Origin of the sequence: Paraburkholderia xenovorans, from assembly GCF_046030735.1 — a bacterium.
Taxonomy (GTDB): Bacteria; Pseudomonadota; Gammaproteobacteria; order Burkholderiales; family Burkholderiaceae; genus Paraburkholderia; species Paraburkholderia xenovorans_A.
This window is the reverse complement of sequence record NZ_JAQQBV010000049.1, coordinates 1-40,424: the sequence shown is the minus strand read 5'-3', so window position 1 is coordinate 40,424 and position 40,424 is coordinate 1. Positions and strand designations below refer to the sequence as shown.

Here is a 40,424-nt window from a genome sequence, read left to right as displayed (position 1 = left end):
CACAGGACTGGAACAAGCGAAGATTTTCGGGCTTGAAGAGTTCGGCATTAATGTCTTCAGGTGAGATATTCTGGAGCGCACGCTTCGCTAAGCGGTTGGCCAGTGCATGGGGCAGGATTGCTCGCCAATTGCCACGTTGCTGCGCCAGTTGGCGTCGGATTAGCTCTGCCTGGTCACGATGTAGCGTTTGCCGGGGCAGGCCGGAGATGGACTCCAAGACGCCTAGCTCATCATTGAATTCTGAGCGGGACACGTTGAAGGAATATACGAGGGATAATGTCTCTGCGCTCTGCAACAAGTCTGACGAATCTCCCTTTCGTTGGGAGAACAACCTTCGGAAGAGGTCCTCGTCTGAGAAGTTGGATAACGTCTCGTCTGCATTCACCCGACTAGCCAGTGCGAGCGCGACACGTGCGTTCCCACCAGCGAACTCAGAGATTCGATCTGCGTTGATACGGTCAAGATCTGGGATTCGCTTTAGAAGCAGCTTGGAAACTGTATCTTCGCTAGTTGGTTCAAGGTGGATAACTTCAGTTTCTTCGGGTTTGTCTTCGGATATATCGTATTCAATGGTGAGTAGGTGCAAATTCGCGTTGCTCCCTGCTACCTGTTTTTGCAGACTTCGATGTACGTCCGGTGGGCAGTTGTCCAATACCAAATAGCTAGCGAAATCGTTGGCTATTAAATACGTGACCAGTTCCGAGGCGGTTGGGGTGAGTTCGTTACCAAGGTCCGCGTAGATCACGTCGCTCGCAGGTAGCGCGCCGAACCCGACCTTGGCCTCGAACAGCGCCTGCGCAAATCGGGTCTTGCCGACTCCCGAGAGTCCCGTGATACGTACAGTGCTTCCGGATTTTCGCAGCCGGTCCCGAGTCAGTTGGATCCCCTCCGAGACAGGTTTGGGCTCCTTCGAGTTCGAATTCGCATCAACGACACAAGGATGATCATCTGCGAGGAAATCGTCATCTTGGTCGGGAGGTGTTGCTGCCCAACGTCCATAGGGTTTCCAGCCAGCGAGAGGCTTTCCAAGGCGCGAGCGAACCCATAATGCGACACTGGGGTGTCGTCTCAACCAAGCCGATAGACGGTCTCGGCCGTAAAAGTCTAGGTACAGATCATCCTTGCCGTGCATTCGGGTAACAGCGTCCTTCATGCCGTCCACGCGCTCAGATAGCATCTTGGCGGAACAATCGTCTCTGCCGCTTACGATGATGTAACCGCCTTTCCGTGCTGCTAGGTCTGCGATGATGGATTTGGGCTTACTATTCTCTACCATCTCTTTCTTGCACGCTGACTTGCTCATCGAGTATTTCTTTACTTGAAACCCGGTGTTCTCCCGAGGCACAAAGTTCGGATCGGAAATTCCGTCGGCGCTCTTTACACTTACGTCCAGACCGCCGTCTGGAGCTTCTTGGGCGCCACCCCACGTAACACATGAGGGCGGAATGCCTTGCTGAATTAGTTCCGCTTCGCAGAGGCGTGCGACAAGCTCACGCAAATCACCGTCATTGAGATCAGATATCTCGGCGGCTTCGAGTTCAAAAAAGATCATATTGAGCTAAAGCTGTAGCTGGCGTGTTTTGCATCAAAGTAAGGGCAGATCTAAAAATATCCGCTTTGCTGAAGAGGGCCATGCTGGGTGGCGCATTGGCGCTCATCTTTTAATGATTTTCGCATCCAATGCGGGTTTGGCCGGATGTAGACAACAAAAAATAAATTGTGACATTGGCTCCTTTTGTTCGCTCCTAAGATATGGCACGATCATCGTATTCATTCACTTTGACGTCACTCTCTAAGCATGCTAGCGCGACGACGTGTATGAAGGCGTGTTGAGAGGCGGTACGCGCTGAACTCAAGCTACCGCCCTCAAGTCGAAGCCCCCAAAAGAACACTGCAGGGCTCCGCACCGACAGCCCCACTTCATTTATTAACCATCCGAGCGGGCACACTAATCGCAAGCAGTCCCCCCAGCATCATAAAAGCAGCCAGCATATACATCCCCGAATCGTTCGCGGCGGTCGCCTGTTTGAGCCAGCCGACCGCATAAGGGCTCAGAAACCCGGCCAGATTTCCGATCGAATTAATCATCGCAATCCCGGCGGCCGCGCCTGTGCCTGCAAGAATCGCGGTAGGCAGACTCCAGAACAGCGGCAGGGTTGTGAGAATGCCCATCGTCGCAAGCGTGAGCGAGGCCATCGCGAGCACGGTGTTATGCGTCCACACGACAGAGAGCACGAGACCGATCGCCCCTGCAAACGCCGGCAACGCAATATGCCACCGCCGCTCGCGTTTGCGGTCCGCGCTACGCGACACAAACACCATCGCCACCACAGCGCCCGCAAAAGGAATCGCGGACAGCAAACCGATCATGAACGCATCCGTCACGCCAGTCGCCTTGATGATGGTCGGCAACCAGAAGCTCACGCCGTACAGACCCATCACGAAAGAGAAGTACGTGAGGCTAAGCATTAAAACCCGACCGCTAGTCAACACCTGCCGAATCGGCATGTCGTGCTTGGTAGCCTCCTCCGCCGACACCTGACTTTCCAGCAACTGCTGCTCTTCCCGAGTAAGCCACTTCGCCTTCGAAATCCGATCATCGAGCATCACAAAAACCATGATCCCAACGATCACCGAAGGAATCCCCTCCAGCAAAAACAGCCACTGCCACCCATGCCACCCGTTCACGCCATTAAAGCTCTTGAGGATATAACCCGAGATCGGCCCACCGATCACACCGGACAACGCGATCGCAGTCATGAACCACGTAGTCATGCGACCACGCCGATGCGACGGATACCAGTAAGTGAGATACAGAATGATGCCGGGGAAGAACCCCGCTTCGGCGAGACCGAGCAGGAAGCGCATCACGTAGAACATCGTGGGCGTGGTGACGAACATGGTAGCCATCGAGATGATGCCCCACGACACCATGATCCGCGCGATCCACACGCGGGCGCCAACCCTATGCAAGATCACATTGCTCGGAATTTCGAAGATGAAATACCCGATAAAGAAAATCCCCGCGCCGAAGCCATACACCGCATCGCTCAGACCCAGATCGGAAGTCATTTGCAGCTTCGCGAAACCGACGTTCACGCGATCCAGATAGGCGACCACGTAGCAGAGCATCAGCAGCGGCGCGAGCCGCCAGGTGACCTTGCGATAGGTCGCTTCTTCGAAGGTGGAGGTTGGCGCTCCCGTGCCGGGAGTGTGGAGCGGATTTACGGGACTAGCCATGGTGTCTCCTCTGCCCGACCAGAGTTCGCACTTGGCGCTTACCCCGATCTCAAGCAAGATGGTTGCTTTCTTGTGGAAATGAACTACCGCCGTCGATCGATTCTAGCTGCGCAGAGTAGTTTGCAGGACGAATCGATACTGGGGGAAAACACTGAGTCCGCGACGGGCCGCCTGAAAGCGGCCCGTACGCGTGGCGTAACAGCGCCGTCTACACGCAGCGCCCCCCATCCACTTCGAGGCACACACCGGTAATGAACTCCGCGTCATCCGAAGCGAGGTAAAGCGCGGCATTGGCGATATCCTGCGGCGTCGAGAAGCGTCCGAGCGGAATACCGGCCAGAAAGCGTTTGCGGTTCTCAGGCGTGTCTTCAACGCCCATAAACTCGGACAGCAGCGCCGTCTCGCCGATCACCGGATTCACGCAGTTCACGCGAATCCGGTCCGGGCCGAGTTCAACCGCAAGCGACTTGCTCGCGATAATCACCGCACCCTTGCTGCCGTTGTACCAGACGAGCCCGGGCCTCGGCCGTACCCCGGCCGTCGACGCGATATTGATAAAGCTGCCGCCGCCCTGCTCACGAAAATACGGCACAAACTCCTGCACGCTCCAATAGATGCTTTTGACATTCACCGCATACACGCGGTCGAACTCGGCCTCAGTCACTTCCATCACAGGCTTGTTGCGATGCGTGGTACCCGCATTGTTGACGACGATCTGCACGCTGCCGAAGTCCTCCAGCGCCGCTTCGCGCAGCTTCTGCCAGTCTTCCCGCTGGGCGACGTTGCCTGCTACCGCGATTGCCTTGCCGCCAGCGAGCGCGATTTCGCTCGCCACGCGTTCGGCCGCCGCGCCGTTGAGATCGTTGACCACCACGTTCGCGCCTTCGCGCGCGTAGGTCTTCGCGATGCCTTCGCCGAAACCCGAGCCGCCACCCGTGACGATGGCTGTTTTACCTGTCAACCGCATGATGTCTCCGTTGCTTTGTTGTAGAGGGTGTCGCGTGATGCCCGATCCGCCGCCTAGCCATGCCGGATCGCAATAGTCTTCAGCACCGTAAAGCCATACAGCGCTTCAAAACCCTTTTCTCGGCCGTGCCCGGAATGCTTGACGCCGCCAAACGGCAACTCGACTCCGCCGCCCGCGCCGTAGTTATTGATGAACACCTGACCCGACCGTAGACGCCGCGCGAGCCGCATCTGGCGAGCGCCTTCGCGCGTCCAGATACCGGCGACGAGGCCATACAACGTGCCGTTGGCGAGCGCGAGCGCTTCGTCTTCATCGCGAAACGGCATCGCCGCGAGCACCGGACCAAACACTTCATCGCGCGCAAGACGATGACTCGCCGGCACATCACGCAGCAGCGTAGGCGCCTGATAAAAACCGCTTTCCGGCGCTTCCGGAATCACCTCGCCATGCGCCGCCATCGCGATCCCGTCGTGCTGCGCGTCGGACAGAAAATCCCACACACGCCGTTGCTGTTTCGCATTGATCAGCGGACCGCAATCGAGATCGGCGTGCGACGGCCCGACCCGCAGCGCCTGAAACGCATTGCTCAGCCGGTCGAGCAACGGTTCATAAATCGCACGATCAATCAGCACGCGGCTACCGGCCGAACAGGTCTGCCCGGCGTTCTGCACGATCGCCGACACCAGCACGGGCAGCGCGGCGTCGAGATCGGCGTCGGCGAAGACGATTTGCGGCGATTTGCCGCCCAGTTCGAGCGTGACCGGCACGTGATTCTCGGCGGCCATCTGCGCGACGAGCTTGCCGGTATCGGGTGAGCCGGTGAACGAAATATGATCGATGCCCGGATGACGCGCGAGCGCCGCGCCCGCCTCATGACCAAAGCCCGTGACAATGTTCAAGGCGCCAGCCGGCAGCCCCGCCTCGGCCGCCAGCTCCGCAACCCGCAGCACCGACAGACACGCATCCTCCGCCGGCTTGACGACGCACGCATTGCCGGTGGCGAGCGCCGCACCGACGCTGCGGCCAAAGATCTGCATCGGGTAATTCCACGGCACGATGTGCCCGGTCACGCCATGCGGCTCGCGAATCGTCAGCACCGTATAGCCTGCCTGATAAGGCAACGTTTCGCCGTGCAGTTTGTCCGCGGCGCCCGCGTAGAACTCGAAGTACCGCACGAGCGCGGCCGAATCCGCACGCGCCTGCTTGAGCGGCTTGCCGGTATCGCGGGCTTCGAGCTGCGCGAGTTCTTCCTGATGCGCGGCGACCAGCATGGATAGCCGGTACAGCACGCGGCCGCGCTCGGCGGCGCTGGCCGCGCCCCACGCGCCTTCGAACGCGCGCCTCGCGGCATGCACGGCAGTATCGATATCCGCGGCGGTGCCGCGCGCGAGGAGGGTGAACGGCTGGCCGTCGGAGGGATCGAGCACGGCGATCGTCTCGCCGCCTGAGGCATCGGCCCATTCGCCGCCGATGAAGTGTCGGGCTTCCTGCATGCAGACTCCTTGAGGTGTCGCGCGGCAACACCGCCGCCGCGCGAGGTTCACAAACGAGAGGCACAATCGAGAGACGCCGGACGATTATCGCGCCGTTCCCGCCCCGGGCGCCATCGGCCGATTGGCTATAATGGCGCATTCCGCACTGTCCGGCCGCGGCGTGCCGTTCGGCAGCTTTGAAGTGAGTCGAATGCATGCGCCGCAAGCCGTGTTCCGAATTCCATCCTGATCAGAGAGCGCTCATGAGCTTCAATCACGTCCCCGCAGGCAAAGACCTTCCGCAAGATTTCAACGTCATCATCGAAATCCCGGCGCAAAGCGATCCGGTGAAGTACGAAGCCGACAAGGAAACGGGCCTGCTCCACGTCGACCGTTTCATCGGCACGGGCATGCGCTATCCGGCGAATTACGGCTACATTCCGCAAACGCTGTCGGGCGACGGCGACCCGGTCGACGTGCTGGTGATCACGCCGTTCCCGCTGCTGGCCGGTTCCGTGGTTCGCGCGCGCGCGCTCGGCATGCTGCAAATGACCGATGAATCGGGCGTCGACGCAAAGCTCGTCGCGGTCGCGCACGACAAGGTCTGCCCGATGACGGCAGACCTCAAGTCGATCGACGACGTCCCGGCGTACCTGAAAGACCAGATCAAGCACTTCTTCGAGCAATACAAGGCGCTGGAGAAGGGCAAGTGGGTGAAGGTCGACGGCTGGGCGGGCATTGAAGCCGCACACAAGGAAATTACCGAAGGCGTGGCGAACTACAAGAAGTAAGCTGACTTCCTGTTTCACCCAGCCCGGTAAAAATACCGCGCGAGCCTGAGGGCCGCGCGGTTTTTTTTTATTCCATCTGTTCATGTTGTACCCGAGGTCGCATAGACACACTGCATGGATCGGATGAACCGAAGCCATTTTTATATCTTGGTGTAAACCCTTATGATGAGTCGCTTGCCGCACCTGAGCGGCGGCTAAGCTTCATTTACCCCTACCTACGCGCGTTTTTTGGAGCCCACCATCCGGATGCTGAATCGCAAGACCCGTCCATCGGCGCAACGCTGGTCGAACTGGCTCCGCGCGCTCGCCACGGCGATCTATCGCAAGCGGCCGGTCTGGATGGTGTCGTTCTCCACAAGCGAAGCGAGCCTGTCCGAAGGTCTGCGGGCGGCGTGCGCGTCGACGGCCATGCTGGTGCTGGGCAACCTGCTGCACGATCCGACTTTTGCGTGGGCCGCGATCGGCGCGTTCTGGACCTGTCTTGCCGATGCCGCCGGTTCCAACCGCGCGCGTTTCGCGTCGATGATGGGTTTCGCCGTGCTGTCGACACTGTGCGGCGGCCTCACGTCGTTCGCGGCCGGTGTGGGGGCCGGGTTCGCGGTACTCGCTTTTACGACGCTTGGCGGATTCGGTCGCATCTGGGGCGCGGCCACCAACCAGGTGACGATTCTCGCGGCGACCGCCTGCGTGGTCATGGTCGACCGGCCGATGCACGACGCGCGCTCCGGTTTCGCGTTTCTCGGCGTGTATCTGTTCGGTTGCCTGTTCGCCGTCGTGCTGAGCCTGAGCGTGTGGCGCATTCATCCGTTCGGCACAAGCCGCTCGACGCTGCGCACCGTGTATCTGCGGCTCGCGGATATCGCACTGGACAGCGCGCGTTTGCTGGAGCACCGTGCCCCGTCGCGCGAGTGGGCCACGCATGCGGTGAAATTTCGCGCCGATGCGCGCGCCGCGCTGGAGCGCTCGCGCGAGGCGCTGGCGAAGGTGCCCGCGTCGCGCACCAACGGTCGCGAGGCGTACGACACGCTGCTCGGCCTGCTGACCGACGGCGAAGCGCTGTTCGCGTATCTGATCGCGGTGTCCGGCGCGAGCGAAAAAGTCCCTGCCGACGCGTGGCGCGCGAAGCGTGCGGCCCGCTTGCTGAACGCGCTCGGCGAGGTGCTGCGCGACATCGGCGCGGCGGCCAACGACGTGCGCTGGGAGCGTCTCGCGAATTTGCAGGCGCGCTTGCGCCGTCTCGCGACGCGGCTCGAAAGCGCGTTGATGGAGCCGGTGAAACTGCAATCCGCGTTCGAACTGGTCGATTTCGCGCCGCGCTACGCGCAGGCCGAACGATGGAGCGACAGCGCGGTTCATTTCGCGGCGCGCACGTGGGCGACGCTCAAGGCCAATCTGTCGACCCAGTCAGTCGGATTGCGGCACGCGGCGCGCGTCGGCGTGACGACCACGACGGGCTTCCTCGTGATTCGCGCGCTCGGGCTGCCGTTCGGCTACTGGGCCACGATGGCGACGCTGCTGATCCTGCAACCGTCGATCGCGGCGACCTGGCCGCGCAGCATCGAGCGCGCGGCGGGCAGCATCGTCGGCGGGGTGTTGGCGGCGGCGATCGGCTACGCGATTCATTCGCCGCTCGGCATTTCGCTCGCGGTGTTTCCGCTCGTGATGGCGACAATGGCGCTGCGGCCCGTCAGCTATAGCCTGTTCGTGCTGTTCCTCACGCCCACCTTCGTGCTCGTCGCCGACTTCGCGACGCCGGGCGCCAACGAATTCGCGTTCGCGCTCACGCGGCTCGGCAACAACGTGCTCGGCTGCGTGCTTGCGTTGTTGGCGACGTTTTATCTCTGGCCGACGCGCGAGAAAGCCGACTACCGCGCTTATCTGGGCAACGCGGTGCGCGCGAACGTCGCGTATCTGCGCGCGGCGCTCGAGTCGCCGCGTCGCAGCGTGAAGGACATGGAGCGTTTGCGCCGCGCGGCGGGTCTCGGCAGCAATAACGCCGAAGAAGCGATCGCGCGGATTCGCCTCGAAAAGCTCGAAGACACGATGGTCGATACCGTGACGCTGACGGTCCTCAGCCTGTTGCGCAGGATGGCCGGCACCGCGACGCAGTTGCGTCTGAGTACGAACCGGCGCGACATGCACGACGAACTCGGCGCATGGGTCGCGCAGATCAGCGACGATATCGACGCGGCGTTGAGCCGGTCGTTGCGGCAGGTTCGTCATGAGCTGCCCGCGCGCGAGACGCTGACGTCGCTGGAGGCCGATGCGGTGGGCGAGCTTGCGCGGATGCAGCGCCTGTTGAGCGAGCGGATGCGGGAGGCGAGAGGGTAGCGCGTGAGCGGGTGAGCCATGCACGAATGCATCGCCTGTACCGCCCGTACCGCCTGTACAGAAGAAAAAGCAGCCCGCTGGGACCGGATCACGATCCCAACAGGCTCGCCTTTACTTCACAAACTTCCCGCGATGCGCGGCATCAAGCGACCGTGATCGTCGGATCCCACCAGAAGTAGCCGTACAGGTCTTGTCGCTGGCCGTTGTCGGCGAGCGTGTACAGCGCGAAGCAGACACCGAAGCCTTCGGTGCCGCTTTGCCGGACGGTCGCTTCGAACGTCGCGAAGTTCACCGGCACGTGCAGTGCGGGCAAACCGTCGCGGCTCTGCGAGTTCGGGTCGGGCTGGACGGCTTCCTTCTTCACGTAGACGTTCGCGTTGAACTGGTTGAACACGTCGGTGCCGGAGAACTTCCTGATGTTGTAGATGATGACCGCGTCGTTGGCATTGTTGTAGGCCGACGTGCCGACGAAACGCACCGAGTCCTCGACGTTTGCCCGGAAGCTCAGATCGCCGCTGCCCTGGCCGCCGATGATGCCGCGCGAGCCCGTGCAGATCATGTATTTGTTGCTGTGGTCGAGTCCGGTCGGGTTGTTTTTATCCTGACTCGGCGTGCGGCTGGGATTGCTCTTGTTCCAGTAATCCTTAATCGTTTCCGTATCGATAACCGTAAGGATGTCAATTTTCTGTGCAGCCGACCGAAGAATGATGTTGCTCATTTCAAAATCTCCTTGCGTCTGGTTCTATTGGAACTTCGAGGGGGTGACGCGCTTTTTTACGCGTCATGGGCAATTTCCTCCAAATTCACCATTAGCGAACCTCACGAAGTTAACAGGTTGACGGAATAACCTGTTTTGCGAATTTTTTTCAAAAACAGGTTAATTGGATTTCAAGTGGAAACGACATAAATTTTTAATATTTGTTTTGCATTGACGGAGCTATATGGGGCGGACTTTTTGTTGAATCATGTTTTATAAGTCGTAAAGCGCTTAAATGTTTATCGCACTCGATTGCTGTCATTTTTTGCCTGATTAATAAAAATAGAATGCGTGTGCAATTATCCAATCCGATTAAATTCGATCGATGGAATGGGTGACTGCATGGCGAAGCGCTCCCCGGCCCTCGCGGGCCGGGGAGGCGGTCAACGGATAGCGCTAGTGGGCTTAGGGCCGAGCCCGCTCGACAGTGGCGTTGAGCTCGCACCGGTAATAGCCGAATAGCTCCTGACGCTGGCCGCTTTCCGATGGGACATAAAGCGCGAAGTCGATATGAATCAGCTCGGCACCGTGCGCCCGGACTCGGGATTCGAAGTCAGAAAAACGGGCGATTGTTTCAAGTGCGGGTAAACCATCGCGGCTTGCCGAATCCGGGTCCGGCTGCACCGCGTGTTGTCGTGTCATAAACCGCTGTTTAAAAGAGGCGAATACGCGCTTCGGGCCACGAGGATGCACGTTGTAAATAAGCGCGGCATCGGTTGAATTGTGATCGGCCGATGTGCCTGTGAGATAAATAATATCGCCTATCCGGGCTCTAATATTCAATTCGCCGGCTTCAAAATCCGGGTTTACGCCGATTAAGAAAATATTTTCTGATTCAACGGGGGTGGGGGATAAAGGATTGTCGCCGGACGAATAATTATGCTTGATGTATTCCGTATCGATCACCGCCAGCACGTTAATCTTGTGTGAAAGCGGCAGAACTGCAGCATCGGTTTCCATGGGGGACCTTTTCCGGTTGTGTCGCAGTGAGGGGGGCAAAAGATACGGGAATGGTTGTGTGGGGCGCTGAATGGATTCTAGTGCGATTTGCGGACCACCACACCTGTCAAACAGCGTCGTCCTCATTCTTTTCCACCATCGGCATCACCGATTCGATCGTTCGCAACCCCGCAGCAAGCGCGCGCTTATCCCCAGGCGGCAAGCGCTTGACCCAATACTCGGCCTTCGAAGCGCTCGAACGATCCGCCAGTTCGAACGACGCAAGCACCTGCACCGGTTTGCGCGAGCGGGTATAGCGAGCGCCTTCGCCGCTCAGATGTTTTTCGAAGCGCGCCTGCACGTCGGTGGCGATGCCGGTATAGACGCTGCCGTCCGAGCATTCGAGCAGATACAGAAACCACGCCATAAGTGCGCTTTCAGCCTTTGAACGGATTGTGTTCGCGCAGCTCGTCCACGTAAGCGTGGATGCTGTTCTTTTCGTTGTCGAGGAAATGGCCGACCGCGTCCGCGAAGGCCGGGTGCGCGAGCCAGTGCGCCGACCGTGTGACGGTGGGTAGAAAGCCGCGCGCCATCTTGTGTTCGCCTTGCGCGCCGCCCTCGAACACGCCGAGCTTTTCTTCGATGCAAAATTCCAGCGGCTGATAGTACGCGGTTTCGAAGTGCAGGCAAGGCACGTGTTCTAACGCGCCCCAGTAACGCCCATAGAGCGTGCCGCCGGTTTTGTCGTCGCGCTGATAGACCACGAGCGAACTCGCGATCGGCTTGCCTTCGTATTCGGCGATCACCAGCAGCAGGTTCTCCGGCATCGACGCGCCGATCATCCGGAAAAAATCGAGGTTCAGATACGGACTCGAAAAATGCTCGCGGTAAGTCTGCCGATAACATTTGCTGAAGAACCGCCAGTCGGCGTCCTGGATGTCTTCGCCGCGAATCCGGCGCATCGTCACGCCGGCGTCCTGCACCTTGCGACGCTCGGCGCGAATGTTCTTGCGCTTCTTCTGTTCGAGCGTGGAGAGGAAATCGTCGAAGTCGCGGTAGCCGTCGTTCAGCCAATGGAACTGCACGCCTTCGCGCTGCATCATGCCCATGCCGGTCAGCGCGTTCGCTTCGGTCTCGGTCGGAAACAGCACATGCAGCGACGACACGTCCGCCTGTTCGGCGAACGCCATCAGCGTCGCGGCCAGATGCCGGAGCGCCTGCGGATCCGCCGACAACAACCGGTTGCCCTGCACCGGCGTGAACGGCACCGCGCACAGCAGCTTCGGGTAATAAGCGAGACCGTTGCGCTTGTACGCATCGGCCCATGCCCAGTCGAACACATATGTCGTATCCCGATTTGTAGGCGTTTGTGTCCAGGTAGGGTTTACGTCCATTCCGTATTTCAAAAAGCTGTTCGAGGCGACCCGCAGGGAGCCGAGGTGGGCTGCAGGGCCAGCAGGCCCGAAGCCGGGAGGGGGGCCGGGGGAGGGGCGCGAAAAATATATCAGCAAATCATTGAAATGGTTATTGTTTTTTCGATTGTTCGGTATAAATTTACTGGGACGAATGGATGATGTGATGGAGGTTAATCATGCAATCCTCAAAGGTCGAAGTAATACTTTCAACGGACCGCGACCGACGCACATATGATTATCTCGTCAGTGTGTGCGGCTCGGCGCGTGTGAGTAAAGCTATTGAACAGCTCCCAGGGCGCACCCGTCCATATGTTTCGAATATCGCGAAAATACTCGGGGTTACCATTCCGGAAAATGTCGTAATTACGCCTAGGGAAGTAGGAAGAGAACATCTGGCGCGACTGAAGTCGCTACTGTCTGTCCCGAACGGCCGCGACAGGTAGCGGCATGCCCCCCCACCGGGCTGTACCGCTCAGTGGAGCCGGTGTTTGCCCCTATTTCTTCGCCGAGAGGTATCATCCGTGCATGGCTAGGCGGGCGTTCGACGACAGGACGCGCTCCTGCCACATTCCGGGGGTCGCACAACTGGTCAATGCAGAGCGCATCATGTCCAGAGCGGGCGACATTGCAAGGCCTTAAAAATGGGCACGGCAAGTGGCTACAGAGAAAAGCTTCAGCGACAAAACGAGTGCGGACGATAAAAGCATTGGTTTCGAGTATCAGTTTTACTACTTTCTCGACAGGCTGCTTAATCTAAAGAGCGGTCAGTCAGTTGGGTTGGAGGTAAAAGATGACGTGCATACCGACCTCGACGCCGACTGCCAACTCCTTTTTCAGCTAAAACATACTGTCAAGAAAGCTGCCGGTGGCGCGCCCATCGCTTTGCCGGAGTTGGACGTTGACCTGTGGAAGACTCTCTATAACTGGTCTCAAATTATCGTCGACGAAGCCGATGGTCGCTCGACCATCGGGAGTCAACTCGCGTTTGTACGGAAGACCGAATTTCACCTGGTGACCAACAAGTCAGAAAGCAAGACAAACGATTTCTTGGCCTTGCATGAGAAATTTAAGGCAGGTGAGGCCGATTTTTCTCAAATTAAGGCGGCGCTAATTGCTCTGCAAAATAAGACGGCTGATTCAACGATTAAAGGCTATATCGCAGCGGTGGTCTCGCTTAACGACGAGATTTCCGAACAGTTTTTTCGGCGCGTGTTTGTCGAGTTATCTCTCGATGACATCATTGGCAGAGTCAAGCTATCGATTCGGGATAAGTTCATAGATTCGAGCCGCATCGACGAAGTTTTTGCTCGTCTCGATTCCCGTATCCGAGAAGACAACTTTTATACCGTCAAGGCTGGCGAGCCGATACTTGTCGCTTGGGACCACTTTATGGAGAAGTACAAGAATATTTTTGTTGACGGACGTAGCAAAAGCCTTCGGGAGCCCAGTTTTAATCCAGTTTTACCAGACAAGATATTCGCACAGATTTTCATCAGGCGCCTGATAGAGATTGAAGCAATCGGACCTGATGATACAGAAACAGCGCTTGAATATACGATGCACAGGCTTCGTATTGCGCGTTATCTTGAGGCATGGTTGCAGAGTGGGGACCTGCTTTCCGATGAGGTGAACGCACTTCACAGAGAGGTCTTCACCAGATGGAAAAACAAGTTTCAGTTCGCCTTCAAGAAATGCGCGACTCTGTCTGACGTTCTCGATAAAGCGCTTGAACTTTTCGTGGAGTTGCGGGAGGAACGCTTCAAGGTCGGTCCTTCCGAGCTCAATACGGAGTTAAGCAATGGGGAACTCTATTACCTTTCAGATGACGGAAAGATTGGCTGGCATCGGGATTGGGAGTCGCTATGAATGAAAGCTGGAGCGGATACAACAACATTGGCATTTGTGCGACTGCGCTGATGAGTGTTATCGAACGTACGGGGGAGCTCCCACTTGCAAAGGCGCTGCTGGTGATGCCGTTAGTAATGCATGACGCCACGTTGGCATTTTTGAGCAATGCGAACGTCCGGAAGCGTGAAGCTGCTGCTCTCACATCGGTGAGACCTGAGCTGTTTGCTAACTTCAATAATCGATTTGAAGACAGCCTCGTGCTGTCACTAAATGCGGTTCAACTATTAATTCATCTCGGCCATGTGAAGTTACGAGCAAATCTTGTGCCGGATATCCCGATGGACATTTCGCCTGACTTCGGAGCGAGAGCGCAGCGCATCGTTAAGGCAGCACCTAGTGTTGCCGCGCTTCTGGCCAGTCCCATCGAGGAACTTTACTTAAATTTCAGGGTGCACCTTTGAACTTCGGTATAGACGTCATCAGCCTTTGGTCCCATGCGGGGGACCGGCGGGATATCAAATTTGCGCGAAATTGCGTCAATGTCATCACGGGTGATAGCCAGACGGGGAAAACAGCGCTCCTTGGAATCATCGACTATTGCTTCCTTGCCGGTGACCATAACCTTCCGCATAGCGTCATTAATGAGAACACTGCTTGGTATGGGTTGAAGCTCTATGTGAATGATAAAGAGATGGTGATAGCGCGTCGCAGCCCGCATGAGAGCCGGGTGTCGAGCGACTACTACTTCTCAAGCGTTGGAACGCTGCCGGATGCGCCTGAGCCGAACGCCGCTGAGGACGACATTCGCAACATTCTCGAGGCCGAATTCGGTATCGACGAACGCACCGTCGTTCAATACGGCGGTCGCGCCCTTCGCATGGGTTCGAAAGTGTCGTTTCGGTTCCTTTTTCTCTTCAACACAATATCTGACGAAATCATCCTCAGCACCAAGACGTTTTTTGACAAACAGGCGGATGAGCGGTACCGCGAAGCGTTACCGCGCATCTTTGACCTGGCGCTGGGGATTGACGACGTGGAAAACATAGCAGCGCGCGAGAAGAAAGAGCAGCTTCGCAAGGAACTGGCTCGCGAAGAGCGAAAAGCGGAGACGATGACGGCGCGGCGGGGAACGTTCGACCGAGAGGCGAGGGCTATCGCCGCGAAGGCCGCCGAATTTGGCCTCATAGATGAGGAGATTAAGGACATCACGCCAGAACACCTCCGAGATGTCATCCGTGAAGCGTCCTCTCCTGCTATACCAAAAGGTTTCGACAAGTATTCCGACCTTAATGCGCAAGTGTATGCGGTCGACCGACGGCTGCGGAGGTTGCAGCAGTTCACAAAAGAGTACAAAGCATATAAAGATACGCTGGGAAAGACGGATGATAGTTTGCGTCCGCTCGCAGTTATCCTTGCCCGCTCGCCTGAACTTGTAAAGTCCGAGGTATTCGATGAACTCATCAGCGGGCTAAAAGTAGACCTTGAGCGCGTGAAGGATGCGATTGCTCCACGCCGGCCCGTTGACGGGGAGATAACGTCGATGGTTAAGCGACTTGAGAATGAAAAGGCCGAGCTGAAAAAACAACTGGAGGCACTGCCTCAGAAGCCTCAATCGTTCGAATCAGTGCGCGATTTGTATCTATTTCTTGGCGAAGCGCGGGGAAAGCTGACCACCTATATTGAGGCGGAGCCGACGGAAATCGCGAATGTAGCATCGAGTGAATCAGACCTACAATCGCAGTTTGACGCAATACAAGTGCGCGATGTGGAGGAAGCAAGAGATGCCGTCATTGACCTCATTGAGGAAGTGGCTGTCGAACTAATTGGAGAAGTGAGTGCTTCTCTGGAGAACTACGCAAATTGGCAGGCAGTCTTCAACTACCGCGAGAAGCGCTTGCAGCTCCGTAAGCCAAAGTCAACGCTAATCGAGAATGTCGGCAGTAGTTCGAACCACATGTTTCTGCACCTCATCCAGTTCCTGGCGCTCCATGAGGTGGCAATCAACAAGAAGTCTAAGCTTGTTCCAAGCTTTCTGGTTCTGGACCAACCAAGTCGGCCGTACTACGGGGAAAAGGACAAGGGTGAGGCGAGGGACAAACATGGCGACGACGCGAAGATTTCGGCTGCATTCGGTCTGCTGGACAGCTTCATCGAGCGCATGAACTCGGATTACCAAAGCCAATTTCAGATGATAGTTTTCGAGCACGTGCCCACGTCCCTATTGGAAGGCATGCCGCGTGTCCACCTCGTTGAAGAGTTTCGCAACGGTAATGCTTTGATTCCACATCGGTGGATTTCGTAGCGGCTGCCACCAGCGGACGGGTTGTCGGGGTTAGTTTCCTCACCCCGATTTGGTGCGATGCCAGAGAAAATATTGTGCGACGCTCGCAATGCGCATTCGCCTCCGTCAGTTGCGACAACAATGAGGCGTCGTGAAAGCACCGGCGGCTGCGCGTGTTGAATGCAACTCGGCGCGCTCAACGTCAAGCGCCGCCACGCCTTTCAGAAGTTTGACGATGGGTCCATTATTTGCCGGTCAGCGAGTATCAATTGACGCGTCAGACGAGGCTGATTCGCTGGTGCGTCCCGACCTTACCCGGTCGCTGCGTTTGTATCATGGAATTAGTCGGACGCGGCGGCTTCGGCGTCGCTTAGCAATTTCGACGCGGGGATGTTGAGGGCATCAGCGATAGCGAACAACGAATCGAGCGCAATTCTGCTCTCCCCTCTCTCGACCAGCGATATGAAGTTCCGATGAAGGTTAGCCTTCTCGGCTAGTCCTTCTTGTGAAAGGCCCTCCGCGAGTCTCGCCTCCCGGACGGCTTGCCCAAAGGCGGCGATACGGTCCATCTGTCCCCCAACGCTTAGCAATGGGGGAAGTGTCCGGGCAGCAGGCTCAACAATCTACACAATATATTGTGCAATCGAGCTGGGTGCTTTACAATTCACAATATATTGTGCAATCGATGCTGCCTGTCACTCAGGCGAGCGGGTGCGGACAGCCAGCCCGCGAACAGTCATGCTCACCTAGTTGTCAAATGGACAAGGACGTGCTGTCCGTGTTTGTCGCGTACCGGTTGGCAGGAGGTATTAACAAATGGAAGTAGCTGAACCGGCTTGCGGAGGTACTGCGACGAAGCCAAAGCAAACGTCAACGGGGAATAATAATCGCGGCACACTGGCCCAACTCGAGTGTAGGACCGTCTTTGTGGTCGACCTCGAGTTCGTTGAGCCGGACAACGACCTTCCATCGTGGCGCCGCGTGGCTACTCATTCAGTACTCAACGTCGCTCGCCTAATCAATCAGCCCGACGTCATCAGCAGCTTCGTAAACATGCTGCCATTCCGTGCTCACCTCTCCGAGCCCCAGACATGCGTTCGAATCACTGAACTGCACACCACCGAGGATGGCATATGGCACCTCCGAACAAAAGACGGCGAGCAGTTTCTCATATTCGGGTACCTAGAACCGCTTCCTCTCCATCGGGTCGACAGACAAAATCAGGGCTCTAAACTTGACAACAAAACTCCTGGTACCGGTGCGCTCGCGAAACACATGCAACCCAGCACGTCAAATGGAGACAAATAATGTCGCTTTACCTACACCAGTCTCCCAGCGAAGGTGACGAAACCGTGCGCCTCGAATCCTGGTCAATCCGTCAGTTTGAGGGTGGTGCCAGGCATTTCGTCGGGTTCTCACTCGAAACGCACGATGGACGAGTGAGCACCGCAATCACAGAGATGAACATCGAAGCAAGGACCGCTCGGACTGCCAGCGGGCGCACGTATCAGTTGGTCGGCGCGAGTGGGTACAACAGCGACGCTGAATACGTGTTTAACAGAGTCCGGGAAATCATCGGGCAGGGTCAACCGTGGACGGACGTCACGGAGGACCTTTTTCCAGGTAGCCGTCGACCGAGGCAACGCATCGAGTGGCCCGAGGACGAAGAGTAAATCCGACCACTAAACTTAATAGACCGTCAGAGGGCCTACCATGTGAGGAGCCCTTGAATGAGCCAGGCCGAGGAAAGCCCTGTTTTATGGACTGCTCGCGTGCACGCTGGTGAGTACCGTGGAGTATGCGACGCGCTCCCGTTATTGAGTACGACAGGCGGTGAAGCGGAGCTACGTAATGCTCGAGATTTGCTGTCGTCGAGAGCGGCGTGCCACCTGGCTGCAATGCTCGTCAACCTGAGCGAAGCGTCCCGCTCCTACTACCCGCTTGAGCCCCTAGCAACACCCTGCCCGTTGATGACCGTATTCGTCGAGAGCATTGTCAACCGCTGGACGAACGACAGAGTACTGGTCGCGCGTGTCGATATTGTTCTGGACGGTTCTTCCGCATTCGCAAGCATTACGGCACAAAGCGAGCCTCGCACAGACGTTCCCCCCACACAGTACGACTGCAGGGATGGTGTCTGGGACATCGTACTTAAAGTCCTGAGGACGATTTTTCCGAAGCACCGTGGTCCCTGAGAGAGAGCATGACTATCGAGATGAGACGCGGAGGACGGAGGGGTCAATGAGAGTTCGCGAACTCATCGCCGCGCTGGCCGACGCTGACCCGGACAGCGTAGTCGTATTCCTTGACTCGTATGCCGATAGTGACGAGTCGGATGAAATCCGCGAGGTACTCGTTCCTTCCAAGCCGTGGACGCCGAGAAGGGTTATGACCTTGGTATCCAGTATGAAGTCCGATGCCCAGGCCAGCCCCGGACCGATGACGACGGATTCCATGTGGGCCTAATCCAGACACAGGAGCGTGTGGTCATCGTTTCGAACGGTCCAACAAATCTCAAATATGACGGTGTCGTATAAACCGAACAGGCGGGAAGCGGTCGCACTCGTCGAGCGTGTACACGAAACGCAGGAGAAAGACGCATGCTAAAAGTGACTGTTGAGCTGTGGCCGGGTGGCCGCGAGTCCGGACGGCGCGTACTTGCGACCGCAGACATCGTGCGCGTTAAAAACGGCGCGCACGCTGACTACGAAGTCCGACTGCACGACGACGTTCTCGGCGACATTGGCACTGCAACTCTGACCGGGTATCCCCGCTGTGCTGGCAGTGTGCTGGACCTTGCCGCGCGTGCCATTGCTACTGCGCTTGCAGGTTGCGAAGCATTGCCGGCAAGGCCGGTGTTGCCGCAAGTTACTGTGCACAAAAGCGTTACGACACCGTAGGTGCGCATCCGCGAAATCCCGGAGCCTGCGCGGACGTTGTTCGCCAGAAACATGGTTTCTTCGACATGCCCGGTTATCGCAGACGACCCACAGCCGACAGACTGCATGTACGCGTGGGATTGGGAAGCCTTTTTGCACGGGGCAAGATAGTGCCGAAAATAACCGTCGAGCTGTGTCCGCCGCACGGTCATACCAGCATACTCGGATAGTCGCCTTCAATCGCCGGTTGGTCGAATCAGGGAGCTGAATCGAAATGACATTGTGGGATGAAATTGGGCAACAGGCACTCGCCGCACGGCGCCAGATGGTGCGCTCCGGCGAACTGCTGAGTAAGGACGAATTCCGCGAGCAACTCCACGTTAGCGCGAGTCAAATTGCGCACATGGTTGCGAAGGGAGATATATTCACCATCGAAGTTGACGGCCTCGAGTACTTCCCGTCGCTCCTGGTGGCCCCCGGCCTTGACCTCAAACGATTGCATTCAGTCTGCCGCATTCTTGTTCCCGCGCCACCATCTTGCCGCCTTGGGTACCTGTCGTCCCAGCGCGCTAACCTCGGCGGCATTTCGCCCATCGTCGCGCTGCAGGACGATGAAAGCTACCGCCTGCTTCGCCGGATGGCGCGTGCTTATGCGGCAGGGTGGTGGCGCACCTCTGTCACGATTTACGCAGGTTGCCACTGTGAAGAGCCAGCCGATATTGAACCTGTCGTCACGGCAGTGGATGAGGTAGACCCGCGAGTAGGGGTGTGGAGGCGTGCAGCGGGAGCTATCCGGTCAGGTGGCTACATTTATCCGAGCGGACCTTATGCCAATGCGAATTTGGCCTCCGTGTTCATCGCTCTGCATCCTGCTGGGCAGGCGACGGCCACCTTGGAAGCACGTGTCGACGTGAACGTCGATGATGGCATTGCACATGCCCACGTTGTTCGCCGCGAGAGGCCGGCCTACACGCTACGTGCAATCTCGGTCAGGGACACTGAGAGCATCGTTGACGTTGTACTTCAGGTTGTTTTGGCGGCTGGGAAAAGGGAGTCAACCCGCCGTAGTGAAAAAGCGAATAGCTAGTCATCAGAGGCTGGCTCGGCTGGCCGCGAACCTTGGCGCTTGACTTGTTTGGTACCAGGTATCGGATGGAAGCGTACTAGTAAGGGCGAAGTCAACGTCTTGGCTCGCGGTGACTTCGTCAATCTACGGGCGGACGACCAACGTTAGAAAGCGACCAAAAGGGACACAAAATGACTATGCCAGATGAAAGGACGCTTGCGCTAATCCGCGCACGCGAACTGCTTATGGAACTTTCTCTGCACTCCGAGACTTTCGACGAGCAGGCACTGGCAGAACGGGCCAATCACGTTTTACGTCACTACCCAGATGAAGGCATGATTGCGCTCATCGCCGGGGAGACGTCGTGGCTGGACTGCCCAAGACGGGTATAGAGACGAGGCCAGCACTATGTTGCAGAGAACGATGTCTCCATGTCAGATACAGGCAAAGACGGGACCCGCCGATGCAATCTCGAGACCTCGACAAATCGACTTGAGGGAAATTCAATGAAGGTGCGCAAGATGAAGCATTTGCGACGCGGCGTCACCGTTGGCGCCACGCACTTGAGCAGCGACGAAGCCGCGCGCTTACTGAACATGTCCCACTCGTGTTTCGACAGGCTGGTTCGGGCAGGAGTGTTGTCAGTAATTCGACATGCTCCAAGCGGCGGCCGTCGACGGTTCTCAACAGCGCAACTGCTGGCCTACAAAAGGCAGTGCAAAATTCAGCAAAGGGTTGGATTGACCCGGATGATGAAGGCGACTGAGCGGCTGGGACTCTATGACGCCGAACTCGAGGGGTTACCGCGACCGACGTGACGTTGTTTTTGCCCCCGATTAGCCGTGTAAAACCGGGAACTGAGATTTATACGGCCAATTCCACAGAATCAGTGAATTATGCAGGGTTTGCGGTAGTCATCGGGATGATGTTCCTATCGTGCCCTCGCAACATCGGCACTGACTTTGATTGGCGGAGTCGCGTCATCAAAATGATGCTGGTCGCAGAAAGTTCTCCAGCACGTTGGAGGAATACGCCCTTAAATGAGGACAATCCGAACACAGTATGAGGCGCCGGCAAGGCGCTATCGAGCGGCTGCCTGCAGCGACGCTATGCGGCGCATATCTCGCACGCCGGAATCATTCACTTTCGGCCCTTCTTAACGTCGGGGCTGTAGAGCCCAGCCCCCTGAGAAATGGCACTAAGTTCATCCAGCGCATGTCGAGCCTTAGCCCGTTGCTCGTTGCAATACGTTCCAACTGCTGCAGCCGAAATTCGCCGTTGCCCATCCCCTGTCTCCACTACGCCCAGCTTTCCCGCGTCAGCTAGCGTGACGGCAAACGGGCGAGAGACCTTCAGAATATCCGCGATTTCCTCGATGGATAACATCCGGCCTTCCGGGCTGGTGGCATCGAAATCTCCTGGAATGGCACTTCTCCGAACTCAAGAGTCATGCGCGTATTTTGACGCAAAACGAACAACCTAAATTATCAAGACCAATTCGTAACCTGGGGCGGCAGCACGTTCCAGATAAGTGGCAATTACTAGCACTGAGTGCTTCCGGCAACACGCCGCCTGCACGGACGTTCAACATCGAATCGCGTTTTCCCGAGCACTTCGGGCGTCGTCGGAGTCTGGAATCGATTCAACGTCGGCAATCATGCTAATGTAATCGCCGGGCAAGTTCGCTGCCGATGCGCCATCTAGAACATGCTGCTTGTACCAGTCATAAGGGCGTAGTCCAGCCTTCTTGTTCGTCGCGATGTACGTCAGTATGACCGCTGGCCCCGTTGGCGCGGTGACTTCAATATCTAACGCATCATATCCATAGCCCTTCCCTTCGGCGCGGTCGAGCGCATCCTTATCGCTGGCATGAATCTCGAAGACGACGCCATACACCCGGTCGGTCGCGTTCCCGGTGTATTCACAATCGCATTTGGCCGACCCGTCTTTACTTGCCTTGTCGAAAGTCAATCGCCGACCTGCCACGTATGCCGAACAGATAACGGCTGCGGAAGGAGCTCTTTCGGGCGCATTAAGACGCCCGACGCACATGTTCGAGCCATAGGCGAAATACAAGAAGTGGTCTGGTCTTGTGGTTAGCGTCATTTTTTGCTGTCGGTATGATTCACAGCCATTTGAGCATGCAGACGGCAGTTGCCGGACAGAGGTCTGCGAATGACATGGTCGCGCGACGGATATTGCTCTGAGGTGGCCGGCATCAGCCAACCCGGCAATGAGCTCCACTGGGCGGGCGAAAAGAGGCGAAGCGAATCCCATGCATGCTGCCAAGCACCGCCAGGCTCCGGCTGGTCGGCAAGCACCGTGTATCGGATACCGGCGCGGCGCAAAAAATAGGAAACGGCCAAAGCGGATTGACCACCTCCGATAATTGCCACATCTATTTGGTTGGGTTCGGGAATGTTGGTATTAGACATGGACGGTCGACCAGATGATACTTCGATAATACCGGATATGTTGCGGTCAATGCGGCGCGCGAGGTGAGCAGTGATATCTGACCTGTCCAAGATTACACATGGCCTCGGGCCGTCTGCTGCACGTTTGCAGCTGCTCATAGAGCGGGCATCCGAGCTTCATGCCGACATGGCCACCATGTCACCCGCTGAGCAACGCATTGCTCAGCAGGAACTCACGAAGTTGTTGTCCCAGATAGCGCAAGCGGCGCGTGCAACAGCCGATGGATTCGAGGCATCCACACGGACTGTGCTGATGAACTCACCCCGGCACCGCGACAACGCCGGAGCCCCCGGATACGGCAAGGACACTGTGCGAACAAATCCCTCGTAGGACCTTGGGCGCGGAGGCGCCATGCAGCCCTCACGACGGGCGCCCGTTCTTCGCCGGTAGTTCACGGGATGTGGCAGTATTCAAACCGAACGACAATCGGGCGCTCGTCCGTCTATTGACCATCCGGGGATATCGCCAGTGCATATTGAGTGCTTGTGGATAAGTCATTTTAGAGGCATCGAAAGCTTGGGCTGGCGACCCGCGCGGGGCATCAACTGTTTGATTGGCCCAGGGGACAGCGCGAAGACGACCATCCTTGATGCATTGGAACTTCTGTTTGCTGAGCGCCAGAATGCGACCTTCGATGACCTCGACTTCTACGACACCGACACCTCGAAGGCGATTTCGATAAGTGCAGTCTTGTCTGGGCTTCCCGCCGAGTTCCTGCGCGACGACCGGTACGGCCTATTGCTGTCGGGATGGAATGCGACCACCGGACAGTGGACTCCTGAACCGGCGGAACATCTCGGAGTCACGCCAGTACTAATCCTGCAGCTTGACGTCGATAGTACGCTCGAGCCGTTGTGGTCAATCTACGTTTCGCGCAACAGTATCGTGGACAAGTCCCGGCGTCTGAGCTTTGCGGACCGCAAGGCGATGGCTCCGGCCCGGCTCGGCGTGTACGCCGACCGCCATCTTTCTTGGGGGCGGGGCTCTTCACTCCAACGGGTCGGGTCGCACCCGGAACAGTTACCAGCGACGTTGAACGGCCTACTGCGTTCAGCGCGAGATACCTTCGCGGCGGGCAGTGCAACTGCGTTCTCAGATGTCGTGAAAGCCGTCGCCCCCGACATCGCCAAGCTTGGTGTTAGTGTCCGGAACGGGCTGGTCGCCAATCTCGACCACACCAGCTTCTCGATGAACGCGAGCGGTGTGGCACTCCACGACGGAAACGTGCCGATGCGATGCATGGGAACGGGTTCGTCGCGTCTGGCTGTAGCCGCCCTGCAAAGCGCCGAATCTGCGGGCAGACAGTTCCTTCTCGTCGACGAGCTCGAGTACGGCCTAGAGCCACATCGTATTTCACTTCTTGTCAGCCATTTGCGTCAACGCGTCGCCGGTAGTGGGCAGGCGTTTATCACAACTCATTCGACGGCGGTTTTGCGCGAAGTGCGCTTTGATGAAGTGTTTGTCTGCCGAAGGAATGCGCAGGACGGCACCGTGAAAATTGCTCAGGCCGCGACGACTACCACGCCAGTCCTTGACGCGAAGCGGTACGTTCGCGATAAGGGGGAGGCCTTGCTCGGAAAGACTGTGCTTGTTTGCGAGGGACAAACGGAAATCGGCCTGCTGAAAGGTTTCGCCGAGGGTACGGATAGAAATTTCCAGGCAAGCGGCGTTGTCCTCGTAGATGGCGGCGGCGACCCAGCAGTCTTCGCCGTCGCACTGCATTTCGCCAGACTCGGCTATCGCACTGCGGTGCTGACGGACAGTGACCGGCCGATGGACAAGAAAACGTTCGAGGAACTCGGGGCATGCGGAGTTCCCCATTTTGCATGGGGCCAGTCGCGCTGCACTGAAGAGGAGCTTTTCTGCGGGCTGCCCGTCGAGCTGTTGGGCGACCTGCTTGCATTGATTGCCGAAAGTATCACCCATGCCCGGTTGCTGCAGGAGCTTTCGCGATTGGCACAAGTCACATTCGACAACCTTGACGAAGTCAAGCCGCACCTTTCAAACCCGGTGTTCGTGAAGGCGATAGGCATCCAGGCGAACAGGTCGAAGTGGATTAAGAGCCACTTCGACCTTTGCTTCGAAATTGGTTCCAAGATTCTGTCCATGGCCGACCTGCTGGGCGATGGCAGCCTCGACGGCCATCTCGAACTGCTTACCAACTGGTTGACGGCCAATGATTGAGCTCGCCGTTGGGCAAATGCTGGCAACGCGAAAGGGAGCTATCGAGGCACCTGCTGGTACGGGAAAGACCGAGCAGATTGCGCTTGTGGCTGGCACTCATCCGGGACGCTGGCTCGTGCTTACGCATACGGTCGCGGGCGTTGACGCAATCCGGAAGCGATTGAAGAAGTACGCGGTGCCTGAGGCAAAAGCCCAAGTCGATACGATATCAGCGTGGTCTCACCGGTGGGCGCGGGCATTTCCCGAGAGTTCACACCTGTCGTCTCAATGGACGGCAAAGGAAAACGACTGGTCGACAGTTCAACGCGCTGCTGCAGACCTCGTCGAGAGCGGTGCGGTTCACAGCGTGTTGACCGCGTCTTACGACGGCGTGCTGGTTGATGAATATCAGGATTGCGCAGAGTCGCAGCATCGCCTGATATGCGCACTAAGTCGGATGATGCGCTGCTACGTGTTCGGCGACCCTTTGCAGGCCATATTCGGCTTCACCCGAACCGACCGCGTCGTCGACTGGCACACGCGCACACTTCCTGAATTTCCCCTGGCCGGGCGGCTCGCGACTCCGCATCGCTGGAATGCCGTCGACAACGGGGAGCTGGGCGCCTGGCTGCTGTCAGCGCGACCCGGAATTCAGGCAGGCAAGATTGACCTAACCAACGTACCGCAGTCCGTTGAGTGGATGCAGTGCGAGGCTGGGCAGCCGGTCACTGATTTGGGCAAGTTCTGTTTCGTTCGTTCACAACAGCCCGGACAGACGATGGCGGTGCTCGATTCCAGTTTCGACGCAGTACGGCGTGCGAAGCTGGCGAAGACCATTGGCGGCACAACCGTCGAACCCGTATCTGGAAGATGCGAGAGGGACTTCTACGATTCAGTGCGAAAAACCGGGGGTATCGAGCGTGTGGCGGCCGTCCTTGATTTTGCAAGCTCGGCATTCACTGGTGCCGCTGCCGCATCCAAGAGGAAACGCGTCGAAAGCCTATTGGCAAATCCGGGGCGCCAGCGAATTCCTGCTTCTCCTGCCGAGATTGCCCTTTGCGCGATGGCGCGAGATACATCCTTCCGGCATGTGTTCGATGCGTTACAGTGCATCGAACACGAAGGAGGTGTTACGGTCACCCGTCCTGAACTCGTTTACGGGATTAAGGCCTCTTTACGTCTGTGCGTAGAGAATCCCGGTCTCTCGCTTGAAGATGCGACATGGCAAGTTGCCAATGCACGGCGCGAACGCGGTCGAATCGTGCGAAACCGGTCCGTAGGAAGCACGTTGCTTGTGAAGGGGCTCGAATTCGACCACGTTGTTATTACGCCGGATGCGTGCCGCACGAAGCTCGAATGGTATGTCGCGTTGACACGGGCGACCCGGTCCGTGCGAGTGCTCGCGCCACGCCAGTCATTCACTGTCGGCTCATGAGTCATTTTGGTGGACCTTCTACAACGAGGAGCTTGAACCAAAGCCGGCCGATTGCTCTGTTGGCTGTTATCGATGATAGAGGGGCTGAAATCGGAGCGACGTACCCGAAGAACGTTCCCGACATACGACACCGGTTCGCTCGGACCATAGACGGCGATTGTTCCAGCCCGAAAGCGCGTAGCGTCCGAACCGTCTGTGGAGCGGTTCTGGATTTGACTGGCAGAACGCGCGCGTATCAGGACAGCAAGCTGCCACAAGGGACGCTGCCCCCTCGCACTGCGGCGGGCTGCAACGGGTCATCGCGTCGTCAAGCTCTCCGCTAGCGGGCAGTGTATTTTTGCCTCCACCGGCTGGCTATGGGGGGAGCGCCGACAGTTGCATGGAACGCCCCTTCCGATACCTCCATGCCATCGATGCCGACGGCGCCGTACCACATATAATGCGGGGCTAGGTTTGTGTAACAACGAACTCCATGTCGGAGAGAAGACGCGTATGTCCGCAGAAGTGAAAGGCACGATAATTCAAATCAATACGCGAGAGGCGCTTCTGAAGCGGAGGCTCCGCCGTCACTTGGCGTCGCTGGGGTATAGCCGTACCGAGAACGGCGAGCTCAAAGCTCCCGGTACGACCAAAGAGGTTATACGACAGTTGCACGGCCCGCAGCGTCGCGAAATCATCAGGACGCAGGCTGACTTCATCGAAAAACACCTGCCTCATGCCCAGCATTACTTCGCATCGGGTGCAGAGGTCAATGTTGAGAAAATTTGCCCCCGAATAGAACGAGTCGTGAGTGGCACTTGGCAAGCAAACTTGTTCCGCATAGCTTCGCTCACTTGGTCCGTGCCGGTCTCTAGTGGATTCGGAAGGCGATTGCGTTTCCTAGTCTGGGACGATAGCAACGACAAGTTGATAGGAATATTTGCCATTGGCGACCCTGTTTTCAACCTTTCGGTTCGTGACAGCCATATCGACTGGACGGTCGATGACCGTGCGCTGCGGTTGGTCAACATCATGGATGCGTACGTCCTCGGAGCAGTAGCTCCGTACAACATGCTACTGGGCGGGAAATTAGTCGCCTGTATCGTACGCAGCGTAGAGGTTTATGAGTCGTTTCTGCGTGAGTACGGAAACTCGGAAGGCATCATCTCTAAACAAAAGAAGCGGCCGCAACTACTTGCCGTAACGACCTCGTCATCGATGGGGAGGTCTTCGATTTACAATCGACTCAAGCTAGGAGGCGTCCAATATTTTCAGAGCCTCGGATATAGCGGAGGCTGGGGACATTTCCATATACCCGACAAACTATTTGCGGACCTACGCGACTACCTTAGAGAAAATGGAAACTTCAGCGCCGACCAACACGAGTTCGGTGACGGACCGAATTGGCGAATCCGCGCAATTCGCTCCGCAATGTCTGCCCTAGGATTCAAAGGTGATGTTTTAAAGCACGGTATTCAGCGCGAGGTATTTATTTCCCACCTTGCCGACAATGCAATTACAATCCTTCAAGGCGGTAAAGGAAGTCCGAAGCTTGATAGCCTTCGGTCTGTCCCCGAAATTGGTGACCTTGCCGTCGAGCGTTGGATGGTTGGACGCGCAGAACGGCGCCCGGAGTTCCTGCAATGGCAAAACGGCTCGCTTCCGCAACTTATAAAGTACAACGCACGGGCGCAACAACTTGGCGCGGAGCGGGCGCAGTACATCTGATTTAGCCCAATAGAGGCAAGGCAGATTTTCGGGGGCAAACGTTGAGAGAGGCGATTGACCGGATAGCAGGTATCGAGGTCGATGCACAACAGGCATCACACTACGGGCTCTACTCTTGTCCGGAGTGTCGTGCGCCCGTCGACCATCGACGAGCCGGAGGGGCAAGGTCGGCTCACTTTGCCCATGCTATTGGCACCGGCGAAGGCTGCTCTCGAGCGGTTGAGGGATACTTCGGCGGCTCACCCTTTAGGACCGACCCTACCGATGCGCGCGAGCGCCTCTGGGAAATTACATTAGGCCTTCGATTATCAGCAGGGCAGCGCCCGTTGGGATGGGGACTTGAGATAGCAATTCCTCTTGGCGATTGCAAGTCAGGCCATATTGTCGTCGATGTTGGCGGAAGAAGCGGCGAACTCAACTGCGCGTCAAACCGAGACGGATTCGGTCGTTTGTCCGCTGAACCCTCAGTCGCCCCGTACCGGGTGATTTCAATTAGTTCCACGCGCATGGACGTCGCGACCAACTTGGAGCGCACATGCAACGGGTTACGCGAGAAAGGCGTAACAGTGTTTGGCGCCGTGGGGCGGCCGGGCGACCATGTGCTTCCTCGATGTCGAGCGGCCTCTTGGGGTTTTACATACGTCTTCGTATGGCCCACACATCAATCGTTGGAAATCCCCGACGAGCTAGAGTTAGAACCGCTAAAGGCTTACGGCGAATGGACAGCCGCAATCGGTAGTCTGCCACGAGAGCCCGACGCTGCCGTCTCGCAGTGGATGGCCGAGAGCACTGCTCTATCGATAACCCCGCCACAATCTCGTATCAACTTGATTTGGCCGCCCACGGTGCGCGATGTTACGGCCGGTTACGCAGAGGCAGAATTTCAAGGGTCTCTGATTTGCTTTGCTGAACGGACTCAAGCTAACCAGAGGACTCCAGGGGCGCTGTTTGCAGAGTCTGGAGCGGACGTAAAGGGTGCTAACGCTTCCAGCGTTGCGCAACCATTCTTCCTAGTCACTCTGGAGCGAGAAAAGTCCATTCTGTTGAGCTATCGCGAGGAAGTCACTGCTCAGTTGATTGTCGAATGCGAAATCGCTACGCAGGCGGCAACCGCGCCGTCGGTCCAGTTCATCGGCATTGGTTCAGAGGGAGAAGTCACAAGGGTTGACTTGCTCGACGAGCGGGCGTTGTCATGGCTCCAGAGCGTTCGTTCTGGCGTGTTTAGCTTTCAGACGTTGGCAATCCCTCCCGGGATAGCTGGTCGCGTACTTACCCGCAACGAGGGCGAATGGACAGAATGTCTTCGTCTCGTGTCGTCAACGCGACAAGCTGACCATGACGGCCGTGTGAGGCTCGTGTCTAGTGCGTCAGAGAGCGAGCTTCGCGTCTTGCTCGTCGACAAGAGCAAAGACCTCCGTGTCGACTTCGATGCCTATGGCCATGCCTGGCTCCCGAGCCAAGTTTCCACATACAAGTCGGACGTGGTTCTTCCGCGCCACATACGCGAAAGGCTGACGGCCTATGCATTCCAGTTTCGACACGAGCGGCCCATGTCGGCCCTCCGAAGTGGCAGTTCAGACGCAGAGCTCATAGCTGCGTTTAGTCGCTCCAAACCTAGTCGCTCGAACGAGGCGATTCATCGCGTCTTGTCGGCAGAGTTAAAACGCCTACGAATCGAAACGCCATAGCGTGGTCAATAACATGGTATTTACCTTTTCAGCCGAAGCGAAGCAACGAATAGCCGAGTTGGGCGCCGGTCGAATCTCGGAGTTTTTGGACGAAATCTCACTGGTTCACAGGCAGCGAATTTATGAGCCACTGCCCGACATTCCGGGCTTTCAGAAAAAGAAGAACAATCCGAATCTGACGAGAGAGAAAGGTAAACGGCTTGCAACGGCCATCGCACATTCTGCTGACCCGAAGGCGAGGTCGGTTGGACTTGACTGGTCCGTCTACGGCGCGGCGTGGGCTTTCCGAGGGGTCAAGCTGTTCGGCGAAGGGTTCCCCAAGCCTCCGTTTGATTTTGCAAACGCTGATAGTGCAGCTTGCATAGCCTTCCTTCGGCAACTGGTGCCGGACGTCTATTCTCCACCGTGCCCAAGAGAAGATGTTCAACGCTTCGTAACATTCAGCGGCATGCGAATGTCCGATGAAGTGTTAAATTTTATTGCCTTGGTGCCGACGAAGATTGAAGTTGAACGTCAAAAAGCACTGGTACGAATCCAAGCGGATGTGGCGAAGCTGACATCCGAGTTGTCGGAAGTGAGTAAAAGCGTTGCGCAGCAACACGCAAGTATCGAACTAGTTCAGGCTGACGTTCGCCAGGCCACCAACGATGCCCACCAAGCCATCACAGAGACAACCCGAATCAGTTCGCAGGTTGAAAAGTTAAGCCATCCTGTAAGTTCCCCGCGAAACCAACTCGATAGTGATAGGTTTGCTGACACCCTTGAAAATCTGGAAGATAGTCACGCCCGACTGAATGCTCAGCTAGACGAACTGCGGAAGTCGCTCTCACGCGACAAATCGCAGACGGCAAAAACTGAGAAGGCAATAGAGGAAGTTAGGGCGAGTTACAAAGAGACTCAGCTTGCAGTCGCGCGAGCCGAGCAGCGGATTGAGGAAGCCGTGCGTCAGGTAGAAAAAGGCCGGGAAATTGTCAGCGGTGGAACATCTAACGATGACTTGGGGCTGCACCGCAATAGTGAGGTCGCTATCGCCGCTACGGCCCGCTGGACGCTCAGAGCTAAGGGACGTGAATCGGTCAACCTCTCATCATGGGACGAAGGCCTCACTGCAGTTGAACATAATCTAACCGCCATTGGAGTATTGCCCTCTTTTGCAATGGGCCTGTCGCGCGTGGTCGTTTCGAGTGCTGCAGCGGGGCTCATGTTGCAGTTGAAAGGCTCCGTTGCCGATGTAGTTGCTGCAGCGGTGGCTGAGGCGCTAGGCGGAGACAACCAGCTCGTATGGCAGGTACCGCTGGGTTTATGCGACGAGGCACTTGCACAGTCCTCGATGGCCACCCTAAGCGCTGCTGTGGGCAACGGAAAATGTTTGCTGATTCGAGGTGCAAATCGGTCTGCGTTCGAAATTTATGGCGGTGCTCTTCGAGACGTAGTACTCGATAGGACATTTAACTTTAGGGGGAGCAACTCGGACGCGTTGCTTGTGGCGACATGGGCGGAGGGGCCAGCGGTGATACCCGGCGGTACGCCTCTGCTAGAGCTCGGTCCCGTCATTGACGTCGACGCGGTTGATTGGAAAAGCAACGCTAAGTTAGCGCCTCTCAAGACGGGAGCGCTTGTTCTAGATGGCGCCGCTGTCCGTGCCACCGCCTCACGCAGCACAGAGGAGACAAGGCTCGCAATGGAAGTGGTCGATGCGATTGGGGTTCGACCGAATGCATTGTGGCGGCGTTCTTTCCACAAGTTCGTCAGCATTTTGTTCAATCTGCCGAACATGGACTACGTGCGAGATTTCGAGCTGGCTTCATTAAACTGGCTTGTGCCTTGGGCAAAAATGCAGGGGGGGGGCCGAGAGCAGGTGCAGAACGCACTCAAATCCATTTCGCCCGAGCATGCAAATCTACCTTCCATTGTTAGTGTGCTGAACGAGGCGGATTGGGCCAGTCAATCGTGAAAGTCGAATCACTGAACCGACAGCACGCCTTGGCACAAATTCGGAGAAGTCTTCAGTTCTCCGGAGCTGAAGAGACGCTCCTTGCCGCGATAGCGTCGGAACACATAAGGGCCATGGCTTCTGTAGCAAGTCAGCAAGGCCGTCCTATTGCGACTGCCACAATTACGAGATGTGTGACACCGCGCATCGCTCCGCTATGGGATATTCCCCAGAACGACACGGCTGCAATAAAGGAGTTCGTGCGCTCTGAACTTGCTTGTCTGGCGGAGATGGGTGAGATTCAGGCCCTACCCAATGGCCATTGGTCATCGACACCGCTCCGGAGTGTGGTCGTGAAGGATGGGGTAAGCCTTCTGCTGGGGGGCGGTCCGGTGCTGACGCTGCCTCAATCATTGCGCAAGTCAGTGCTCGTATCAGGTAGGACGCGCATCTTAATGTTGCCAACAGAATTGACGAATTCTGAAAAGATGCCTATCCGCCAACGCCTGTCTGATTGGCTACACCTGCCACATGAAAACGTGCGCAAATGGGCAGCCGAATTTTTGAAATCGAGAGTGACTGCCTTAGTGTCCGCAGAGGAAGTAGAAGGCGCACAAGTTCACTTCCGTGGTTATTGGCGAAGCGCACCCTATCAAGGCTGCGAAGACGGCGTCTATCTGACGCGGCGACGCGTGTCGATGCCTCGCGGAATGATGTTTCTTTACAGTATTTCTCGAGTCAAGGCCTCGGGGAACGGTGGTGTTTCGATTCAGGCGGACTTCCCTATTGAGAAAGACGATGCCCTTAGGCTTCAGTCTGGACTGAAACCAGTCCACCTGCCTCGCGAAAAATTCCAATGCGAGGTCAGCGGTAATACCTTAACCGTTACCTTGCCACGTCCACTACCGTGGCCTGAGAGAAGAGTCTTTGCGCTCGGATGGCTTGTGCCGAACGAATCAGGACAAGGTCGGTATCCAAAGAGATTTCTTCTTCACCCACGATTGCGTCCGCTGGTCGAGCGCACCTTGTCCGAGTTAAATATCGAGTTGGTCGATAAGCAGCCTTCTGGGGAACCTGATGAGCAAGAACGCAGAATCTAATAAGTACAGCGCACACGATACGGTGCGGGGGCTGCACGAAAGTCTATCTCTATACATCGAGGCGCAGTACCACATCAGGAATCCCAGCCTCATCGCTGAACGGAAAGCCTTGCTCGCAAAGCCCGAGGTAATCGCCCAACAGGCGTTTGTGGAGGCTACACCCGTCTATGAGTTCGGCGAAAAGTATCAGGAGCTGAAGATACCATCGGCCGTGCGAAGTGTGCTCGCCGCTATCGCGGAAGTGGGGCCTAACACGGGACTCTACCCGACGCCGTATAAACACCAGGCAGAGGCGTTAGAGAATTTTTTCGACGAGACCCGCACTGACATGGTCATTGCGACAGGAACGGGTTCAGGAAAAACCGAAAGCTTCCTCATGCCCATTATAGGCGCGCTCGCTTTGGAAGGTGCTGAAGAGCGTCTAGGTCGCAATAAGCACGGATGCCGGGCGCTATTGCTATATCCCATGAATGCACTGGTGAATGACCAGCTTGCGCGCATACGGCGTCTCCTCGGAAATTCGCGTGTCAACGGCCTTGTCAGTCAAGGACGTGCACGTCCCGTCAGATTTGGTAGCTACACTGGCCGAACGGCCTATCCTGGGCCACGTACAGATGGACGTGACACTACGCACATCGAGCCGCTGTTCGAAGAGTATTACAACAAACTGGAACAGCGCGCCGAGATAAAACAACAGTTAGAGACTATGGGCCGATGGCCTAGCAAGGATTTGCACGCCTTTTATAACGGCCAACTGGTCGAGACAAAGACCTACCAAACTGGCAAGAGAGTGGGTAAACAGTACAGGTCTCGTAACTGGAAGCTGCGGTTGAAGACACAACCGCTCGACAGGGAATTGATGACTCGCGACGAGATGCAGGTGACCTGTCCTGACGTGTTGGTCACTAACTACTCAATGCTCGAATATATGTTGATGCGTCCAATCGAGAGCCCCCTGTTCGAGCAGACTGCGGACTGGCTCGCTTCGGACCCGAAAAACGAGTTAATTCTCGTACTGGACGAAGCTCACATGTATCGTGGCGCCGGCGGTGCTGAGGTCGCCCTTCTTATTCGCCGGCTTATCGCAAGATTGGGCGTTTCGCGTGACAGAGTACGAGCTATTCTTACCAGTGCAAGTCTCGGGGAGGGAGAACAGGCGCGTAAGCAGGTCGAAGAGTTTGCAAACGACCTGACGGGATTGCAACCTTCAGCAGAAAAGCGATTCAAAGTCATTAGCGGTGCTAAGGAAAAAAGGGCCAAGGGGCAACCTGGGACATCTGGCGAGGCCAACGCGCTCAGCTCCTTCGACGTTAATGAGTTTAGTAATGTAGTTTCATCGTCTATCGACGCCTCCGCCCAAATTTCCCTCCTTGCCTCCGCACTGAACTGGCCAACACCGCCGAGTGCCGGCTCGGAACTAGCCGACTACCTTTACCAGCAATTGACCGGATTCGGACCTGCAGAATTGCTAATCGAGCTTGTTAGCGGTCGTGCGATGCGGTTGGACGAGTTGACGTCTATGTTATTCCCGTCAACGACTAGCTCCATGGGGCAGCGTGCCGCCGACGCGCTGCTCGCAATGTGCTCGCATGCAAAACGCAAGCGGGATGGGCGAGTTCTTGTGCCGACCCGTCTTCATCTATTTCATCGCGGCTTACCCGGTCTATTCGCATGCGTTGACGTAAATTGCAGTGAACGTCTCGCAACAAGCGATGAGGGCAGAGTTCTTGGACGATTCCACACCAAACCGTTGCTTTCCTGCACATGCGATAGCGGCGCACGTGTATTCAGCTTCTACACGCACCGAGATTGCGGAGCCGCGTTTATAACCGGGTGGGTCGATGAGAAGGTGAACTTCATGTGGAATGAGGCGGATGCTGTCTCGCTGCACGACGGGAGCCGAAAGCTTGTCCCGATTGAGTGTCTAGTTGAGCCGTCTGTTCACCCGTCAAGTCAATTTCGTCAGATGTGGCTTCATGTTGCGACTGGCCGATTGTTAGACAATCGGCCTAACGACGCTGCCGGCTTCATGCTGGTCAGAATTCCCGATAAGACCGTACAGGTTGATGAGGAGATGAAATTCGATGTTTGTCCTGTCTGCGTGAAGAAGACACGGCAGGCGAAGGATGAACCGTCGAAAATTATGGACCACGTGACTAAGGGGGAAGCGCCGTTTTCAACGCTCGTTCGTTCACAGATGCTTCATCAGCCAGCAAGTCGAAAGTGGGACCCTCGGCATCCGAACGAAGGTCGCAAAGTCTTGGTGTTCTCGGACGGAAGGCAGAAAGCCGCTCGCTTGGCGAGAGATATGCCTCGCGACATGGAGCTCGACCTGTTTCTTCAGGCGGTAGCAGTTGCCGTAAAAATGATACCCGTAGACCTCGAGGCAAAGCCGACGGGGCTTGTACTATATCTAGCATTCGTTGCGGCGTTGCGGCTGAAAAACCTCTCAATGTTCGACGTTGATGCCGACAAGATTACCAACCACATCGAGTCCTTCGTTAAAGACTACGAGGGGGATTTGGGAGAGGCGTTGCGTGAGGGTTATCCTCTTGGCGATGCCCCGTGGCGATATAGAATCGCATTGCTGAAATTGCTTTGCAGCAGCTATTACTCTCTCTCCGGAACAACAGTCGGGTTCATCGAGCCGACAAAGCGCGCAGCGAGAATCTTGCGTACTGGGCTGGCAACTCGAGGAGTGAATTTAGACGAAAGTGAGCTGCGCGCCTTGGCTGTCGCGTGGATACAGGGACTTTTGTCAGATTTTGCATTTGACCCAGACTTCTCGCCAATGCTTCGCGAGAAAGCAGCCGGGTTCCCGAGGCTTAGATGGGGCAGTAATGGGCAGTTTGAGCGTGCGCTAAGAACAGCCCTAACGGCACGTCTTGGCTTCGGCGCGGAAGACGTGGACGTCCTCGAGTCGGAGTTACGGTCCTCGTTGGCGGTTGAGAGAGGGGGCTACTTTGTTAACCCGAACTCTGTAAAGCTGACCATTGACCTCTCTTACTCTTGGATACAGTGCGATGACTGCACCGCACTCATGCCAATGGCTTTTCGTAACGCTTGTGCTTCCTGCGGTGGCGAAAGAATTCGGTCGGTTGACCCCGCCTCTGACGCATATCTTCAAGCCAGAAAATCCTTCTGGCGTGGGCCGGTTGAAAAGGCCCTGCAGGAAGGGGCTCGGTTGAATAATCTGTATGTTGAGGAGCATACGGCCCAGCTTTCAAATCGCGACCATAAGAGCGTTCACTCCACAACCGAGCTTCACGAACTGCGTTTTCAAGACCTTTTGTTGGAAGACAAAGACCTGCCAATCGACGTTCTAAGCTGCACGACTACGATGGAGGTTGGCATAGATATCGGTTCGCTGGTTGCCGTTGCACTGCGGAACGTACCACCTCAGCGCGAGAACTATCAGCAACGCGCAGGACGAGCTGGGCGAAGAGGCTCTTCGGTCTCGTCTGTGGTGACCTTCTCTCAGAATGGACCGCACGATAGCTACTACTTTTTGCATCCTAGCGCGATTGTTGCGGGACCCCCAAGGGCACCAGAACTAAAAATTGACAATCCGAAGATTGCGAAAAGACACGTGCATGCGTTTCTCATGCAGACCTATTTCCGAGAGGCTCAGAGAACTCTGGCCGCGAGTCCTACGTCTGCGCTTTTGATGAAGTCGCTCGGACCAACGCGCGGATTCTTTCACGGTCCCGAAACCGTTCCCAATTTGCGTGCTTTCGATGAATGGGTCAAGGTAAATGCCCTCTCAACACCATTCGAATTGACCACAGCAATTGCCAAATGGCTGCCGCCAGGCTTGAATATCGAGTCCCCGTCCCTATTTGATTGGGTCCACGAGACCACCGCATCGTTTTTGAAGACACTGACAGCGCTGGCATCCGAAGTTCCGCAGCAATTGACGCCAGTACCCGTCGAGGCTGACGAGGATGGTGCCAGTGACGACGAGCTTGAGCATGAAGACCTATTGGAATTTCTTTTTTTCCATCAATTGCTCCCGACGTATGCATTCCCCACTAGCCTATGCAGCTTCTTGGTCGAACGATGGGTGAAGAAGGAGCGATACTTTGAGGTGCGCCTTGAGCAACGGCCTCAACTGTCAACGTCGCAAGCACTGAGTGAGTATGCGCCCGGACGCCTAGTCGTCATCAATAAGAAGACCTACCGGTCTGGCGGTGTATTTGCTAGTACAGATTCGTCTGTAACCGACCGCGCTGAAAAGCTATTTGAGGACGCGACGGAACTAGTGACATGCGATGAATGCTCATATGTGCAAGACCCATACCACAAGGGTGTGACGCATAGTGACTGCCCGGTATGTGGTGGTGCGTTGAAAAAGGAGTTGATGATTGAGCCGGAAATGTTTGGACCCGAGGGAGCGATTGAGTTGCGTGAGGAGGACAGAGACCAAGACATAACTTATGCGACTATGGCTCAGTATCCGCAGCCCACTGGCGGCGAATCCTTTGTGTTCAACGATGCTGGTCCTTACCTCCGCCAGACGCACGCGGTGGACAAACGACTATTTACATTGAATAAAGGTCAGACGAGGGGTGGCGAAGCGCTTGGGTTCTCCGTTTGCAAGAAATGCGGATGTGCTGAGGTCTTCAACGAAGCAAGGCCGGCTTCAGGTAAGCATAAGCGCCCTTATTTGACACGTGGCAAAGACGCGCCGCGCGAGTGCGAAGGCCAATTTGAACGAACGTTCCTCGGCTATGACTTTAATACGGACTTGTTGCTCGTACGAATAAGACTTGTCGCGCCATTAATTACAGATTTGGGCTCGCGAAATGTAGTGCGTACCTTGGAAAGTGCAGCACTAACCATCTCTGAAGCTCTGCGATTGAGCGCAAGTCGGCATCCCCAATTGGACCTGGACCCGATGGAATTCGGTTCCGGCTATCGGTTGCTGCCTCCAAACGATTCCGATGACATATCGATTGACGTATACCTTTACGATACTCTTTCGGGAGGGGCGGGGTACGCAGAGCTTGCTGCCAAGTATTTTGACGACATCGTCAGGGACACGCTTGCTCTTCTTGAGGGTTGCAATTGCGATTCGTCATGCACTGACTGTCTAGACCATTTCCACAATCAACATAGTAAGGGAATGCTCAACAGGAACATCGGCTCTTCGCTGCTTCGTTACGGGCTAGAGGCTGCTTTTCCCGCCAGCGGTGACATGAATACACAGGCGGCTGCGCTTTCCATGCTCGCAGCAAGTTTGGAGCTTGACGGAATATCATGTCAGTTTGTGGTCCAAACGAGCACAGGTGTTGTGCCGTTGTTGCTCGAGCGGGCTGGCGAAAGCTTGGCTGTCGGAACCTATCCTGCGCTGCTAGCGCTCCCCGATTTCGAACTTCCAGTACAAAGTGCTGGGGCATTTTTTGTGAACGACCATGTTTTGGCGTCTGACCTGCCTGGAGTGCATGGGGCGATTCGAAAACTGCTGAACTAACGTAGCCGGCTGACGGGGTAGCGTATCATCGGCCGGCGCGCCCCCGTCCTCCCAAACAATGAGACGTGCCCCTGCGCGGTGTCCTGTCCATGACCTTGGTAGGCTCGAAAAACGGTTCCGGACACCTGCCTGGCGACGTCGCCTGAAGACTTTTCCCGTATCGGCGACAATGTTGACTATCGCCGCTATATGCGGGAAGGCCGTTCAGGAGCGAAGCCAAGGTGAGCAGCAAAGTCGAAATTCACGTTGTGGACTCAATCTCGGAAGTTGATGCGGAAGAGTGGAATGCGCTTTCTGACGGCAATCCATTCGTCCAGCACGAGTTCCTTTCAGCTATGCACGATACCGGTTGCGCAACCGTTCAGACGGGGTGGCAACCTTCCTATCTCCTGATGAGGACCGGGGCGCAACTCGCCGGGGCGATGCCGCTCTACGTGAAATCACATTCTCGTGGGGAGTATGTCTTTGACCATGCGTGGGCGGACGCCTTCAAACGGCACGGCCTTCGCTACTATCCCAAGCTGCTGTCGGCAGTCCCGTTCTCCCCAGTTACCGGCCCGCGTCTCATGGCGCTGACCCATGCGGACCGAGTGCTGCTCGCGCGCGGAGCGATTCAGTTCGCCAAGCAGATGGAGGTATCGTCCTTGCATGTCCTTTTCCCTCACGAGGCGGACCTCGAAGCCCTGACCGATGCCGGCTATATGCTGAGGGAAGGTGTGCAGTTCCATTGGGAAAATTTCGGCTACGAAAGTTTCGACGAGTTCCTGGCGAAAATGAGTCACGACAAGCGGAAGAAGGTGAAGCAAGACCGGCGTCGTGTATCTGATGCCGGCGTGACGTTCAGATGGCTACGCGGTGCTGATGTGGATGACGCGGCGCTCGACTTTTTTTACGAGTGTTACGAGAACACCTATCGCGAGCACTGGAATGCACCCTACCTCACGCGGGAGTTCTTCGAACAGATACATGCGACGATGCCTGATGCCATCTTGCTCGTCATCGCAGAAGTCGATGGTCAGCGGCTCGCCTGCGCACTCAACATCGTCGCCGGCGACACCATGTTCGGTCGATATTGGGGCACGAAGGAGTTTGTGTCCGGCCTTCACTTCGAGACGTGCTACATGCAGGGCATCGAGTATTGCATCGTTAATGGCCTCGCGACTTTCGAAGGCGGGGCACAAGGTGTTCACAAGATGTCGCGTGGACTGCTCCCCACGGCAACGTGGTCCGCGCACTGGGTTGCGGACAACAGATTTGCTCACGCCATCAGTGAATTCCTTGACCAGGAGACCGCAGCGATGGATGTGCACATCGGGGAGTTGGAAGCGCATACGCCATTCAAGCGGCGTACATGATGCAAGCCACTTGACCTACCCGTTCAAACTCCTTGAATTCGACGACCTGTGCGCCTACGCTGAAATGGTGGCGGAGACGAGGAGCACGCTCGAGTCAGGAGGCTGATATGGCATTTAGTTTTGCGGAACAGCGAGCACGCGTCTGCAAGGACATTGTCGAGCGTATGCTCCGCGAAGGTGAAAAGCGCCGAATGCCAGCAGGTGACCCTGACGCGTTGAGGGAGGTAGTGGCTCAAAGGATGGGACATACATCGAGCCGGTATCAGGAAGCCTTCAAAATGTACATGCACGTGGGGAAGGCTCACAAGAAACTGTAGCCCCTTTTCGTTTCATGTATTTACTGAGCCACGCGTTGGCACAAGTGATGCACCAGCCGCAACTGGCTGCCGCTCCCCTCTTTATCGCTGGTTACCAGTTGTTCGTTCTACTCCTCGAAGCTAACTTAGAATGGCGCGTTTGTCGCCGATTCTCGCCTTACGGCTTCGGGATTTTGCTTTGGCCGACTCCCGAATGTGCTGGTCTTGATAAGCAAGCCTCGCCATTAGTTGCTCAATCTCGATGGAGCTGGCGACCAGGTCGTCGTGTTGTCTCTCCTCGGTCGTCTGTTTCGTTGTTCGTCGTGAAGCTCGAATATAGGCGTGAAGGGAATTGCCGGTGGTGTGCCCCAGCTTGTCCTCAAAGTCCTGAAGCACATCTTCGCGTGCTGTCGAAAGGCCTTTACGCCGGCGCTTATCCATCGTCTCGTCCGCAAACTCATCCATCATGCCGCGCCGCAGCGAGTGATAACCAGAGCCCTTTGGCGCGCCTACGGCTTTGATTGCCTTAGCGAATCGATTGACAATAGTGTGGGCAGACAGAGGCGTCGCATCCCGGGAAGAAAGGAATATGCGATTCTGGCCGTTGCGTGGAGACTTTCCGGATGCAAGTATCAATCGGGCGCGTCCGCCGATTGGGCGGGTGACGCCTTCTTTCGAGAGTCCGCACGCGACTGCCCCGCGCGAGTCATCCGATATTCCGTCGTAAATGTAAGCGTTGATTCGAAGTGCCAGACTCCATGGGACGCCAAAGGCAAATTTATGGCCATTTTTTTGTACAGGTGGCGTGACGAG

Annotated in this window: 30 protein-coding genes and 1 pseudogene; 18 read left to right on the top strand and 13 right to left on the bottom strand. The window is 56.6% G+C overall.

The features are described 5' to 3' along the window. The 4 genes from PQQ51_RS31220 to PQQ51_RS31205 form a co-directional block, all read right to left on the bottom strand. Positions 1-1,552, bottom strand: a 1,552-nt coding sequence (locus tag PQQ51_RS31220; protein WP_408501055.1) for a P-loop NTPase family protein, incomplete at its 3' end; no start/stop codon positions are given. Between the two features lie 368 nt (positions 1,553-1,920). Then, positions 1,921-3,240 (bottom strand): MFS transporter, encoded by a 1,320-nt coding sequence (locus tag PQQ51_RS31215; RefSeq protein ID WP_408501054.1) that lies wholly within the window; start codon positions 3,238-3,240, stop codon positions 1,921-1,923. Positions 3,241-3,448: 208 nt separating this feature from the next. Further along, positions 3,449-4,207: an SDR family oxidoreductase gene (locus PQQ51_RS31210; protein WP_408501053.1), complete on the bottom strand. Its 759-nt coding sequence runs from the start codon at positions 4,205-4,207 to the stop codon at positions 3,449-3,451. 53 nt (positions 4,208-4,260) lie between these two features. Next, positions 4,261-5,700, bottom strand: coding sequence for an aldehyde dehydrogenase family protein (locus tag PQQ51_RS31205; RefSeq protein WP_408501052.1), 1,440 nt, complete (start codon positions 5,698-5,700; stop codon positions 4,261-4,263). 242 nt (positions 5,701-5,942) lie between these two features. Here PQQ51_RS31205 and ppa point away from each other — a divergent pair, with 242 nt between their 5' ends. Both ppa and PQQ51_RS31195 read left to right on the top strand, forming a co-directional pair. Next, positions 5,943-6,470: an inorganic diphosphatase gene (ppa, locus tag PQQ51_RS31200; protein WP_154558944.1), complete on the top strand. Its 528-nt coding sequence runs from the start codon at positions 5,943-5,945 to the stop codon at positions 6,468-6,470. 246 nt (positions 6,471-6,716) lie between these two features. After that, positions 6,717-8,801, top strand: coding sequence for an FUSC family protein (locus tag PQQ51_RS31195; protein WP_408501051.1), 2,085 nt, complete (start codon positions 6,717-6,719; stop codon positions 8,799-8,801). Positions 8,802-8,943: 142 nt separating this feature from the next. Here the strand turns inward: PQQ51_RS31195 and PQQ51_RS31190 are convergent, their stop codons facing one another. The 4 genes and pseudogenes from PQQ51_RS31190 to PQQ51_RS31175 all read right to left on the bottom strand — a co-directional run. Continuing rightward, complete coding sequence (locus tag PQQ51_RS31190; protein ID WP_408501050.1) at positions 8,944-9,519, bottom strand: inclusion body family protein; 576 nt, start codon at positions 9,517-9,519, stop codon at positions 8,944-8,946. 444 nt (positions 9,520-9,963) lie between these two features. Further along, positions 9,964-10,518, bottom strand: coding sequence for an AidA/PixA family protein (locus tag PQQ51_RS31185; RefSeq protein ID WP_408501049.1), 555 nt, complete (start codon positions 10,516-10,518; stop codon positions 9,964-9,966). A 106-nt stretch (positions 10,519-10,624) separates the two neighbouring features. Beyond that, positions 10,625-10,924: a GIY-YIG nuclease family protein gene (locus PQQ51_RS31180; RefSeq protein WP_408501048.1), complete on the bottom strand. Its 300-nt coding sequence runs from the start codon at positions 10,922-10,924 to the stop codon at positions 10,625-10,627. Between the two features lie 10 nt (positions 10,925-10,934). Then, a pseudogene (locus tag PQQ51_RS31175) lies at positions 10,935-11,840 on the bottom strand (GNAT family N-acetyltransferase); the annotation flags it as partial. 248 nt (positions 11,841-12,088) lie between these two features. On the opposite strand from PQQ51_RS31175, the gene PQQ51_RS34490 reads away from it, so the two are divergent. From PQQ51_RS34490 to PQQ51_RS31160, 4 genes are all read left to right on the top strand, one after another. Beyond that, the gene (locus tag PQQ51_RS34490; protein WP_494478657.1) at positions 12,089-12,355 is read left to right on the top strand and encodes a CppA family protein; all 267 of its coding nucleotides are present in this window, start codon (positions 12,089-12,091) and stop codon (positions 12,353-12,355) included. A gap of 211 nt (positions 12,356-12,566) precedes the next feature. Next, the gene (locus PQQ51_RS31170) at positions 12,567-13,778 is read left to right on the top strand and encodes a hypothetical protein (protein WP_408501047.1); all 1,212 of its coding nucleotides are present in this window, start codon (positions 12,567-12,569) and stop codon (positions 13,776-13,778) included. Continuing rightward, the gene (locus PQQ51_RS31165; protein WP_408501046.1) at positions 13,775-14,221 is read left to right on the top strand and encodes a three component ABC system middle component; all 447 of its coding nucleotides are present in this window, start codon (positions 13,775-13,777) and stop codon (positions 14,219-14,221) included. The genes PQQ51_RS31170 and PQQ51_RS31165 overlap by 4 nt, the downstream gene beginning before the upstream one ends. Continuing rightward, on the top strand, positions 14,218-16,062 hold the full coding sequence (locus PQQ51_RS31160; protein WP_408501045.1) for a DUF3732 domain-containing protein: 1,845 nt from the start codon (positions 14,218-14,220) through the stop codon (positions 16,060-16,062). Before PQQ51_RS31165 ends, PQQ51_RS31160 begins: the two co-directional genes overlap by 4 nt. 320 nt (positions 16,063-16,382) lie before the next feature. Here PQQ51_RS31160 and PQQ51_RS31155 read toward each other — a convergent pair whose 3' ends face one another. Further along, on the bottom strand, positions 16,383-16,610 hold the full coding sequence (locus PQQ51_RS31155; protein WP_408501044.1) for a helix-turn-helix domain-containing protein: 228 nt from the start codon (positions 16,608-16,610) through the stop codon (positions 16,383-16,385). Between the two features lie 1,672 nt (positions 16,611-18,282). Between PQQ51_RS31155 and PQQ51_RS31150 the strand changes: the two genes are divergently transcribed. From PQQ51_RS31150 to PQQ51_RS31130, 5 genes are all read left to right on the top strand, one after another. Beyond that, entirely contained in the window at positions 18,283-18,507 is a 225-nt protein-coding gene (locus PQQ51_RS31150; RefSeq protein WP_408501043.1) for a hypothetical protein, read from the top strand. Between the two features lie 134 nt (positions 18,508-18,641). Then, positions 18,642-18,941, top strand: coding sequence for a hypothetical protein (locus tag PQQ51_RS31145; RefSeq protein ID WP_408501042.1), 300 nt, complete (start codon positions 18,642-18,644; stop codon positions 18,939-18,941). Between the two features lie 253 nt (positions 18,942-19,194). Then, the gene (locus PQQ51_RS31140; RefSeq protein ID WP_408501041.1) at positions 19,195-20,007 is read left to right on the top strand and encodes a hypothetical protein; all 813 of its coding nucleotides are present in this window, start codon (positions 19,195-19,197) and stop codon (positions 20,005-20,007) included. Positions 20,008-20,177: 170 nt separating this feature from the next. After that, positions 20,178-20,378 carry a BPSL0761 family protein gene (locus PQQ51_RS31135; protein WP_408501040.1) on the top strand — a complete coding sequence of 67 codons (201 nt, stop codon included), beginning with the start codon at positions 20,178-20,180 and terminating at the stop codon, positions 20,376-20,378. Positions 20,379-20,492: 114 nt separating this feature from the next. Then, a complete protein-coding gene (locus PQQ51_RS31130) occupies positions 20,493-20,804 on the top strand; it encodes a helix-turn-helix domain-containing protein (protein WP_408501039.1) in 312 nt (103 codons plus the stop codon). A gap of 322 nt (positions 20,805-21,126) precedes the next feature. On the opposite strand, the gene PQQ51_RS31125 is transcribed toward PQQ51_RS31130, so the two are convergent. The 3 genes from PQQ51_RS31125 to PQQ51_RS31115 form a co-directional block, all read right to left on the bottom strand. Continuing rightward, on the bottom strand, positions 21,127-21,372 hold the full coding sequence (locus PQQ51_RS31125; RefSeq protein ID WP_408501038.1) for a helix-turn-helix domain-containing protein: 246 nt from the start codon (positions 21,370-21,372) through the stop codon (positions 21,127-21,129). Between the two features lie 198 nt (positions 21,373-21,570). Continuing rightward, the gene (locus PQQ51_RS31120) at positions 21,571-22,092 is read right to left on the bottom strand and encodes a gamma-glutamylcyclotransferase family protein (RefSeq protein WP_408501037.1); all 522 of its coding nucleotides are present in this window, start codon (positions 22,090-22,092) and stop codon (positions 21,571-21,573) included. After that, the gene (locus PQQ51_RS31115) at positions 22,089-22,421 is read right to left on the bottom strand and encodes an NAD(P)-binding protein (RefSeq protein ID WP_459252354.1); all 333 of its coding nucleotides are present in this window, start codon (positions 22,419-22,421) and stop codon (positions 22,089-22,091) included. The genes PQQ51_RS31120 and PQQ51_RS31115 overlap by 4 nt, the downstream gene beginning before the upstream one ends. A gap of 556 nt (positions 22,422-22,977) precedes the next feature. Here PQQ51_RS31115 and PQQ51_RS31110 point away from each other — a divergent pair. From PQQ51_RS31110 to PQQ51_RS31080, 7 genes are all read left to right on the top strand, one after another. Further along, the gene (locus PQQ51_RS31110) at positions 22,978-24,645 is read left to right on the top strand and encodes an ATP-dependent nuclease (RefSeq protein ID WP_408501036.1); all 1,668 of its coding nucleotides are present in this window, start codon (positions 22,978-22,980) and stop codon (positions 24,643-24,645) included. Beyond that, a complete protein-coding gene (locus PQQ51_RS31105; RefSeq protein WP_408501035.1) occupies positions 24,638-26,059 on the top strand; it encodes a UvrD-helicase domain-containing protein in 1,422 nt (473 codons plus the stop codon). Before PQQ51_RS31110 ends, PQQ51_RS31105 begins: the two co-directional genes overlap by 8 nt. A 492-nt stretch (positions 26,060-26,551) precedes the next feature. Continuing rightward, a complete protein-coding gene (locus tag PQQ51_RS31100) occupies positions 26,552-27,766 on the top strand; it encodes a Druantia anti-phage system protein DruA (RefSeq protein WP_408501034.1) in 1,215 nt (404 codons plus the stop codon). A gap of 1,701 nt (positions 27,767-29,467) precedes the next feature. After that, the gene (locus PQQ51_RS31095; protein WP_408501033.1) at positions 29,468-31,408 is read left to right on the top strand and encodes a hypothetical protein; all 1,941 of its coding nucleotides are present in this window, start codon (positions 29,468-29,470) and stop codon (positions 31,406-31,408) included. Continuing rightward, positions 31,390-32,487, top strand: a complete 1,098-nt coding sequence (gene druD, locus PQQ51_RS31090; RefSeq protein ID WP_408501032.1) for a Druantia-type antiviral defence protein DruD — start codon at positions 31,390-31,392, stop codon at positions 32,485-32,487. The genes PQQ51_RS31095 and druD overlap by 19 nt, the downstream gene beginning before the upstream one ends. Further along, a complete protein-coding gene (locus tag PQQ51_RS31085) occupies positions 32,465-37,960 on the top strand; it encodes a DEAD/DEAH box helicase family protein (RefSeq protein ID WP_408501031.1) in 5,496 nt (1,831 codons plus the stop codon). The genes druD and PQQ51_RS31085 overlap by 23 nt, the downstream gene beginning before the upstream one ends. A gap of 221 nt (positions 37,961-38,181) precedes the next feature. Continuing rightward, a complete protein-coding gene (locus PQQ51_RS31080; RefSeq protein ID WP_408501030.1) occupies positions 38,182-39,315 on the top strand; it encodes a GNAT family N-acetyltransferase in 1,134 nt (377 codons plus the stop codon). A 437-nt stretch (positions 39,316-39,752) separates the two neighbouring features. Here the strand turns inward: PQQ51_RS31080 and PQQ51_RS31075 are convergent. Further along, a partial coding sequence (locus tag PQQ51_RS31075; RefSeq protein WP_408501029.1) for a hypothetical protein occupies positions 39,753-40,424 on the bottom strand: 672 nt, incomplete at its 5' end.

Coding starts and splice junctions, on each gene's coding strand:
- PQQ51_RS31130 (WP_408501039.1), top strand. CDS start 20,493: ATGAAGGTGCGCAAGATGAAGCATTTGCGACGCGGCGTCACCGTTGGC.
- PQQ51_RS31120 (WP_408501037.1), bottom strand. CDS start 22,092: ATGACGCTAACCACAAGACCAGACCACTTCTTGTATTTCGCCTATGGC.
- PQQ51_RS31215 (WP_408501054.1), bottom strand. CDS start 3,240: ATGGCTAGTCCCGTAAATCCGCTCCACACTCCCGGCACGGGAGCGCCA.
- PQQ51_RS31155 (WP_408501044.1), bottom strand. CDS start 16,610: ATGGACCGTATCGCCGCCTTTGGGCAAGCCGTCCGGGAGGCGAGACTC.
- ppa (WP_154558944.1), top strand. CDS start 5,943: ATGAGCTTCAATCACGTCCCCGCAGGCAAAGACCTTCCGCAAGATTTC.
- PQQ51_RS31135 (WP_408501040.1), top strand. CDS start 20,178: ATGACTATGCCAGATGAAAGGACGCTTGCGCTAATCCGCGCACGCGAA.
- PQQ51_RS31105 (WP_408501035.1), top strand. CDS start 24,638: ATGATTGAGCTCGCCGTTGGGCAAATGCTGGCAACGCGAAAGGGAGCT.
- PQQ51_RS31205 (WP_408501052.1), bottom strand. CDS start 5,700: ATGCAGGAAGCCCGACACTTCATCGGCGGCGAATGGGCCGATGCCTCA.
- PQQ51_RS31140 (WP_408501041.1), top strand. CDS start 19,195: ATGACATTGTGGGATGAAATTGGGCAACAGGCACTCGCCGCACGGCGC.
- PQQ51_RS31180 (WP_408501048.1), bottom strand. CDS start 10,924: ATGGCGTGGTTTCTGTATCTGCTCGAATGCTCGGACGGCAGCGTCTAT.
- PQQ51_RS31195 (WP_408501051.1), top strand. CDS start 6,717: ATGCTGAATCGCAAGACCCGTCCATCGGCGCAACGCTGGTCGAACTGG.
- PQQ51_RS31125 (WP_408501038.1), bottom strand. CDS start 21,372: ATGTTATCCATCGAGGAAATCGCGGATATTCTGAAGGTCTCTCGCCCG.
- PQQ51_RS31145 (WP_408501042.1), top strand. CDS start 18,642: ATGCTAAAAGTGACTGTTGAGCTGTGGCCGGGTGGCCGCGAGTCCGGA.
- PQQ51_RS31210 (WP_408501053.1), bottom strand. CDS start 4,207: ATGCGGTTGACAGGTAAAACAGCCATCGTCACGGGTGGCGGCTCGGGT.
- PQQ51_RS31165 (WP_408501046.1), top strand. CDS start 13,775: ATGAATGAAAGCTGGAGCGGATACAACAACATTGGCATTTGTGCGACT.
- PQQ51_RS34490 (WP_494478657.1), top strand. CDS start 12,089: ATGCAATCCTCAAAGGTCGAAGTAATACTTTCAACGGACCGCGACCGA.
- PQQ51_RS31150 (WP_408501043.1), top strand. CDS start 18,283: ATGAGAGTTCGCGAACTCATCGCCGCGCTGGCCGACGCTGACCCGGAC.
- PQQ51_RS31185 (WP_408501049.1), bottom strand. CDS start 10,518: ATGGAAACCGATGCTGCAGTTCTGCCGCTTTCACACAAGATTAACGTG.
- PQQ51_RS31095 (WP_408501033.1), top strand. CDS start 29,468: ATGGTATTTACCTTTTCAGCCGAAGCGAAGCAACGAATAGCCGAGTTG.
- PQQ51_RS31115 (WP_459252354.1), bottom strand. CDS start 22,421: ATGTCTAATACCAACATTCCCGAACCCAACCAAATAGATGTGGCAATT.
- PQQ51_RS31100 (WP_408501034.1), top strand. CDS start 26,552: ATGTCCGCAGAAGTGAAAGGCACGATAATTCAAATCAATACGCGAGAG.
- PQQ51_RS31190 (WP_408501050.1), bottom strand. CDS start 9,519: ATGAGCAACATCATTCTTCGGTCGGCTGCACAGAAAATTGACATCCTT.
- PQQ51_RS31085 (WP_408501031.1), top strand. CDS start 32,465: ATGAGCAAGAACGCAGAATCTAATAAGTACAGCGCACACGATACGGTG.